The organism is Cupriavidus sp. SZY C1 (genome assembly GCF_032190535.1).
GTDB lineage: Bacteria > Pseudomonadota > Gammaproteobacteria > Burkholderiales > Burkholderiaceae > Cupriavidus > Cupriavidus pauculus_C.
Genome location: NZ_JAUANU010000003.1, coordinates 283,320 through 339,190, shown reverse-complemented (window position 1 = coordinate 339,190; position 55,871 = coordinate 283,320). Strand labels below are relative to the sequence as shown.

Here is a 55,871-nt window from a genome sequence, read left to right as displayed (position 1 = left end):
GCCGGCGCCGCGCCAGCCGCCGCCCCGGCGCCCGCCCGCGTTAACCCGGATATCAGCACTGCTTATCGCCGCTTCAGAAATGCTCAGTTTTCGGCGCCCGCCGCGCTCCGTATAGTGGGTCTCACGCAGCGCAGACTGCGTGCCACGGAGACAGACATGAAGACTTGGATGGCCGGCGCACTGGCCGGCATCGTCGGGTTCGGCCTGGCAGCCCCCGCCGCCTCGGCGGATGACGCCCGCCCGGTACGCATGATGGTAGGCGCGGCCCCCGGCGGCGGCACGGACATCATGGCGCGCATCGTCGCGGACAAGCTGGCTGCGATCCTCAAGCAGCCGGTGGTGGTGGACAACCGCCCGGGCGCGTCGAACACCATCGCCGCGGACCTGACCGCCAAGGCGCCGCCCGACGGCAACACGCTGCTGATGGGCGTGTCGACGTCGCAGGCCATCGCGCCGCACCTGCTCAAGCTCCAGTTCAACCCGCTGAAGGACCTGGCGCCGGTGGCGCTGGTGGCACAGGTGCCCAACGTGCTGGTCGTCAACAACCAGTTGCCGGTGCAGGACGCGCGCTCGCTCGTGGCCCAGATCCAGGCCCATCCGGACAAGTACCGCTACAGCTCGTCCGGCGTCGGCAGCACGCAGCACCTGGCGGCGGCGGCCTTTGCGCACCAGATCCACGGCCGGATGCTGCACGTGCCGTACAAGAGCAGCGCCAGCGGGCTGGTCGACCTGATGGGCGGCCAGGTGGACATGAGCTTTGAGACCATGCCGTCGGTCATCAACCATATCAAGGCGGGCAAGCTGCGCGCGCTGGCGGTGACGTCTGACACGCGCTCGGCGCTGCTGCCGAACGTGCCGACGCTGAAGGAAGCCGGCGTGCCCGAGATCCAGGCCAACACCTGGTACGGCGTCTACGCCACCGGCGGCACGCCGCCCGCCACGCTGCAGAAGCTGGGCGCCGCCATGGCACAGGTCATGAAAGACCCCGACACGCTGCGCCGGCTGGGCGACGTTGGCGCGGTGCCCGGCACGATGGACGCCGCCCGCTTCGACGCCTTCTCGCGCAGCGAATACGCGCGCTACGGCAAGCTGATCGCCGAACTGGGCGTGAAGCTCGACTGACCCCAAACCCTATCCCGACCATGACGCCACGTCCCCGTATCGCAATGGTGCTCGGCGACCCCGCCGGCATCGGCCCTGAACTGATTGCCCGGCTGCTGGCCGACCCCGTGGCCGCGCAGGCCCGCATCCTGCTGATCGCCGACCGCGAGGAATGGCGCCGCGCCATGCAGGTGGCCGGCGTCTCGCTGACGCTGCCCGAAGTGGACCGGCCCGACTTCCAGGGCACCGAGCAGGGCCCGCGGCTCCATCACTGGGCGCTCGACGGCAACCCCGCCTATCCGCGCGGCGCCGCCAGCGCCGAGGGCGGCCGCTACTGCCTGGGCACGCTGCAGGTGGCGCTGAACCTGGCGCAGGCCGGCCAGGCCGACGCCATCCTGTTCGGCCCGCTCAACAAGAGTTCGATGCACGCGGCCGGCATGGGCCACAACGACGAGCTGCACTGGTTTGCCGAGCGGCTAGGCTACCGGGGCCCGTTCTGCGAGTTCAACGTGCTCGACGGGCTGTGGACGTCGCGCGTCACGTCGCACGTGGCCATCCGCGACGTGCCCGCGCTGATCACGCCGGAGCGCGTGCGCGACGCCATCGACCTGATCGACCACGCGCTGCGCCGGTCCGGCGTGGCCGCCCCGCGCATCGCCGTCTGCGGCCTGAACCCGCATAACGGCGACAACGGCGCCTTCGGCCGCGAGGAAATCGACGTGATCGGCCCGGCCGTGGCCGCCGCCCAGGCACGCGGCGTGGCCGCGCAGGGGCCCTTTCCGGCCGACACGATCTTCCTGAAGGTGCAGGGCGGGCCCGACGAACGCCAGTTCGACGCCATCGTCACGATGTACCACGACCAGGGCCAGATCGGCATCAAGCTGATGGGCTTCTCGCGCGGCGTGACTGTGCAGGGCGGGCTGCCCGTGCCAATCACCACGCCGGCGCACGGCACCGCGTTCGACATCGCGCAACAGGGCCGCGCCAACCCGGGCGCCACGCTGCAGGCGTTCCACCTGGCCTGCCAGATGGGCGCGCGCCGGCTGGCCGACGCCCGCGCCGCCTGACCCCGTCCCGCTCAAAGGAATCGACCATGAAGATCACCAACGTCCGCGCCCGCGTTTTCGAATGGAAGGGCAAGACCGTGCCGCCGCAGGCGCACTTCTGCACCAACGCCACCGACATCCTGTTCGACCGCGGCGACGCGATGGGGTCGTTCCGCTTCCACGGCTGGCTGGTGGTGGAGGTGGAAACCGACGACGGGCACGTCGGCATCGGCAACTGCGCGCTGGCGCCGCGCGTGGCCAAGCAGATCGTCGACCAGTACCTGGCGCCGATCGTGATCGGCCAGGACCCGTTCGACAACGAATACCTGTGGCAGAAGATGTACCGCCGCACCCACGCCTGGGGCCGCAAGGGCATCGGCATGGCCGCCATCTCGGCGGTGGACATCGCGCTGTGGGACCTGATGGGCAAGGCCACCGGCCGGCCCGTGTTCAAGCTGCTGGGCGGCCGCACCAAGGAAAAGATCTGGTGCTATGCGTCCAAGCTCTACAACAACGACGACCGCGACGCCTTCCTGGGCGAGGCGCAGCGCTACCTGGACCAGGGCTTCACGGCGATGAAGATGCGCTTCGGCTACGGCCCGCGCGACGGCGCCGCCGGCATGCAGAAGAACCTGGAACAGGTGCGGCTGCTGCGCGAGCTGGTGGGCGACGGCGTGGACATCATGCTGGAGTGCTACATGGGCTGGACGCTCGAATACGCGCGCCGCATGGTGCCGCGGCTGGCCGAGTTCAACCCGCGCTGGCTGGAGGAGCCGGTCATCGCCGACGACATCGAGGGCTACGCCGAACTGAAGAAGATGAGCCCGTTCCCGATCTCGGGCGGCGAGCACGAGTTCACGTCGTACGGCTTCAAGGACCTGCTGGAACGCCGCGCGGTGGACGTGATCCAGTACGACACCAACCGCGTGGGCGGCATCACCGCCGCGCAGAAGATCAACGCCATGGCCGAGGCGTGGTCGGTGCCCGTGATCCCCCACGCCGGCCAGATGCACAACTACCACCTGACGATGGCGTCCACGGCGTCGCCAATGGCCGAGTTCTTCCCCGTGCACGACGTGGAGGTCGGCAACGAACTGTTCTACTACATCTTCAACGGGGAACCGGCGCCCGACAACGGCTTCCTGCAACTGGACGACAACGTCCCGGGCCTGGGGCTGACGCTGAACGACACGTACCTGGACGCGTTCGAGATCGTGGAGTAGCGGGCGGGGGGCTGGCTAGCGGTCGCCGTAGTGGTAGCGGCAGCTAACGATCGAGACGGCCACGTCGTCGGCCTTGTAGACCAGCCGATTGGTATCGTCGATGCGGCGCGACCAGAAGCCGGTCAGGTTGCCCTTCAGCGGCTCCGGCTTGCCGATTCCCTCGAACGGGGACCGCCGCGCATCCTCGACAAGCTGGTTGATGCGCTTCAGGGTCTTGCGTTCCTGCCCCTGCCAGAACAGGTATTGCGCCCACGCATCCGCGGTGAACAGGATGTTGCGCGTCATTCGGTCGGGGTATCGGGGTCCAGAAGGGTGCGCGATTTGGCTTCGCCGGCGCGCAACTGTTCGAGCGAACGCGACAGATGGGCGGCGTTGGCAGGGGAATTGAGCAGGTAGATGGTTTCAGCCCAGCTATCGTACTGGGCCTGCGACATGATCACCGCGTTGGGCGCGTCGCGGCGCGTGATCAGAACCGCCTCGTGGTCATCGATGGCCTGGTCGATCACGCCCTTGAGGTTGTTGCGGGCATCCGAGAAGTGGACGGTGCGCATCATTCAACTCCGGTACTTGTCCAATTAACTGTACAAGTATAGCGGCTATGGCGCGCCGGTCAAACGGCGGCGCGTCGGCCCGTTCGCGGGGCCGACGCGTTTTGCATCAGGCCGACTGCACCCGATACCGTTCGAGCCAGTGCGCGTACGGCGCCGGCAGGACCCACGACGGACGCTCCAGGCCCAGCTTCATGGCAGTCTGGTACGGCCAGTGCGGGTTGGACAGCATCGCGCGGCCCACCATCACGAGGTCCATCTGGCCCGCTTCGACCACGCGATTGGCTACCACGGGGTCGTCGATGCCCCACGACGACGCCACCGGCAGGCCCGCCTCGCGGTGTACGCGTTCGGCAATCGGGGCCAGGAAGGCCGGGCCCCACGGGATCTGGGCGTTCGGCGTGGAAAAGCCCACGCTGACGTTGAGCATGTCCAGCCCGCCCTCGCGCATGGCGCGCACCAGTTCGATCGACTCGCGCAGCGTCTGCTCGTCGTTGCCGTCGTACTCGATGACGCCAAAGCGGGCGGTCAGCGGCAGGTTCTGCGGCCAGACTTCCCGCACGGCGGCCAGCGTTTCCAGCAGGAAGCGGCCCCGGCCGATGGCGTCGTTGCCATAGGCGTCGGTGCGCGTGTTGGCGTGGACCGAGAAGAAGCTCTGCGCCAGATAACCGTGCGCGAAGTGCAGTTCCAGCCACTGGAAGCCGGCGTCGCGGGCGCGCTTGGCGGCGGCCACGAAATCGGCCTGGACGCGCGCGATGTCTTCGGTCGTCATCGCCCTGGGTTCCTTGGGCAGATGGGCGCCAAACGGCTTGGCCGACGGCGAGATGGTCTGCCAGCCGCGCGGGTCGCCTTCGGGGATATGGTCGTCGCCTTCCCACGGGCGGTTGGCGCTGGCCTTGCGGCCGGCATGGGCGATCTGGATGCCGGGCACGGCGCCGTCAGCCTTGATCGCCTCGGCGATGCGGGCCATGCCGACGGCCTGTTCGTCATTCCACAGCCCCGTGCATCCCGGCGAGATCCGGCCCTCCGGCGACACCGCCGTGGCCTCGACGATGACCAGCCCCGCGCCGCCGCGCGCCAGTCCGGCGTAGTGCGACAGGTGCCAGTCGTTGGTGAAGCCGTCGATGGCGCTGTACTGGCACATCGGCGGCACCGCGATGCGGTTGCGCAGCGTGACGTCCTTGAGGGTAAACGGCGTGAAAAGTGCAGGCGTAGTCATGAAATTGTCGAGACGTGTTGCATGCAGCGATAGTAGCGACGGGTCGCTATAATGAAAACCGTCTACGCCTTATCGCTTCAATAAGAGTTCATTATGCTTAACCCGCAATGGCTGCGTTCGTTTGCGATGCTGGCCCAGTCCGGCAGCTTCACCGGCGCCGCCGACGAACTGGGCCTGACACAGGCCGCCGTCAGCCAGCACATCCGCCATCTGGAAGAGGCGCTGGGCCCGCTGCTGATCCGCCGCCCGCGCGCGCTGGAACTGACGCCGGCCGGCAAGGCGCTGCTGGAATACTGCAGCGACATGGAGGTGGCCAACGACCGTCTGCGCGCCCGCCTTAGCGCCAATGCCGAAAGCGGCGTGGTCGGGCTGATCACGCCGGGCAGCATTGGCCTGTTCCTCTATCCGCGCCTGCTGGACCTGCAGGCGCGCACGCCGGGGCTGATCATCCGGCACCGCTTCGCGCCCGATGCCGAGGTGCTGGAAGGCGTGCTGCAGAACCGCTTCGACGTCGGGCTGGTATCGCTGAAGCCGGACGAGCCGCGTCTGGCGGCAAGCCCGTTCAGCGAGGAGCCGCTGGAACTGGTCTACCCGGCCAGCGAACAGGTTGAGGGCTGGGAGGATCTGCAGCGCATTGGTTTCGTCGACCATCCCGACGGCAAGACCATGGCCAACCGGCTGCTGAGCCGGCATTACCCCGGCAATCCGGGCGTCCATACGCTGCCGTGCCGGGGTTTCAGCAACCAGGTCAGCCTGATGCTGGAACCGGTGGCGCGCGGCTTTGGCTTTACCGTGATCCCGCGCTATGCGCGCGAGGCGTTTGTGCAGCCGGACCGCATCCGCGTGCTGGACTGCCAGGCGCCCGTGATCGACAAGCTGTGGCTGATCCACCGCTCCGAGTGGTCGCTGCCGCCGCGCGTGGCGCGGGTGGTGGACTACCTGCGCACTCAGGTCAAGGCGGCGGCCTGAGCCTGTGCCGATGGCAGGCACCGGCTGCAGGATTTGCCAAGACACGCCGCCGGCGTTGCGATAGGCTGCGCGGCAGATTCCACCCCTGCCGTCCGCTTTCCGCCAACCGCCCCCACCCCACCATGCCGCGCCCCCTGCCCGCCTGGCTGCCCGCCATGGCCTTCGTCCTGATCTGGTCCACCGGCTTCATCGTCGGCAAGGCCGTGGTGCCGGTGGCCGATACCAGCCTGTTCCTGCTGGCCCGCTTTGCGCTGGCGACGCTGATGTTCGCGGCGGTGGCGGCGGCCGGCCGTGCCGCGTGGCCGCCGCTGGCGCAGGTGCCGCGCCACCTGCTGGCCGGCGCGCTGATGCAGGGCATCTACCTGTGCGCCGGCTATGGCGCCGTGGCCCACGGCCTGTCGCCGTCGATCATGGCACTGCTGGGCGCGCTGCAGCCGCTGCTGACCGCGCTGCTTGCGATACCGCTGCTCAAGGAGCAGCCGACGTCGCGCACCTGGCGCGGGCTGGCGCTGGGCGCGCTGGGCGTGGGTCTGGTAGTCTTGCCCGCGATGCAGGCCGGTGCGCCGCACGCCGTCTCGCCGTGGATCGTGCTGGTGGGCGTGCTGGCGATCATTTCGATCACGATGGGAACGCTGCTCCAGAAAACCTCGATTGCCCGCGCGGATATCCGCGCCAGCTCGGCCTGGCAGAACGCCGGGGCGCTGCTGGTGGCCGCCGTCGTGGTGGCCGCGTCCGGCGGCATCGGCGGCCTGCGCTGGACGTCCGGCCCCACGCTGTGGGCCGCGCTGCTCTGGGCGGCCGTGGTGCTGTCCGGGCTGGGCACGTGGCTGCTGCTGGGCCTGGTACGGCGCGGACAGGCGGCCAACGCCGCCGCGCTGATGTTCCTGGCGCCGCCGCTGGCGGCCGTGCAGGCGGCGCTGCTGTTCGGCGACCGGCTGGGGCCGCTGCAGTGGTGCGGCATGGCCGTCGCCGGGGTCGGGGTCTGGCTGTGCCAGACACAGGGGAGGCAGCGCCATGCCGAAGCTCGTTGAGCATGCGTCTCCGCTGGTCGAGCCGCGCCGCTACCAGCGGCGGCCATTCGGCCATGCCCACGACTATCACCAGCTCCTGTTCGGCGTCGATGGCGAGACCGAGCTGGAGATCGACGGCCATGCGTACCGCGTCGACCGCACCCAGGGCCTCGTGATTCCCGCCGGGCATCACCACCTGTGCAGCGGCCTGCCCGACAACCTCCAGCTCGTGGCCGATTTTCCGTCCAGTTCGGTGGCGCTGCCGGCCCGGCTGATGGCCCGGCCGCGCATGTTCTCGATGGATGCCAGCTTTGCCGCGCAAGTGCGCCGGCTGGCGGCGGCGCCCGCTGGCAGCGGCATGGCCGCCCAGCACGCGTGGCAGCGCGCCGCCGCGCTGGCCGGCGGGCTGACGCGGATGCTCGGTCTCGATGACCGGCAGGCCGATGCCGCCGCGCGCTTTCCGGTGGCCGCCGTGGACCACTACCTGCGCGCCCACCTGGCCACGCCGCTACGCGTCGACGCGCTGGCCGCGCGCATCGGCTGGGGTCCGCGCCGCTTCCACACGCTGTTCTGCGAAGCCTTTGGCGACACCCCGCACGGCTATCAGACACGGCTGCGGCTGGACCAGGCCGTGCAATGGCTGATGGCCGGCACGATGCCGCTGGCCGACATCGCGGCCGGCGTCGGCTATCCCGACCAGACCACCTTCACGCGCGCATTCGCGCGCCGCTTCGGCATGCCACCGGCCGCGTGGCGCAGCGCCGCCCTGCCCGCCGCTGCCTGACTGCAGTTTTTACAAAGGCAAGTAAGCCGCACACGACCGGCGCGCGCCGCCCCACGGCGCCATGCGGCAGCCCGACCGGTACGAAACTTGCGCGGGCTACCGTTCGCCATGAGAAACGATGCCCCAGAATCCCTGCTGCGCCCGGGCCACAATTGCTGGCGCGTGGAGCCCAGCGCGCGCTTTGCGATGCTGGTGGACGCCGACGCCTACTTCCCCGCGCTGCGCGAGGCCCTGACGCGCGCCGAGCACAGCGTGTTCATCCTCGGATGGGACATCGACAGCCGCATGCGGCTGCTGCCCGACGCCCCCACCGACGGCCTGCCGGCCGAGCTGCGCGATTTCCTGAACGCGCTGTGCCGGCGCCGGCGCGGCCTGCGCATCTATGTGCTGAGCTGGGACTACGCGATGGTCTTCGCGCTGGAGCGCGAATTCCTGCCGTCGGCCAAGGAGCACTGGCAGACGCACCGCCGCCTGTCGTTCTGCCTGGACGGCAACCACCCGTCGGGCGCCTCGCACCACCAGAAGGTCGTCGTGATCGACCACCGCGTGGCGTTCGTGGGCGGCCTCGACCTGACCATCCGCCGCTGGGACACCCACCATCACCTGCCCGACGACCCGCGCCGCGTGGACCCCGACGGCAAGCCCTACCCGCCATTCCATGACGTGCAGTGCGTGGTCGATGGCCCGGCCGCGCGGGCGCTGGGCGACATGGCCGCCGAACGCTGGCTGCGCGCCACCGGGCGCCGCCCCCGCGTGCCGGCGCCGGACGCCCCCGTGGGCACCGATCCGTGGCCCGGGCAGGTCGTGCCCGACATCACCGACGTGCGCGTGGGCATCAGCCGCACCTATCCCGAACGGCCCGATTCGCCCGCCGTCAGCGAGATCCGCGCGCTGCACACCGACGCCATTGCCGCGGCGCGCGACAGCGTCTACCTCGAAAACCAGTACTTCAGCTCGGGGCTGATCGCCGACGCCTTCGAGGCAAGGCTGCGCGAGCCCGACGGGCCCGACATCGCGCTGGTATCGCGCCGCACCGAGAGCGGCTGGCTGGAAGAAGCCAGCATGGGCGTGCTGCGCGCGCGGCTCTATCGCGGCCTGCGCGAGGCGGACCCGGACGGCCGCTTCCAGCTCTATTGCCCGCACGTGCCGGACCTGGGCGATGCCTGCGTCAACGTGCACGCCAAGGTCATGGTGGTGGACGACCGCCTGCTGACCATCGGCTCCGCCAATCTCAGCAACCGCTCGTTCGGGCTCGATACCGAGTGCAACCTCGTCATCGAGTCCAACGGCGACGCCCGCATCGCGGCCGGCATCCGCGCCATGCGCGACCGCCTGCTGTGCGAGCACCTGGCCGTGACGCCCGAGGCGCTGGCGCAGGCGCTGGACACCCACGGCCGGCTGAACACCGCGCTGGCGGCGCTGTACCGGCCCGAGGGGCGCACGCTGCAGCCGTTCGTGCCGACCGTGCCCGAGAACATCGACGCCGCCCTGCCCGACGCGGGGCTGCTGGACCCGATGGAGCCGATCGACCCGGACGAGATCGTGTCCGAGTTCGTCGGCCAGGAAGGCCGGCCGCGCGTGGCCAACCGCGTGGTCATGCTGCTGGCGCTGGTGCTGTTCGTTGCCGGCGTGGTGTTCGCGTGGCGCTACACGCCGCTGCGCGAATGGACCGATTTTCGCCAGTTGCTGGCCACCGTCCAGCAGCTCGATGACCAGCCGTTTGCCCCGCTGGCGATGCTGGGCGCGTTCGTCGCCGGCGGGCTGGCGCTGTTCCCGGTGACCGTGCTGATCGTGGTCACGCTGGTGGTGTTCGGCCCGCTCTATGGCGCGGCCATCGCGCTGGGCGGCACGGTGCTGAGCACGGCCGCCACCTACACCGTGGGCCGCGTGATCGGCCGCAACGCCGTGCAGCGGTTTGGCGGCCGGCGGCTGAACCGGCTGACGCAGCAGGTGGGCAAGCACGGGCTGCTGGCGATGGTGGTGCTGCGGCTGGTGCCGGTGGCGCCGTTCACGCTGGTCAACCTCGTGGTCGGCGCGTCGCGCATCCGGCTGCGGGATTGCCTGCTGGGCACGGCCATCGGCATGTCGCCGGGCATCATCGTGTCGGCGTCGCTGGTGGACCGCATTGCCGCCGTCGCGCGCGATCCCGGCGCGGCCAGCTTTGCATGGCTGGGCGTGGTGCTGCTGATTCCGCTGGGCCTGTGGTGGGTGCTGCGGCGCCGGCGCCAGCGGCGCGCGCAGGCGTCGGAGGCGGCCCTGCGCAGTGGCGCGGGCGCGGCGCGGTGCTGCCCGCCGGCGTCTGGCCAGGGGGCGCGATGAACGCACCGGATACCCGGCCCATGACCCATCACGCCACGCCGCACGGCGCGCTCCACGCGGAGATCGCCGTGGCGAGCTACAACATCCACGGGGGCGTCGGCACCGACGGCCACTTCGTGCCCAAGCGCATCTGCGAGGTGCTGCACGAACTGCGCGCCGACCTGATCGCGCTGCAGGAGGTGGAAACGCGCGGCACCGGCTTCGACATGCTGCGCTTCCTGTCCCAGCACACGGGGCTGCACGCCATACCGGGGCCCACGCTGGTGCGCGACGACGGCGACTACGGCAACGCGCTGCTGACGCGCTACCGGCCGCTGGCCGTGCGGCACATCGACCTCAGCGTCAGGGGCTGCGAGCCGCGCGGCGCTATCGACGCCCAGCTTGAATGCAATGCCATCGAGTCCGGCACGTTCGCGCTGCGCGTGATCGCCACGCACCTGGGGCTGCGGCCCGGCGAGCGCCGCTGGCAGGTCAAGCGGCTGCTGACCGCGCTGGCCGAGGCGCCCGAGCAGCCCACCATCCTGCTGGGCGACGTGAACGAGTGGTTCCTGTGGGGGCGCCCGCTGCGCTGGCTCCATGCTTACTTCGAGCGCACGCCGCACGTGTCGACGTTTCCGTCGCGCATGCCGTTCCTGGCGCTCGACCGCATCTGGACTTCGCCACGCGCGCACCTGGTGGCGGTGACCAGCCATCGCACGGCGCTGTCGCGCCTGGCGTCTGACCATCTGCCGCTGCTGGCGCGCATGCGGCTCACGTCGCGCTAGCCGCTGCATCGCAATATAGGCGGGCCTGCACGGCGGCCCGGCGCATGGCCTGCCTGCCTTGCCGCATGGCCGCAATACGGGTATTTCGCTAGGCCCCCGCGCTAGATTGGGGACATGGCGCTGCCTATACTGACTTGCGCAGCGTGCATGGTAACGAGCATGGACGTGTGCTGCCGATAACAACGGGCAGGCGAAGGGTGGCCCCGGGAGGATGCCGCCGAAGGTCGAGTCGATACGGCCTGCCCATGAACAGGAAAAGTGGAGATGGGCATGCCCAGCGAACAGTTCCTTGCTACCCAGGAAACCCGCCGCTCGGGGCTGCGTGCCCTGCGGGCGGCATTGCTCCAGGTCCACAAGGAGGTCATCGGCTACGACCGGGGCCAGTACGAGAGACTGCATGGCCCGATTCCCGCCGGACAGTTTGTGCAGCTGGTGACCGAGGAATCGTTCTTCCGCTGGCTCGATCCGCTGTCGCGCCTGATCATCGAGATCGACGAGGAACTGGACGGCGACGAGCATCACGACGAAACCTGCCGCGCCGTGGCCGGCGCCACGCAGAAGCTGTTCAGCGAGCAGGGCGACGAACTGTTCCGCAAGCGCTACCAGGAAGCGCTGCAGGACGAGGCCTCGGTCACCGTGGCGCACGGCCGGCTGATGTCCGTCATCGGCCAGCTCCGCCAGCTACCGTAAGCCACCCAGGGCCGCGCTCAGCGGCCCCGTCCGCCTCCCCTGCCGCCGCCACGTCCGCCGTAGGCGCCGCCATATCCCCCGCCGCCATAGCCGCCACCCCGGTAGCCCCCGCCGCCGTGGTACCCCCCGCGATAGCCGCCGTGGTATCCGCCGCGATAACCGCCGTAGTACCCGCCCCGATAGCCGTAGTAGCCGCGATAGCCGCCGTAGTACCCGCGATAGCCGTAGTAGCCCCGGTAGCCGCAGCAGCCATAGCCTAGCCAGATGCTGGTGGAATACGGCCAGCCGCCGTAGCTGTAGGGATAGCCGTAGGGGTAGCCGCCGTAATACCCGCCGTAGTAGGCCGGATAACCGGTGTAGGTGGTGTAGGACGATCCCGTGCCGGTGTAGCTGGCATAGCCGGTGTAGCCGCTGCCGTAGTAGCTGGCGTAGCCCGTGTCGTAGCCGGGATAGGTCACGCAGCCGGACAGCATCAGGGCAAACCCGGCCAGGGCTCCGGCCAGCGTCTTGCGTTTGGCACCCATTCCCTTCTCCACTTGGGCAGGCCTGGCCGTCCTGCGTTGTCCGGCGTCCTGTCCCTTTGGATTCTATTGCTTATTCAGAGGCAGACAAGCTCGCCCGGCGCCGGGGCGCCTGCTACAGCGCCTGGCCCAGCGCGCCGCCAAACCGGTAGCGGCTGCCCGGGTGCCACAGCACCACCACAGACGCCACCGCGCCCTGCGAGAACGTGCGCCGGCGCAGCACCAGCGCCGGCTCCGTCTGCGCGATGGCCAGCATCTCGGCCACGTCGGCCGTGGGCAGCAGCGCCTCGATCTGGTACTCGGCCCGCTGCAGCGGCGCCACGCGCATCAGGTGCTCGTTCGGCGTGATGGCGCCAAAGTCGGCCTCCATGTAGTCCGGCGCCAGCGCCGGGTTGACCCAGCGGTCCTCCACCTGGATCGGCGCGTCGTTCTCGAAGTGGACGATGACCGAATGGAACAGCGTGCTGCGCTCCGCCACGCCGAACTGCGCGGCCAGGGCCCGCGTGGCGCGTTGCCGCTCCAGCCGGTACAGGCTGCTGCGGTGCCGGTGGCCGCGCGCGCGGATTTCCTCGGCAATCGAGCGGATCTCCACCACGGTGGCCTGGTAGCGCTGTTGCGCCACGAACGTGCCGGCGCCCTTGCGCCGCACCAGGATCTGCTCGGCCTCCAGTTCGTTCAGCGCGCGGTTCACGGTCATGCGCGACACCGCGAACGTCTCGGCCAGCCGCAGCTCGGGCGGGATGGCGTCGCCCTCGCGCCAGACCCCGGCGGCAATCTGGTCCTGCACGTAGTCCTTGATGCGCTGGAACGCCGGCGCGGGCGGGTTGCTGGGTCGGACGGTCGGGCGTGTCGGCATGCAGGCTCCTGGCTGCGGGTGGGTGGATGATCGGGTCAGACGGCCGCGCGTGGGCCATGTCGGGGAAAAGCGCCGCGTGCCACGCATGGCCATGCACAGCGCCAGTGCCACGCGGCACCGCGCGCGTGCCGCCCCGCATCTTATGAGAAATCCGCTTTCCGATATGCGAAAAGTTGTCTATACAGTATCGGACGGCTTCCGTAAGATCAGTCTATACAAGTCGGCTGGCAGCACAAGGGCCGCACGGCGTCGCCGGGTCAACGATCGAAGTGCCATGACGGGGAGAATTGCGTGAACCGTTGCGTAAGAAGGCCGGCCATCGGATGGCGGCTGTGGATGGCCGTGCCGGCCGTGGTCTCCGTGCTCGCGGCGCTGCCGCGTCCCGCGTCGGCGCAGCCCGACGACTATCCGTCCCGCCCCGTGCGCGTAGTCGTGCCGTTCGCGGCCGGCGGCGTGGCCGATGCGCTGCCGCGGCTGATCGGGCAGAAGCTGTCGGAGCGCTGGGGCAAGCCCGTGGTGATCGACAACAAGCCCGGCGCGGCCGGCAACATCGGCATGGAAGCCGTGGCACGCGCGGCGCCCGATGGCTATACGCTGGGGCTGGCGCCGGCCGGCAACCTGACCGTCAACCCGATCCTGTTCCGCAAGCTCAGCTTCGAGACCCGCGACTTCGTGCCCGTGACGATGCTGGCGGCCTCGCCCAACGTGCTGGTCGTCAATCCGTCGGTGCCGGCGCGCTCACTCAAGGAGCTCGTGGCCTACGCCCGCACGCACCCGGGCGAGCTGAACTTTGCCTCGCCCGGCAACGGCAGCGGCGCGCATCTGGCCGGCGAACTGCTGAACCTCGAAGCGGGCGTCAAGACCGTGCACGTGCCGTACAACGGCATGGCGCCGGCGCTCAACGACGTGCTGGCCGGCCAGGTGCAGATGATGTTCGGCGGCATCTCCACCGTGCTCCAGCACATCCGAACCGGCAAGCTGGTGCCGCTGGCCGTGGCCGGGCCGCGCCGGCTGCCGCAGTTGCCCAACGTGCCGACCGTCGCCGAATCGGGCTATCCGGGCTTCGACGTGACGTCGTGGTACGGGCTGGTGGCGCCCAAGGGCACGCCGGAGGCCGTGGTACGCAAGTGGCAGGCCGACGTGGCCACCGTGCTGCGCGACCCCGACGTGCGCCAGAAGCTCGACGGCCTGGGCCTGGAGCCGGTGGGCAACACCAGCCAGGCGTTCGGCGACACCATCGCCACCGAGACCACGAAATGGCGCGCGATCGTGCATCGCGCCAACATTCCCCCGCTGCAGTAAGGAGACGCGCCGTGAACCCGTTGTACCTGACCTACCTGAACGGCCCCGACGTGGCCGAGCTGGCGCTGACCGACGCCGAGATCCTGGCCGCCGTGGAAGCGGCACTGGCCGCCCAGGGCCGCGGCGAGACCGTGATCGAGCCGCGCGTGCACCTGGTGCCGGAATCGTCGGACAAGGGCCACTTCAACGTGCTGCGCGGCTTTATCAAGCCGCTGCACGTGGCCGGGGTGAAGGTGGTGTCCGACTATGTCGACAACTACCGGCACGGGCTGCCGTCCGAGATGGCGCTGCTGAACCTGTTCGACCCCGACAACGGTGTGCCGCTGGCCGTGATCGACGCCACGGCCATCACCGACATGCGCACCGGCGCCGTGACCGCGCTGGGCGCCAGGCATCTGGCGCGCCGGGGCAGCAAGGTGCTGGGGCACATCGGCGCGCGCGGCACGTCGTACTGGAACGTGCGGCTGCTCGACTCGCTGTTCGATTTCGACGAGATCCGCGTCCATTCCCGCCGGCCCGAGAGCCGCGACGCGTTTGCCGCGCGGCTCGCGCGCGACCTCGGCAAGCCCGTGACCGTGACCGAGGACTGGGAATCGTGCGTGCGCGGCGCCGATATCGTGGTGGAGGCGTCGCGGCTGCCCAAGCCGCAGCCGATGCTGCTGACCGAGTGGATCCAGCCCGGCGCGCTGGTGATTCCGTACGGCACGATGAGCGCCGTGGAGCTGTCGCTGACCGACATCATGAGCAAGATGGTGGTGGACGACTGGGGCCAGTGCCGCAAGGGCCTGCCGTTCGGCGCGCTGCGCCAGCACGTGGACAGCGGCCGGCTGAACGAGGAAAACCTGCACGCCGAGCTGGGCCAGATCGTGGCCGGGCTGAAGCCGGGGCGCGAGCGCGACGACGAGACGATCCTGTTCTGGCACCGCGGGCTTTCCACGACCGACATCGCGCTGGGCCACGCCATGCTGACCAAGGCGCGCGCCAAGGGCCTGGGCCAGACGCTGCGCTTTGCCTGAGATGGCGGCCGGCATCGCGTCGTTCCGCATGTACAACGCCACGCCGGCCGTCGCGGCGGCGTGGCAGGCCCTGTTTGCGCGGGTGTTTGCCGACCTGTCCTGGCCGGTGGCAATCGTGCCGCACGCCTGGCCCGCGCCGCTGCCCGAGCTCTGGCAGCGGCCGGACCTCGTGTGCGGCTTCATGTGCGGGCTGCCGTTCGCGCAGCGCGTGGCGCCCGTGGTGCCGCTGGTGGCGCCGGTGCCATCGCCGGCCGCATACGGCGGCCAGCCGCGCTACCGCAGCGAACTGCTGGTGCGTGCGGATGCAGGCTGGCAGCGCATCGACGACACGTTCGGCCACCGCATCGGCTGGATGGCGCGCCATTCGCAGTCGGGCTACCACGCGGCGCGCCATCTGCTGGCGCCCAGCGCCCAGACGCATGGCGCGCCGCTGTTCCGTGCCTCGGTCGGCCCGCTCGACACGCCGATGCGGGCGCTGACGGCCTTGCGCGACGGCGAGATCGACGTCACCGCGCTCGACAGCTATTTCCTCGATCTGCTGCGCCGGCACGCGCCCGACCGGCTCGACGGCCTGCACACCGTCGCCTGCACGCCGTGGACGCCCAATCCGCTGCTGGTGGCGTCCGCCACGCTGGACGACGCCGCCCGCGCGACGCTGATCGACCGGCTCTGCGGCCTGCACGCCGACCCTGCCTATGCCCCGCTGCTCGACGCCGTGCTGGTGGCGCGCTTCGTGCGCCCCGACCCCGCCGCCCACGCGCCGCTGGCCGTGGCGGCAGCCAGCGACGACGGCGGCTATCCCGAACTGGCCTGACCCTGCGGCGGCCCGCGCCACGTTAGAATGGGCGCGACCGCCCCCAACCCGCCGAACGGACCGCCCCCCGCCATGTCGTCCACGCCGATGAGTTTCGAAGATGCCATCCGTACCGCCGGTGTCGGCAAGTTCCAGTACCGGCTGTTCGTGATTTTCGGGCTGGTGTGGATGGCCGACGCGATGCAGGTGCTGTCCATCGGCTTCAGCGCGCCATCGATTGCCGCCACCTTCGGCGTCACGGTGCCGCAAGCGCTGCAGACCGGCACCGCATTCTTCGTCGGCATGCTGATTGGCGCCTTCTGCTTCGGCCGCATTGCCGACCGCATCGGCCGGCGCCCGGCGCTGATGCTGGCCGTCATCATCGACGCGGCCTGCGGCGTGGCCTCGGCCTTCGCGCCCAGCCTGGGCTGGCTGATGGTGCTGCGGCTGCTGACCGGCATCGGCGTGGGCGGCACGCTGCCCGTGGACTACACGATGCTGGCCGAATTCCTGCCGCGCGACCGCCGCGGCCGCTGGCTGGTGCTGCTGGAATCGTTCTGGGCGCTCGGCACCATCTGCCTGGCGATGCTGGCCCTGGCGGCCGGCGCCCACGGCAACGATGCCTGGCGCATCATCTTCTTCGTCACCGGCATTCCGGCGCTGGTCGGCCTGATCCCGCGCATGTACGTGCCCGAATCGCCGCTGTTCCTGAACCGCAACGGCAAGTCGGAACAGGCGCGGCAGGTGCTGGAGCGCGTGGCGTCCACCAACGGCCGGCGGATGTCCATTCCCCCGCTGCAGTCCGAAACCCCCGAGCGGGCGTCGGTCTTCATGCTGTTCGGCGCCACGTTCCGCCGCCGCACCGTGGGGCTGGTGCTGGCCTGGCTGCTGATCTCGATTGCCTACTACGCGGTGTTCGTCTACCTGCCGATCCGGCTCAGCAGTTCCGGCTTTGGATGGATGCGCGGGCAGGTGTTCCTGGTGGTGCTGGCACTGGTGCAGCTACCCGGCTATGCGCTGGCGGCCTATGGCGTGGAGCGCTGGGGCCGCAAGCCCACGCTGATCGGCTTCCTGCTGCTCAGCGCGGCCGGCTGCATGCTCTACAGCCTGGGGACGTCGACCACGGTGGTGGTGGGCTCCACGCTGCTGATGAGCTTTGCGCTGCTGGGCACCTGGGGCGCGCTGTACGCGTTCACGCCCGAGGTCTACCCGACCAACCTGCGCGCCACCGGCATGGGCACGGCCGGCGCCGTGGCCCGCTTTGGCGGCCTGTTCGCGCCGGCCATCATCGCCCCGGTCATGGCCACGCACTTCACGCTGGCGCTGGCGATGATTTCCGCCATGCTGGCCGCGGCGGCGCTGGCGGTGGGGTCGGTCAACGTGGAATCGCGCAACCGGGCGCTCGACTGACGGTTTTGCCTTGCGCAGCAGGCCCCGGGCGCCTACCTTGGCTCAGGGGTCGCGGCATGCGGCGGCGGCCCCCGCCCCTGGGAGTCCACCAATGAGAAAACTGATCGTGTCCACCTTTGTCTCGCTCGACGGCATCATGCAGGCGCCGGGCGGCCCCGAGGAAGACCCCGCCGGCGGCTTTGCGTTCGGCGGCTGGACGTTCCCGTTCTGGGACGACACCATGGGCCAGGACATGAAGGGGCTGGACGGCAAGGACCGCGAGCTGCTGCTGGGCCGCAAGACCTACGAGATCTTTGCCGCGTACTGGCCGTACCAGCCGGCCGACGACCCCATCGCCAGCACCTTCAACGCCACGCGCAAGCACGTGGCGTCGCGCACGCTGACGTCGCTGGAGTGGGACAACGCGGCGCTGCTGCAGGGCGACGTGGCCGCCGCCGTGGCCGCGCTGAAGGCCGAAGCGGGCAAGGACCTGCAGGTGATCGGCAGCGGCAACCTGATCCAGACGCTGCGCGCCGCGTCCCTGGTCGACGAATACAACGTGTGGACCTTCCCGGTGGTGCTGGGCCACGGCAAGCGGCTGTTCGAGCCCGATACCCGGCCCGGAGCGCTCAAGCTGGTGGAATCGCGGACGTCCGGCTCGGGCGTGGTGATGAGCACCTATGTGCCGGCCGGCGACGTGCCGGCCGGGTCGTTCGCCCAGGCCACGCCCAGCGCGCGCGAGCTGGCGCGGCGCGAAAAATGGCAGCGCGAGGCCGGTTGAGCCCGCGCCGGACGCTCGGTGCCCGGCTCAGTGCTCGGTGGTCCGCAACAGCGACGTGTCGTAGCCCAGCGCGGCCACGCGCCTGACCAGAAAGTCGGCCAGTTCCGGCGACGGCCGGGCGTCGCGCGTGAGGATCCACAGGAAGCGGCCGGACGGCTCGCCGACGATGGACCACGCGTAGTCGTCGCAATGGTCGAGCACCCAGTAGTCGCCAAAGAAGAACGGGCCGAAGAACGACACTTCCAGCTTGGCGTTGCCGCTGCCCGGCACCACGCGGGCGCGACCTTCCGAGACCCGCGCCTCGCCGCCGGCGCAGCCTTCATGGCAGGTGTTGCGCACGCCGATCAGGCCGTCGTCGCGCAGCGTGTATTCGGCGGTCACGCCTTCGCAGCCACGCTCGAAGCCGTTCTCGTAGCGGGCGTACTCGTACCACTGGCCCAGGTAGCGGTCCAGGTCCACGGCCTTGGCCGGTTCGGGCACGGCCACGTTGCCGCGCTTGCCGCCCGAGAACTTGCCGTACGCCTTGGCCGCGAACGCGGCACCCACCAGGGCCACGCCGGCTGCCGCCAGCGGCATCATTGACTTTCTCACGGTGCACCTCCGGGATCAGATCGTCGGAAATCTCGACATTCCCGTCGATTCTGCGGCGCGCGGCCGTTGCCGCTGCATCGGACGCCGGCCGGCACGGCGCGTCGGAGGATGCTGACTCCCTGCCCGCCGGACGCGCAAAAGTGCGCTGCGGCCCGCCTGCGGGCAACAAAAAAGGGCACATCCGGCGGACGTGCCCTTTTCCATCGCATGGCGCTGCGCGGCGTCAGAACTTGTGACGCACGCCCACCAGCACGCCGGTCTGGTTCTTGCCCGGCAGCGTGGTGCCAAAGCCGCCCGTGCCCAGATCCGAGCCGTCCTTGTTGCGCGTGTAGGCCAGGTTCAGGTACGCGTCGGTGCGCTTCGAGAACGAATAGTCAGCCGACACGACGAACAGCCACGGATCGGCGCCCGAGTTGCGGAAGTCCTGGTAGTAGGCCGCGCCGGTCAGCGACCACGCCGGCGTGACGTCCCACTGCGCGCCAGCCCAGTACAGGTTGGCGGTCTGCGACGCGGGCGCCGTCATGAAGCGCGCGTAGCGGTAGCCCAGGTACGGCTTGACCGGGCCAATCTTGTAGTTGGCGGCCACGGCCACCTTGCGGGTCTTGTCGTCGCCGGTGGCCACGGTGTTGCCGCGCAGCTCGTCATAGACCACGGCCACGGCCAGCGCGCCGCTCTCGTAGGCCAGGCTGCCGCCGAATTCGCGGCCCACCTTGTAGTTGCCCGGCACTTCGCCGTTGACGCCGGCGGCGCCGTCGTAGCCCGTGCTGTACATCAGCTTGGCCGCGATCGGGCCGAACTTGCCGGCGTACTTGACCGAGTTGTCGGCACGCGACTGGAACGACGGGTCCTGCACGCCGATCGAGTAGCGCGTGGAGATGCCCATCGGGTCGTACTGCACGCCAAAGTCATACATCGGCGTGTTGTGGCGGCCCAGCGACAGCGTGCCGTACGTGCTGCTCAGGCCCACCCAGGCCTGGCGGCCGAACAGGCGGTTGCCCTGGCCGCTGCGGCCGTCGTCGATGTTGAAGCCGCTTTCCAGCGCGAACACGGCGCTCAGGCCGCCGCCCAGGTTCTCGGTGCCACGCAGGCCCCAGCGCGAGCCCGACAGGTTGCCCGACTGCATGCGCACCGCGGTGTTGTCACCGGCGCCGGCATGGTTGACGAATTCCACGCCCACGTCGGCCACGCCGTACAGCGTGACGGAAGTCTGGGCAAACGCTCCCCCGGCGAACAGGCCGCTCACGGCCGCCGCCATCCACATCTCTCTCTTCTTCATGACTCTGGGGTCTCCCCTCGTTGAAAAAACACTCGTCGGCCCGGCTGTGCCGGGCCTGCATGCTGCTGTCGCTGTGTACGTCCCCGTTCCGCGCGGCGGCCGATCGCATATTTCAATGCGTTACAGCCGTCGGTTCGGATGTATCAGGGATGCGACATTACATCATGTAGTGATGCATGGGGAGCCCGTTGCGGGAAATCCCTGAGAGGAAGGCCAAAGTTATACCGCGCGGTCAGGACGCGCTATCGGCCGTGGATGCCTTGCGGACGCTGCCCGCGCGCGTGGCGAACCAGCAGAGGATGGATCCGGCGCAGACCATTGCCGCGCCCTTCCAGAACGCCAGCGACAGCGGCGCCTGCAGCAGCGTGGCGGCCAGCGCCGCCGACACCACCGGGATGAAGTAGGACGCGCCGGCCAGCACGGTCACGTTGCCGTGCAGGATGCCGACGTTCCACGCGGCGTAGCCAAAGCCCATGGCGCAGGCGGCCAGCGCCAGGTACAGGCAGCCGGCGGCGCTGAACACCATGGTCTCGCCGCCGGTGAACAGGTACTTGCCCCACAGCACCAGCGCGGTCAGCATGAAGAACAGCGTGACGGCGTTCTTGCCCTGGGCGATGCGGGCCGTCACCGTGCAGTAGCCGGCCCAGATCATGGCGCCGCAGAACGACAGGCCGTAGCTGAGCGGATTGTCGCGGATATTGGCCGCCATGCCGGCCGGGTCCAGCCCCTGGTCGCCGCCCAGCACCCAAGCGATGCCTAGCAGCGCCACCGCAAAGCCGGGCACGATCAGCCAGTTGGCGCGCTGGCCGTTGAACAGGATCGCAGCCAGCATCGTGAAGCTCGGCCAGAGGTAGTTGACCATGCCGACCTCGATGGCCTGCCGGGCGGTGTTGGCGTAGCCGATCGACAGCGACAGGCAGACCTCGTACGACACGAACAGCAGGCTGCCCCAGACCAGATAGGCGCGCGGCAGCGCGCGGACGCGGGCTGGCCCCACCGTGAGCCAGAGCAGCACCGACGCAACCGTGTACATCAGCGCCGCGCCGCCCGTGGCGCCAAAGCTCTGGCTGACGCCGCGGATCAGGCCAACGATGGCGCTCCAGAGCACGATCGCGACAAGGCCGATCAGCGTGGCCTGGGTTCTACCGGGAGTGACTGCCATGGGACAAAAAGCGTTGACGAGGGCGGAAGGAGCGGCATTTTACTTGGCTGGCCGGGTGCCATGTCGATCCAAGTAAAATGCCGACCATCGATCGACAGGAGGTGTCCCCGGATGTCCCGCTTCAAGACCATGCCGCTGGCCGTAGCCGCCGGCATGGCCATCCTGGCGGCCACGGCCTGCTCCAACGAGGAGCCCGCCGCGCCCGCCACCCCCGCGCCGCCCGCCGCGCGCAGCGAACTGGAAGCGGCGGCCGCGCTCGTGCCGCATCTGGACGAAGCCGTGCTGCGCAACACGGCCGACTATTGCAGCCGGCACGCCCCGCGCACCCGCGCGGCGGTGGAAGCCGCCTGGGCCGGCTGGCAGGCCCGCAACGCGGCCCATATGGCCGTGTCGCGCCAGTACCGCGCGCGGCTGGAAGCCTCGGCCGCCCATGGCAGCACCGAGGAAGAACGCCGCGCCAGCCAGGAATTGCTGACCCAGAACGCGATGCTGATCGACAGCTTCACCAACCAGCAACTCGACGTGATGCGCGTGGCGCTGGAACACGGCGAACGGCAGGTCATCGCCGAGCTTTGCACCGAGCAGTTCGCCAAGGTGGCGGCCGGGGAGTGGGATATCCGGCAGCGCGACCCGGAAATCGCCGCGCTGCTGGACGCCGGCGCGCCGGCCCAGGCAACCCGGCCCTGACTGCACACGCTGCCATCCCCCGCGCGGCCGATCCGCCTCCCGGATCGTCGAATCTCCAGATTGCCCACCTCGATTTGATCGAGGACAAATGATGGCGTGACCCGCTCTTGCACACTGGCGGGCATGCCATCGACACCCCCCACCCCCCGTCGCGCCAGCCTGGCGCCGCTGTCCGCGTCCGACCTCCCCCGCCAGACCCGCCACCCCACCCGACGCCTGCCAGCGCTGACCGGCCTGTTCAGCGTGACCTTGCTGGTGGTCAATACGCTGCTGTGCTTTGTGCCGATCGTCCTGCTGGCGCTGGTCAAGCTGGCCGTGCCGACGCGCGCGGTGCGCCGGCGGCTGGACCCGGTGCTGAACGGCATCGCCACCTACTGGATCTCGTGCAACACGCGCTGGATCGCCCGGCTGCAACCGGGCATCTGGACGATCCACGGCAACACCGGGCTGCGGCTCGACGACTGGTACCTGGTCAACTGCAACCACCAGACCTGGGTCGACATCTTCGTGCTGCAGGCCGCGCTGAACAAGCGCATCCCGCTGCTGAAGTTCTTCCTGAAGCAGCAGCTGCTGTACGTGCCGTTCATCGGCCTGGCGTGGTGGGCGCTCGATTTCCCGTTCATGAAGCGCTACAGCAAGGCGCAACTGCGCCGCAAGCCGCAGCGGGGCCGCCAGGACCAGGAAACGGCCCGGCGCGCGTGCCAGAAATTCCGGCTCGTGCCGACCAGCGTGATGGTGTTTGCCGAGGGCACGCGGTTCTCCGAGGCCAAGCGGATCGCGCAGTCGTCGCCGTATCGCCATTTGCTGAAGCCACGAGCCGGCGCGCTGGCTACCACGCTCAGCGCCATGGGCGATCAGTTCCGCTCGATGATCGACGCGACGATCGTGTACCCCGACGGCGTGCCGAGCTTCTGGGACCTTGCCTGCGGCCGCGCCGGGCGCATCGTCGTCATGATTCGGCAGATTCCGATTCCGCAAAGCTTCTGCGGCGGCGACTACGGCGCCGATCCGGTCTTCCGCGCGGATTTCCACCATTGGCTGGCACAGCAATGGGAAGAAAAGGATCGCGCGATGGCCGCGCTGGTCGACTCGGACGCTTCCGAGCGAATTTAAGATTTTTCCGATTCCACGATGAGAATCGTCTCCCCTACACTGGGTTTGCCCGTGCAATGCGGGTGACCCAACGGAGTCCAGGGTTGACCCTCCCCTGCGCTCATCTTCGGTGCCACGCGGATCCCCGCCGCGTGGCATTTTTTTCGTCCCGGCCGTCAGCGCTGCGGATCAGAATCTTCCGACTCCAGCAGACAACGGCCGGCGCGGGCCCGCGCCATTTGCGGTACCCTCGCGGCCACTGGCGGGCCCTTGCCCGCCGCTTGTTTTGACGACTTGCAGACTCCATGGAACAGCCTTCGGCCGATCCCCACATTGACGCCGCCGAACGCGCGGCGCTGTACCGCATCCTGGCGCTGCGGCGCGACTGCCGCCATTTCACGCCGGGCCCGCTGCTGCCCGACGACCAGCTGGCGCGCCTGCTCGATGCAGCCAACCAGGCGCCATCGGTAGGCCTGATGCAGCCGTGGCGCTTCATGCGCCTGAGCACGCAGGCGTGGCGCGCGCGGCTGGCCCCGCTGGTGGAAGCCGAGCGGCAGGCCACGGCGCAGGCGCTGGGGCCGCGCGGCGACGAATTCCTGCGGCTCAAGGTCGAGGGCATCCGCGAGGCCGCCGAACTGCTGGCCGTGATCCTGGCGCCCGACGACGGCACGGTCTTCGGCCGCCGCAGCATGCCGGTGGAGATGGCCTGGGCGTCGGCCGCGTGCGCGGTCCAGAACCTGTGGCTCGCGGCGCGGGCCGAGAACCTGGGCCTCGGCTGGGTCTCGATGTTCGACCCCGACGCGCTCGCGCGCGAGCTGGGCCTGCCGCCCGGCGCCCGGCCGTTCGGGCTGCTGTGCCTGGGCCCGGTGCCGGCGTTCTATGCCGCGCCGATGCTGGAGCAGGAAGGCTGGCGACAGCGCCAGCCGCTGGAACGGATTCTCTGGGGCGGATCGCTGGCGCCCTGCCCAGACGGCAAGTCCTGAGCCGCCATACCGATCCGGCTTCCCGCGGGCCGCCCGCATACGGATCTGGTATACCATCGCGGCTGCGCCCCATCCCCCCAGCCCCCCAGCCCCCGCGATGAAATTCAAGGAAATCCAGGCATTCCAGGCCGTCATGCGGTCCGGATCGATGACCGCCGCCGCGGCGGAATTGCACACGTCGCAGCCGAACGTCAGCCGGCTGATCGCCCAGCTCGAATACGGCACGGGGCTCACGCTGTTCACGCGCACGGCCGGCCGGCTGGTGCCCACCGAGGAAGGGCTGGCCTTCGTGCGCGAGGTGGAGCGCGCGTTCGTGGGGCTGGACGCGCTCAAGGACGCCGCGCGCGACATCCGCCAGTTCGGCAAGGGCCGGCTGCGCATCGCGTCGGTGCCGTCGCTGGCCATGACCGTGCTGCCGCTGGTGCTCCAGCGCTTTCATGCCGACTACCCCGACGTCCACGTGGCGATGGAAACCGGCAGCACCCAGCTGGTGGCGGACCGCGTCGGCGGCCGCTACTGCGACCTCGGGCTCGTCTCGTACCTGCCGCCGGCCGCCGTCACCGACGCGCAGCCCGTGGCAGACCTGTCCGGCTGCTGCGTGCTGCCGCCCAGCCACCGGCTGGCCAGCCACGACGTGATCACGCCGGCCGACCTTGCCGGGGAATCGTTCATCTCGATGAGCCATGGCGACGGCCTGCGCGCCGCCGTGGACGCCGCCTTTGCCGCCGACGACCGCCGCGTGCTGCACTTCGAGACGCCCTACGGCGCCACGATCTGCCGGATGGTGGGGCTGGGGCTCGGCGTCGGCATCGTCAATCCGCTGGTGGCCCGGCTGCACCTGAACGAGGTGGTGGTGCGCCCGTTCGCGCCACGCATTCCGTTTGTCAGCTACCTGCTGCTGGCCCGCAACCGGCCCGCCAACGTGCTGGTGGACCGCTTCATCGCGGAGATGATCGCGGGCATCACGGCCGAAACAGCATCGCTGCCGGCCGAGCTATCAGGTTTTGGTATGGACGCCTGACAGACTCGTATTTGCGCGGGGGCCACCCGCGTGCGCATACTCGCTCGCAGTGACACGCTTGCGAGTACGACATGAATTCCAGCAGGGCCCAGGGCCCGCAACATCCCCACCGGAGGCGCCGCTGATGGCTGCCGCCTCCCCCCGTTTCCCGGTCTTCGACGTGGCCGTCGTGGGCGGCGGCCTGGTCGGCTCGGCCGTGGCCTACGGCCTGCGCGACCACGCCGGCACCATCGCCGTGCTGGACGAAGGCGACATCGCGCTGCGCGCATCGCGCGGCAACTTCGGGCTGGTCTGGCTGCAGAGCAAGGGCTACGGCCTGGGCACCTACAGCCGCTGGACGCTGAACTCCACGCGCATGTGGCCGCGCCTGGCCGCGCGGCTGGCGCAGGAAACCGGCATCGACGTGGCGCTGGAGCAGAAAGGCGGCCTGACCCCGCTGATGGGCGACTACGAAGTGGAAGCGCGGCTGGCGTGGGTGCAGACGCTGATGGCCCAGCCTGGCGTGGAACCGTACGAGTGGAAGCTGCTGGACCACCACCAGGCAGCCTCGCTGGTGCCGGGGCTGGGGCCCGACGTGACGGGCGCGATCTGGACGCCGCACGATGGCATCGTCAACCCGCTCAAGCTGCTGCGCGCGTTCCATACCGCGTTCAGCACCAGCGGCGTCGAATACCTGCCGCACCACGGCGTCACGGCCATCGCGCGGCAGCCCGGCGGCGAATTTGCGCTGACCACGCCGCAGGGCGACATCCGCGCGCGCAAGATCGTGCTGGCCGGCGGCCTGCGCAACGGCGACCTGGGCCGCATGGTCGGCATCGACCTGCCCATGGCGCCGCAACGCGGCCAGATCCTGGTGCTGGAGCGCACGCGCCGGCTGCTGGACACGCCGATGGTCACGCTGCGCCAGAACGACGAAGGTAGCTGGCTGGTTGGCGATTCCCAGGAAGACGCGGGCTATGCCGAGCAGGTCACCACGCTGCCGGTGCTGGCAACGCTGGCCGACCGCGCCGTGCGCACGCTGCCGGCGCTGCGCGATGTGCGCGCGGTGCGCGCGTGGTCGGCCCTGCGCGTGCGGGCCAAGGACGGCTTTCCGGTCTACGAGCAGTCGCCCACCCAGCCCGGCGCGTTCATCGTCACCTGCCATAGCGGCGTGACGCTGGCCGCCACGCACGCGCTGCACCTTGCCCCAATGATCGCCGCCGGCGCGCTGTCGCCGGACCTGGCCCCCTTCTCGACCCGGAGATTCCATGTTCAGACGCATTGACGCCGCCGAACCGGCCGGGCGCCCCGTACGGCTTACCGTGGACGGCGTGCCACTGGCCTGCCGCGAGGGCGACAGCGTGGCCGCGGCCCTGTTCGCGGCCGGCGTGCTGGCGTGCCGCGACACCGCCGTGTCGGGCGCCGCGCGCGGGCCCTATTGCATGATGGGCGTCTGCTACGACTGCCTGGTCCGCATCGACGGCCGGCCGAACCAGCAGGCATGCATGACCCGCGTGCGCGACGGCATGCGCGTGGAGCGCCAGATCGGCGCGCGCGAGGTGGCGGCATGAGCCTCGACGTGACCAACTGCGACGTGCTGGTGGTGGGCGCCGGCCCGGCCGGGCTGGCGGCCGCCACGCAGGCGGCGGCGCTGGGCCTGTCCACGGTGCTGGTCGACGAACAGCCAGCCCCGGGCGGCCAGATCTATCGCGCGATCACCAGCACGCCCGTGCAGGACCGCGCGATCCTGGGCAAGGACTACTGGCATGGCGAGGCCCTGCTGGAACCGTTCGCCCGCAGCGGCGCGCGGCACATTGGCGCGGCCACGGTCTGGTCGATCAACGCCCGCGAGCCGCAGCCGGACGGCGCCGCGGCAGGCTTCGAGGTCGCGTACTCCGTGGCGGCGCCCGGCAACGACCCGCAGGCCGCGCTGCTGCACTGCCGCCATATCATCCTGGCCACCGGCGCGCAGGAGCGTCCCTTCCCGATCCCCGGCTGGACGCTGCCCGGCGTGATCACGGCCGGCGCGGCGCAGATCCTGCTCAAGACGTCCGGCGTGGTGCCCGATGGTCGCACCGTGCTGGCCGGCGGCGGGCCGCTGCTCTACCTGCTGGCGTACCAGTACCTGCAGGCCGGCGTCCGGCTGGAGGCCATCCTGGAGACGACCGACAACGGCCAGCGGCGCCACGCGCTGCCGCACGCCTGGGGCTTCCTGCGCTCGCCGTACCTGCGCAAGGGCCTGACGATGCTGCGCGCGGTGCGCAAGGCCGTGCCGATCGTCAGCAACGTGACCGCGCTGGAAGCCATTGCCGGCGACAGCGGGCTGGTGGCCGAACTGCGCTACGAAGCCGGCGGGCAGCGCCGCACGCTGGCCGTCGACCAGGTGCTGCTGCACCAGGGCGTGGTGCCGAATACGAACCTGTCGCGCGCCATTGGCGCCGAGCATGTCTGGAACGACCGGCAGGACTGCTGGGAGCCGCAGGTGGACGGCTGGGGCGCCACGTCGGTGCCGCATGTGAGCATCGCCGGTGACGGCGCCGGCATCGCGGGCGCCATGGCCGCCGAGCACCGGGGACGCATCGCCGCGTTCGGTGCCGCCACCGCGCTGGGTGCCATCGACTCCGCCGGGCGCGACGCCGGTGCCGCGCCGCATCGGGCCGCGCTGGCCCGCGCCACGCGGGGCCGGGAATTCTTCGAGGTGCTGTACCGCCCGCTGCCGCAGTTCCGCCGCCCGGTGGGCGACACCATCGTCTGCCGCTGCGAGGAAGCCACGGCCGAGCAGGTGCGCCACGCCGCGCGCATCGGCTGCCAGGGGCCGAACCAGCTCAAGGCGTTCCTGCGGTGCGGCATGGGCCCGTGCCAGGGCCGCTTCTGCGGGCTGACCGTGACCGAGCTGATTGCCGACGAGCAGCAGCGCCATCCGCGCGACGTGGGCTACTACCGGCTGCGGTTCCCGACCAAGCCGGTGACGCTGGGCGAGATCGCCACGCTGCCGCAGACGCAGGCATCGCGGGACGCCGTGGTGCGATTCAAGAAGTAACGCAACACCCATACCTATCGAGCGGGACCGGCGCAGGCCGGATCCCGCCAGCCAGACCAGCACAGCGACGCGCACCCTGAGAGCCACCCCAACCTTCCAACGAGACTCAACATGGCGTTTACCAAGATCGTCCCCGCTCTCGCCCTTGCGCTGGCCGCTACGCACGGCCTGGCGCAGGAGCTGCCCCCCGGCCCCATCCGCATGCTCGTCGGCTTTGCGCCGGGCGGCGGCAACGACGTCATCGCGCGCACGGTGTCCACGCAGTTCCAGATCAACACCAAGACCACGATCGTCGTGGAGAACAAGCCCGGCGGCGGCAGCACGCTGGCCACGGCCGAGATGGCGCGCGCCCGGCCGGACGGCTCGGTGCTGCTGCTGGGCTCCGTGGGCGGGCAGGCCATCGCGCCGTCGATCTACAGCAAGCTGCCGTACGACCCGGTCAAGGGCGTGCAGCCCGTGTCGCTGGTGGCCCGGTCGGCCAATGCGCTGGTCGTCAACAACGACCTGCCCGTCAAGACCGTGCAGGAGCTGCTGGCGTACGCCCGCGCCAACCCCGGCAAGCTCAACGTCACGTCGCCCGGCAACGGCACGATCTCGCACCTGTCGGCCGAGCTGTTCAAGAGCATGGCGGGCGTGTCGATCACGCACATCCCGTATCGCGGCGATGCCCCGGCCATGCAGGACGTGATGGCCGGCCAGGCGCAGATGACGTTCGCCAGCCTGCCGTCGGCCAAGGCCGGCGCCGATACCGGCAAGGTGCGCATCATTGCCGTGACCGGCAGCAAGCGCGTGGAGACCATGCCGAACGTGCCGACCATCGCCGAATCGGGCGTGCCCGGCTACGAGGTGGTGTCGTGGTACGGCGTGTTCACCACCGGCGGCACGCCGATGCCCACCGTGAACCGCCTGGCGCAGGAGATTGCGGCCGTGGTGGCGCAGCCGGCCATCCGCGACACCATCGCCAAGCAGGGCATGGAGCCCAGCGCGCTGGGGCCGGTGGAATTCACGCAACTGGTGAACCGCGACACCCAGAAGTGGGAAAAGGTCGTCAAGGCCGTCGGCATCAAGCTGGACTGAGCGGCGGCCCGGTGGCGGGATAGAATCCAGCCTCCGATCCTCGTCGATCTCCCTCCACGGGCGCCCCCGCCGCACGCGATGTCGAACCAACGCTGGGCCTTGCACTGGCCCGTCGTCCTGGCCTGTACGCTGGGACTGGGCTGGCTGCTGCAGCCGGTGATCGCCACGGCCAGCGTGCTGGTGGCGGCGATGGCCTGCGGCATGGCCGCCGGCTGCCTCGACGTCCGCCTGCGCATCGCGCCCCGGCTCACCGCCCTGGCGCAGGCGCTGACGGGCACGGCCATCGCCAGCACGCTGCATCTTTCCGAACTGCTGGAAGCGGCATCCGACGGACTGGTGGTGCTGGGCGTGGCGCTGACCATCGGCAGTGCCGCGCTGGTCGGCTGGCTGCTGGTGCGGTATTCGCGGCTGCCCGGCACGACCGGCGCGTGGGGCAGCCTGCCCGGCGCGGCGTCGATCATGGGCGCGCTGGCCACCGACAACGGCGGCGACGGCATCCTGGTCTCGCTGATGCAGTACCTGCGCGTGGTGCTGGTGGTGGTCACCGGGCCGCTGGTGGCCCATGCCATCGTCGATGCCCAGCCGCTGGCGCCGGCGGCACTGACAGCGGCCACGCCGCTCGCCGGCACGCCGTGGCAGATCGGCACGCTGGCCGCCTTCGGCATCGCGGCGCTGGGCTGCTGGATCGGCACGCGCTTTCGCATCCTGGCCGGCGCCTTCCTGGTGCCGATGGCGCTCGGCGCCGCGTGGGTGACCGCCGTGCCGGTGCCGGTGGTGGTGCCCGCCCCGCTGCTGGCCGGCTGCTTCGCGGTGCTGGGCTGGACCATCGGCCTGCAGTTCCGGCGCGACCTGCTGCGGCCCCTGGTGGCGTCGCTGCCGGTCATGCTGGCCGCCATCGTGGCGATGATGGCGCTCTGCGCCGCGGCCGCCTGGCTGATCTCGGCCACCGGCGACGTGAGCTTCCTGACCGCCTACCTGGCTACGTCGCCCGGCGGCGTCGAATCGATCGTCGCCATCGCGCTGGGCACGCACGCCGACATGAACTTCGTCGTCGCCACGCAGACGCTGCGGCTGTTCTCGGTGGTCGTCTGCGGGCCGTGGATCGCGCGGCGCATTGCGCGCGGCATCGGCCGGGACATCGCCGGCGCGCCGTGACGCGCCCGCGCCCGGCTCAGAGCCCCAGGCAGACGGCCCCGGCCGCCACCACCACGCAGGCCACCCAGCGCGCGGGGCTGACCGCCTCACGCAGCCATACCCGGCCGATCAGCACCGCAAACACCACGCTGGTTTCGCGCAGCGCCGACACCATGCCCATCGCCCCGGCCTGCAACGCCCAGATCACGATGCCGTAGGCGGCCACCGACACCAGCCCGCCGCCCATCGACGACACCGCCGACCACGGCGCCGTACGGATCGGCGCCCAGAACGCCTCGCTGCCGCGCGCCGCGACGAACAGTACCGGCATCAGCCAGTAGAACAGGAACATCCACGCGGCGTAGCTCACCGCCTGCCCGCCGGAGACCCGCACGCCGATGCCGTCGATCACGGTATAGAGCGCGATGATGGCCCCCGTGGCCAGCGCCGCCCACACGCCCGCGCCGGACACGCGGCGCCCCTGCAGCGAAAGCGCGATGATGCCGCCCGAGATCATGACGATGCCCAGCGCGTGCACGGGCCGGATCGCTTCCTGCGCGAACAGCGCCGCGCCCAGCGCGACCAGCAGCGGCGACGAGCCGCGCGCGACGGGATAGGCCACGGCCAGGTCGCTGCGGCGGTAGGACCGCACGAGGCTGACGTTGTAGACGATATGCACGAGCCCGGACGCGACGATGTACGGCCACGCGGCGGGGTCCGGCAGCGGGGACGTCAGCACCACCGGCGTGGCCACGGCCGCCATCGCGACGCTCATCCACGTCATGGACCAGAAGCGGTCGCGATTGCCGTGCAGCATCGCGTTCCAGCTCGCGTGGAGCACCGCGGCCAGCAGGACGGCACCGCCGGACAGACTCAGCATGGGGATCCCCAGGGGCAACGAAGCGTGCAGGTTATCTATCTTGTAGCCGCGCGACAAACCAGATAAATTGGCCGCTCGCCCCAGAAAAACTCTCTCCAATGGACAAGCTGCCGCCCCTCAATGCCCTGCGCGCTTTCGAGGCGGCCGGCCGGCTCGGCAGTTTCAAGGAGGCCGCCGCCGCGCTGCACGTGACGCCGGGCGCCATCAGCCAGCACGTGCGGCTGCTGGAGGACTGGCTGGGCGCGCCGCTGTTCGAGCGGCACAACCGGCGCGTGCAATTGACGCCGGCCGCCCGCGCCTACCTGGACGACATCGGCCCGCTGTTCCAGCAGCTTTCGCAGGCCACGGCGCGCTATGGCGTGCCACGGCCCGTGTCCCGTACGCTGTCGGTCAATGCGCCGGCCACCTTCACGCTGCGCTGGCTGGTGCCACGGCTGGGCCGCTTTCGTGCCGGGCATCCAGACGTGGAGGTCAGCGTGGAGACGTCCAACGATCCGCTGGACAGCCTGCAGGCGCCGCACGACATCATCATCCGGGGCGGGCCGGACACGTTCTACGGCTTTGCGATGCGCCCGTTCCTGACCGAGGAACGGCTGCCCGTATGCAGCCCGGCGCTGCTGGACCGGCAACCGCTGCGCGAACCGGACGACCTGCGGCACCACACGCTGCTGCATACGTCGAGCCTGCCACGGCTCTGGCCCGACTGGCTGGCCCGCGCCCGCGCGTCGGACCTGACGCCGGCCGCGACGCTGACCTTCGACCACTTTTACCTGACGCTGCAGGCCGCCATCGATGGCATCGGCATCGCCATCGGCCCCACCGCGCTGGTGGCAGACGACCTGGCCGCCGGCCGGCTGGTCATGCCGTTCGACGCCCCGCGCCTGCCGTCGCGCACCTACTGCACCTACGTGCCGGACGCGCAGGCCGAAGACGCGCGCGTGGCGCAGTTCCGCACATGGCTCGAACACGAAGGCGCGGCCGGCTGACGCGGCGCGGCCGTGCTCGGCTCGATATCGACCGGCTGCGACGTGACGCCCAGACCGCCAAAAACGCGCTGCGCGCCTGACGAATCACCCGCCGCGCGGCGCCTGCTGCCTTTTTCGACGCTGACGAAAATGCGAGATTGCGCAATTCCGGCGGTCGCGTAGAATACTGTATATCCATACAGTACCGCGTCATGGAACTGCTCAAGAAACTCGAAATCCTGGCCGATGCGGCGAAATACGACGCATCGTGCGCCAGCAGCGGCGCGCCCCGGCGCGACTCGCAAGGCCGGGCCGGGCTGGGCGCCACCACGGGCGCCGGCATCTGCCACAGCTTCACGCCGGACGGCCGCTGCGTGTCTCTGCTAAAAATCCTGCTGACCAATTTCTGCCAGTACGACTGCCAGTATTGCGTCAACCGGCGCTCCAGCAACGTGCCGCGCGCCCGCTTCGTGCCGGCCGAAGTCGTCAACCTGACGCTGGAGTTCTACCGCCGCAACTACATCGACGGGCTGTTCCTGAGCTCGGGCATCATCCGCAGCGCCGACTACACGATGGAACAACTCGTGGCCGTGGCCCGCGCGCTGCGCGAGGAGCACCAGTTCCGCGGCTACATCCACCTGAAGACGATTCCCGACGCCGATCCGCGCCTGATCCGCGAGGCCGGCCAGTACGCCGACCGCCTGAGCGTCAATATCGAATTGCCCACCGACGGCGGCCTGCAACGGCTGGCGCCGGAAAAGAACGTCCACACGATCAAGCGCGCGATGGGATCGATCCGGCTGGCCCAGGAGGAAGCGGAGACCGAGAAGCGGCCGCCGGCGGCCCGCGCGCCGGCTGGCCAGAGCACGCAGATGATCGTCGGCGCCGACGAGGCCGACGACCGCACGATCCTGCAGACCGCGCAGACGCTGTACGGCGCGTACAAGCTCAAGCGCGTCTACTACTCGGCGTTCAGCCCGATCCCCGACAGCCCGTCCGCGCTGCCATCGCAGGCGCCGCCGCTGCTGCGCGAGCACCGGCTGTACCAGGCCGACTTCCTGCTGCGCGGCTACGGCTTTCGCGCCGAAGAGCTGTTCCAGGCCGACGGCGCGCTGCCGCTCGACATCGACCCCAAGCTGGCCTGGGCGCTGGCGCATCGCGAGGCGTTCCCGGTAGACCTGAACCGCGCGCCGCAGCGGCTGATCGCGCGCGTGCCCGGCATCGGCATGCGCAACGCCAAGCGGCTGGCGGAGCTGCGCCGCACGCGGGCCATCCGCTACCAGGACCTGATCCGGCTGCGCTGCGCGATGGATACCGTCAAGGCGTTTGTCGTCACGCAGGACTACAAGCCGGCGCTGGCCGAGCCGACTTCCGACCAGTTGCGCCGCGCGCTGGCACCCGCGCCCCAGCAACTGGCGCTGCTATGAACGACGGCGTGGCGCCCGTGCTCGTCGTCGAAGGTGGGTACGCCGGCTGGCGCAAGCAGGCGCTGCATGCGCTGGCGCAGGGCTGGCGGCCAGAGGCGGTGGTGTGGGAAGGCGGCGGCGAGACCGCTGCTGGCGAGGCCGGCCAGTTGTCGCTGGCGATGGATGCGGCGCCGGCGTCGTCTACTGTCGACGCCGGCGCCAGCACCCTCACGCTGCGGATTTCGAAAGCATTGGCCGACCTGCTGCGCGACGCCGCCGCGCACCGCTCGCCGCAGCGCTGGGCCTTTCTGTACCGCGTGCTGTGGCGCTGGGCGCAAGGCGACCGCTCGGTAGCGTCGGCGGCCGACGAGGACGGCGCGCGGCTCTACGCGATGGCCAAGGCCGTGCGGCGCGCGCAGCACGACATGATCGCCTACGTGCGTTTTCAGGAGCGCCGCCCCGACATGACCGTCGGCACCGGTGACGACCTGCCGCAGTACCTGGCCTGGTACGAGCCCGACCACGATGTGCTGCCCTACGCGGCCGAGCACTTCGCCCGGCGCATGGGCGGCGCCACGTGGTGGATCGGCACGCCGGACGGCGCCGCCACCTGGGACGGCCGGACCATCCGCTACGCGGCCGCGCCGGCGGACCCGGCGGCCTTCCGCGCCGGCGCGGACCAGATCGAGCCGCTCTGGATGGCCTACTACAGGAACATCTTCAACCCGGCGCGGCTCAACGAGGCGGCGCTGCACCAGCATATGCCGGTGCGATTCTGGAAGGGGCTGCCCGAGGCGGCGCTGATTCCGGGCATGATCGCCGACGCCCGCAACGGCGCCCGGCGCGTCGGCCAGGCGGCGAACATCGGCGGCATGCGGGGCAAGCGCGTGGCGGTGGACGCCGAGCAGGCCCAGCCCGTGCGCGCCGCGCCGACATCGCTGGACCAGTGCCGCAACTGCGACCTGTGGCGCCACGCCACGCAGGCCGTGCCCGGGCGCGGGCCGGACACGGCGCGCATCATGGTCGTCGGCGAGCAGCCCGGCGATCAGGAGGACCTGTCGGGCGAGCCATTCGTCGGCCCGGCCGGACACGTGCTGGACGAGGCGCTGCGGCGCGCCGACGTGCGGCGCGACAGCGTCTACCTGACCAACGCGGTCAAGCACTTCAAGTGGTTCGCGCGCGGCAAGCGGCGCATGCACAAGACGCCGGGGCAGCTCGAAGTCGATGCCTGCGCGCACTGGCTGGACCAGGAGCGCGAACGGGTGCGGCCGAAGGTGATCGTCACGCTGGGCGCGACCGCGCTGGGCGCCGTGGTGCACGAGAAGATCCGCCTGCGCGACGCGATGGCGGCACCGCTGCGGCAGGGCGATACGTGGATCGTGGCGACATGGCATCCGTCGTACGCGCTGCGCGTGGATGGCCCCGGCGCGCGCGCCAATGTCGAAGCTGAAATCGAGGCCGCGCTGGCGCTGGCCCGGAAGCTGGCTGACGAGGCGCCGGCGCCGTGAGCGCGGCAGGCGTCAGCCGCCCTGCCCGTCCGCGTCGCGGCGCGCACTGGCCAGGCTGCCCAGCGGCGTAACGCCCTGCCACGCCTGCGAGGCGATGGCGTCGACGATCAGCCGCAGCAAGGCATCCTCCACGGTCTTGCACGCCAGGCTCAGCCGCGCGGCGCCCGCCACGCACAGGAACACGCGCCGCACCAGCGACGAATCGGAGATCGGCACGCACGCGAACGCGCCCGGCGGCTCGGTGGCCAGCGCGCTCCACGGCAGGATGGTCCAGCCCATACCGGCGCTGACCGCCGACAGCAGCACCGACACGGCGCTGGTCTCCGCCACGAGCTTCAGTTCCAGCCCGGCGGCAACGAACGCGCGGTCCGTCAGCACGCGTACCGAATTCGGAAAGCTTGGCAGCAGCAGCGGCAGCGCGGCCATCTCGGCCAGCGTCAGCGGCATGTCGCGCTGGGTGCTGGCCGGGCCCACGGCCATCAGGTCCTCGTCCAGCAACGGCACGAGGTGCATGTTCGGGCGCTGCTGCGCGTCCATGGCGATGCACAGGTCGAGCTTCTGCGTGGTGACCAGCTCGGCCAGGTCGGCGCTGCTGCCTTCGACGATCTCGACCGTCACGTCCGGCACGTTGCGCGTGACGAACTGCAGCAGCGGCACGGCCAGCACGCGCGACGTACTGGTGGGCAGGCCCACGCGCACGTGGCCCGACGGCACGTCGCGGCCATGGCGCACCGCCGCGTGCGCCTCTTCCATCTGGCGCAGCACCATCTTGGCGTGGCGGTACAGGATCTGGCCCGTCTCGGTGGGCCGCGCGCCGAACGGGCCGCGCACCAGCAGCTTGGCGCCCAGTTCGGCTTCGAGGTTGACCACGTGCTGGCTCAGCGACGGCTGGGCGATGTGCAGCGCATCGGCCGCGGCGGTGATGCTTTCGAGCTCGACGATGCGCGCGAAGTAGCGAAGCTGCCGGAAATCCATGACGACGGGAATACTTGGGGGCGGAAGCCCACTCTAGCACTTCACGTGCCGGGCGGGCATCGGCCCGGCCGTCAGCGCCCGCTTGCCGGCGCGGCCACGGGCACGTCGAGATGGCAGCCGTCAGGGCCCAGCGCCAGCGTCAGCACCGGCGGACGGCCATGGGGCACCTGCGGAAAGTGGCCCCGGTCGGCGCCGGCAATCGACACGCGCAGCCGGCTGCCCGCGGCCAGCGTCCACGCCACGGGCAGCAGCGCGAAATCGAGCGCGACGGGCACGCCCGGCGTCAGCCGCTCGGCATCGGCACGGCGATGCGCGCGGTAGGGCCACGTCGTGCGATACGCGGGCGGGCACGGCTCGGTCTTGCGATGCGACGCGCGCAGCATGCCTTCGGTGATGTAGCGCACCGTGCCGTCGGCCTCCACCTCGGACAGGTAGACGAACACGGCCGCGTCCGGCTGCGACGACGCCACCTGCAGGTGCGCCACCACGTGCCCCGCGAGCGACAGCGGGGCCGCCAGCGGCGCCGTGTCGAAATGCGGCAGCGCCGCCTCATGCCGGCCCCAGTCCGCGTAGTAGTCCTCGATATTGGCCGCGCCCAGGCGCTCGTAGCGCGTCTGGCGGCCGGTGGTCCAGTCGAAGCTGACCTGGGTGGACACCGTGGCGGGCACGTCCGGCGGCGTCCCGGTCAGCGCGCCGCCATCGGCCAGGTGCAGCCGGGTGGCGGCCGGAGCCGGCGGCCACGAGTCGGCCGGCTGCCACTGGTTGTCGTGGATGCTGTGGTAATGCACGCGCGCCTCGCGCTCCAGGCCCGTGTGCAGGCCCAGCAGGTGGTGGTCGAAGAAGCGCAACACCTCGCCCAGCAGAGGAAAGCCCGACGCCGCGCTGTCGCGCCACGGCGAGACGTTCGTGCGGGCGCCGTGGTCCCAGGGGCCCAGCAGCAGGCGGCTGTCGTGCGACGGCAGCGACAGGAAGCGCGTGATGGCGCCGTTGGCGTAGCCGCCGCCGTCGTACCAGCCCGAGATCGAATAGACCGCCACGTCGGGCGCGATGCCGTCGAGGTAGCGGTACGGGCTGCAACTGCCGGAATCGAGCGCGGGGTCGTGGAACGCCGCGCCGTCGCGATAGGCGAACTCGGGGGCCAGGTCGGCCAGCGTGAAGTTGTTGCGGTGCTCGGCGACGGCGGCGGCCACCAGCGTGCCGTCGGCGTCCTCGTCGGTCCGCTCGGGGCCCGCGAAGCTCGGGTCATTGAAGTACGGGAACCCGGCCACGAGGTCGCGGCGGTCCTGGTCCAGCGCAAGCATCAACTCGTCATACGCTTGCACCCACACCTTCGACAGCATGCCGCCCGGGTAAAGCTGCTCGCTGTAGATGTCGGACACCGAGAACAGCGGCGCGATGGCCTTGACGGCCGGATGGCCGGTACTGGCCAGGAAGCACGCGGCCGCGCCGAGATAGGAGATGCCGGTGGAGCCGATGCGGCCGTTCGACCACGGCTGGCTGGCGATCCATTCGGCCACTTCGTAGTAGTCGTCGCGCTCGGTGGGCGACCGCAGCGCGTCGCGCGTGCCGAAGCTGGCGCCGGTGCCGCGCACGTCCACCACGGCCACGGCGTAGCCCTTGGGCACGAAGGCGTCGCGATACTTGGCGCCGTTGGGGCTGGGCTCCGCGCCCGGGTGCGACAGCCGGAAGCGCCGGTAATACGGCGTGAAGATCACGACCGTCGGGAACGCATCGGGCGCCTGCGTGCCCGGCAGCGGCTGCGGCAGGTACACGTCGGCGGCAAGCCGGCAGCCATCACGCATCGGCAGGTAGCACGACGCCGGACGGGCCGGCACGAAGAACGCGGAGGGGCGGCTGGCCAGGTAGGCGGACGGCGGGGTCAGCCAGGCATTGCCACGGGTGTCGATGTCGGACATGGGAGCTTGAGCGGTGGGGATCGGGTAACGCCGCCATGGTACGGAGCCGCCCGGGCCTTCCGGAAAGACGAAATTCCGATCCCGCCATAGCCCCGCCCTATGGCCGATGGCGCTGGGGCAGTGCTGCGGCCGGCTTTCGCGGCGGGCAGGCACAGGGCCGGTGCGCGGCGCGCGTCATGCTGCGCCGCAATAGTGCAGCCGCGCGCCAGGGCGAGGCATGGCGGTCAGGGTTTGCCCCGGGCATAGCCGCGGCCTATGTTGGCATCGACAATCCGTATTGGCCGCCGATGGCGCAGGTCCCTACCATCGTCATGAAAATTTCGTGACTGGCTTCGATTCGATTGGAGAGTATTGATGTACCGACGTTTGATGGCTTCCGCGTGCCTTGCCTCGACCATGCTGTGCCTGGGTGCCGCACAGGCCCAGGATGCGTATCCGAACCGGCCGGTGCGGCTGATCGTGCCGCAGTCGGCCGGATCGGGCGGCGACGTGGTGGCGCGGCTGCTGAGCGACCGGTTGGCGCAGGACCTGGGACAGTCCATCGTCGTGGACAACCGCCCCGGCGCGAACGGCATCGTGGCGATGAGCACGGTGGCCAAGGCCGCGCCGGACGGCTACACGGTGCTGCTGACGGGCGTGTCGCAGATCAGCTTCAACCCGCACCTGTATGCGTCGCTGCCGTACAACCCGCAGAAGGACTACACGTTCATCGCGCCGGTGGTGGACACGCCGTTCGTGATCGTCGCCAGCAAGGCCAGCGGCATCACGTCGGTGCAGTCGTTCATCGACAAGGCGAAGAACAAGCCGGGCGGCCTGACGTTCAGCAGCGCGGGCGTGGGCAACTCCACCCACCTCGCCATGGAAGTCGTGGCCGACAAGCTCGGCGCCAAGATGACGCACGTGGCCTACAAGGGCTCGGGCCCGGCGCTGACCGGCGTGGTGGCCGGCGAGGTGGACACCATGGTGAGCGTGCTGGGCGCCGCGCTCCCGCAGGTCACGGGTGGCACGGTGGTGCCGGTGGCCATCGTCGGCGCGCAGCGCGTGAAGGAACTGCCGAACGTGCCGACGCTGAAGGAAGCGGGCGTGGACGTGCCGGTGATGCCTAGCTGGTACGCGCTGGTGGGCCCGGCCGGCCTGGACCCGAAGATCGTGACCCGCCTGAACACGGCAGTACAGACCGCGCTGGCCGACCCGCAGATCAAGGCCAGGCTGGCGTCGCTGTACCTGTTCCCGGTGGTGGGCAGCGCCGATGCGATCCGGCAGCGCGCGATGAGCGAGTCGAAGGTCTGGGGCGAGTTCATCCGCAAGCGCGGCATCCAGGGGCTGTAGCACGCGCGGCGTCGGCAATCGACCGACACCGGGGTTCACCTGATGGACGACAAGGAGTTCGGACGAGCGCGGATGCGTGGGCCGCGATGCGGCTCGTAGCCTTGAGGCTGTTCCCTATCCACCGCCTACGCCCCGTTGAATCCGACCACGCCCCGCCACGCTACGCCATCCGCCCCGCCCGGCCACCTGGACCGCGCCGCGGCCAGCATCTCGGCCCTGATCGCCAGCACCCAGGCCCTGGCCCACGCCACGCAGGCACTGCGGACATCGAACCTTGCCACCCGGCTGCGGCTGGCACAGCTCAACTGGCTGCCGTCGGCCGGGGCCTGCGAGCAGTGCGGGGGTGGCATCGGCGGGCGTTAGGCTGCAATAACGCAGCCGCTACGCGACGCTGGCCACCTCTGTCTCGGCCCTTCCGCTCCGCCGCGTCGCGGCCCAGAATGCCAGCGCCGCCAGGCACACCGCAAGCCCGGTCATGCAGACACCCGGCCAGCCCGCGCGGGCGTAAGTGGCCGTGGTGACGATGGCGCCAATGCCGCTGCCCGCCGCGTAGAACAGCATGTAGAGGCTGATCATCCGGCTGTGGGCATCGGGCCGGGTGCGCAGGATCAGGCTCTGGTTGGTCACGTGCAGCGCCTGCCCGCCCAGGTCGAGCAGCACGATGCCGACGATCAGCAGAGCGAGGCCGTGGACACCGTCGAGCCTGGAGAGCGGCCACCATGCCGCCATCATCAGCAGCAAGGCACCCGCCGTGGTGCGCTGCGCGTGGCCGGCGTCGGCCCAGCGCCCGGCGCGCGCACCGGCCAGCGCGCCCACCGCGCCGACGAGGCCGAACGCGCCAATCGCGGTATGCGAGAACGAGAACGGCGGCGCGCTCAGCGGCAGCACCAGCGCGCTCCAGAAGATGTTGAACGCGGCAAACATCAGCATCCCCAGCACGCCCCGCACCTGCAGCGTCCGATCGCGGCGCAGCAGCGTCAGCAGCGAGCCGACCAATTGTCCGTACCCCACCGCCGGTGCCGCTGCGGCCGTGGCTGGCAGGCGGCGGCGCAGCGCCAGCGCAATGCCCGCCATGGCCACGGCCGACGCCAGATAGACCGCCCGCCATCCGCCGATGTCGCCGACCATGCCGGCAAAGACCCGCGCGAGCAGCAATCCCACAAACACCCCGCTCTGCGCGGCGCCCACTACACGGCCGCGCTGCTGCGGCGACGCGGCGCTGGCGGCGTAGGCGATCAGGCCCTGCGTCATCGCCGTGCCGAGCAGGCCCACGGCCACCATCCCGGCCAGCAGCCACGACACGCCCGGCGCGGCGGCCACCGCCAGCAGCGCCACGACCAGCGCGGCGAGCTGCCACGTCATCAGGCGCCGGCGGTCGACCCGGTCGCCCAGCGGCACCAGGCACACCAGCGCCAGCGCGCTGCCGAGCTGCGTGGCCGTGACCACGCCGCCCACGGCCGCGCCGGGCACATGGAATTCGCGCGCCAGCACGTCCAGCAGCGGCTGGGCGTAGTAGACATTGGCCACGCTGGCACCGCTGGCGATGGCGAACAGCAGGACGAGGGCGCGCGGCATGGCGGCCGGATTCGACGGGCTAGGCATCGGCAAAGTAGTTGCAAATCGAAACCGGTTGAATGCTAGGCGACCTGGTTTTAAAATGCAACCACCTCAATCCGCCATCGCACCCGCGCATGCCCAAGACCCCTGCCCCGCCGTACCAGCCCTGCCCCGTGGCGCGGACGCTCGACGTCATTGGCGACCGCTGGACGCTGCTGATCGTCCGCGACCTGTTCGACGGCATCCGCCGCTTTGGCGACTTGCAGCGCAGCCTGGGCGTGGCGCGCAATATCCTGGCTGGCCGGTTGCACAAGCTCGTCGAAGCCGGCATCCTCGACACCCAGGCGGCGTCCGACGGCTCGGCCTACCAGGAATACGTGCTGACCGCAGCCGGCGCGCAGCTCTTTCCGGTAGTGGTGGCGCTGCGCCAGTGGGGCGAGCGCCAGCGGTTTGCGCCCGGCGAACCGCATTCGGTGCTGATCGACAAACGCACCGGCAAGCCGGTGCCGCCGATGCAGCCGCATGGCAAGGACGGCGCCACGCTGCGCCCGGCCGATACCGAGGTCCGCAAGCTGTCGTAGCGCCCGAGCGCCACCGAGTCGTCACATTTCGATCAACACCCTGTCACGGACGCTGGCCAGAATCACCGGCTTTTCGTGGGTCAACAGGGAAGTCGACATGCAAGACAAAACGCCGGGCAAGCCATCCGCCATCGATACCGCCAGCCTGGAGGGCATTCCAGACCGTCAGCGCCGCCTGCTGCTGAGAGCCGGGCTGGGGATGTCGCTGGGCGCCTCCGCGCTGCTGGCCGCCTGTGGCGGCGGCGACGATGCCGCGCCCGGCACGCCGCCGGCCACCAGCCCCGGCACGGGCACGGGCACCACGCCGGGCACCGGCACCGGCACGACGCCGTCGGCCAAGGTATCGAGCTTCGCGCTGGCCGTGCTGCCCGACACGCAGTTCTACTCGCGCTACGCGACCACGGACGAGAACCTGCAGTTCCAGCGCAAGTACGGCTCCACGCCGTTCATGGCGCAGACCAAGTGGATCACGGAAAACGCCGCCAGCCTGCGCATTCCGTTCACGATCCACCTGGGCGACGTGGTGGACCAGCAGGCCAAGCCGCTGCAATGGCAGATTGCCAGCGAGGCGATGGAGGTGATGGAGGCCGCCCGCGCGCCGTATTCGATCCTGGCCGGCAACCATGACGTGATCTCCGACGTGGACTACGTCAACGCGGGCAGCCAGGCGTCGAACACCGACGCGCAGCGCAACCTGGCCAACGAGCCCTACCTCAAGAACTTCCCGACCACGCGGGCGCAGCGCCAGGCCACGTTTGGCGGGCGCGACCCGTCGGGCTTCCACGAGTACCACTTCTTCGAAGTCGACGGCAACCGCTTCATGGTGCTGTCGATGTCGTGGCGCGCGTCGGACGCGGCCATCACCTGGGCGCGCAACGTGCTGAAGCGCTACCCGAAGGTGCCGGTCATCCTGTCCACCCACCAGCTGCTGAACATCGGCCCGGACGGCGTGAGCCCGCTGGAGGTGCCGTACGGCCTGATGCTCTGGGACAAGCTGATCAAGGACAACGACCAGATCTTCATGACGCTGAACGGCCACTACCATGGCGCCGCGCACCTGACCAAGACCAACGACTTCGGCAACCCGGTCGAGGAAATGGTGGTGGATTACCAGATGGCGTACATGGGCGGCAACGGCCTGATGCGGCTCTACGAATTCGACCTCACGCACAACAAGATCAAGGTCATCTCGTTCTCGCCGTGGGTGCCGCAGAAGCCCACCGAGACGCTGAACGAATTCGACGTGGCCGTGCTGACCGACAAGAACCAGCAGTTCGAGATCGACTTCGACTTCCGCAAGCGCTTTGCGCGCTTCAACCCGGACTTCGCCATCCCGGCGGCTGGCAACGACCCGATCAACGACCGCGCCAAGGCCGCCATCCTGGCCAACTACACCGAGCCGTCGGTGGCTGACAAGAAGGCCGCCGCCGATACCAACGACTATCCGCTGGTGGCCTCCACCGTGGCGCACTGGCGCTTCTTTGGCGGCGCCAACGGCGCGGCGGTGCCGGTGGGCCAGGTCATCAACGACATGACCGGCGCCAACCCGCTGAGCCGCGCGGCACTGGCCGATGGCGGCGCCGCGCAGCTGGGCGACGTGACGTGGTCGAACGACCACCACTTCCTGTCGGCCGCGCCGGGCAGCGTGAAGTTCGCCAACTCGGTGAACAGCCCCACGCGCATGAGTTTCTTTGCCACGGACACCACGGCGGCGCTCAACGCGATGACGTTCGACAACGGCTACACCGTCGAGGCGTTCATCAAGGTGCCCGCGTCGTGGACGGCCGGCAACAACGCCTGGATGAACATCATGGAGCGCGAAGGCCGGCGCGGCGCCGTGACGGGCTTTGGCAGCGGCGACGCCGACGAGAGCCCGCTGATCTTCGCCATTTCCAGCCTGCGCGAGGTGCAGTGGGAAGTCACGCCCAGCACGGCCGGCACCAAGAACCCGGCCGCCAACTGGTCGGGCGAGATCATCGCCGAGAAATGGGTACACGTGGCCGTGGTCAACACGCCGGCCAACAACGAGACGGTGATGTACGTGGAAGGGGCCCCGGTGCTGCGCAACGCGTCGAATACGCGCGGCATCGCCACCGTGGGCGCCGCCAGCCGCTTCTTCGTGGGCGGCGGCGTCTACGCCAACGTGCCGTCGAACGGCTTCCTCGGCCAGATTGGCGAGGTGCGGATCTGCACCGAGCCGCTGGCCGCGGACAAGTGGCTCACGGCGCGGCGCACCTGATCCGCAGCGCTGCCCCGGCCGCCACGCACACCGTGGCGGCCGGGCGCGGGCTCTGCAGCGCCCGGTCAGCGTTGGCGTTCCGCCATCAGGATGGCCGCTGCCATCACGCCGATGCCGGCGATCTGCCACGCGCTCAGGCGGTGGCCGAGTACCAGCCAGTCCATCAGCACCGCCGTGGCGGGATAGACGAACTGGAACACGGCGATGCGGGCGGTGCGCAGCTTCGCCATGCCTGCGTAGATCAGTGTATAGGCCAGGGCCGTGTGCACGATGCCGATGCCGGCAAGCCACGCCCATGGCCAGCCCGGCGCCGGCCAGCCGTGGTGGATCGGCCAGGCCAGCAGGACGACCGTTCCGATGGCGCATTGCCACCATGCCAGCACGCCGGCGCGCAGGTTGCCGAGCCGCCGCGCGATCAGCGTGGCGCCGGCCGTGCAGAGCGCGCCCAGCAGGCAGGCGGCCACGCCGATCCAGTAGGCCGCGTCTGGCGCCCGACCCGTACCGGGCCGGAAGACCGGCTCCAGCAGGCCGGTGGCCAGCACAAGCCCGGCCATCGCAACCATCACGAACGCCAGACGGGCCTTGCCGACCGGCTCGCCGAGCCACAGGCCACCCAGCACCAGCACGAACAGCGGCTGGACGTGGAACAGCACGACGGCCATGCCCGCCGACGTGCGGCCGATGGCATCGAAAAACAGCACCCAGCTTGCCACCATCAGCGAGGCGGCCGTCAGCGCCCAGGCGGCATGGGCGCGCGTGAGCCGGACATCGCGCAGCCTTCGTCGCCACAGCAGCCAGACCGTCAGGCCCAGCCACCCGAAGGCGCAGCGCGACCACGCAGCCGTGAGCGGCGGCGCGTGGGCCTGGCTCACGAAGATGCCGATGGTGCCCAGCAGCACGTTGCCAAGCAGGAACGGCCAGGCGCCATCGCCAAGTCCCGTACATGCCGTGCGGCGCGCGCCAGGCGTGGCGCCATGCGGTATCGAATCTGATTTCATGGCGACCAGTCTGGCGCCCCGCCTCGATCCTGAAAAGCGCATAATCCGCGAGACATGGTTTCGATAATCGAAAGGTCCCGATGACGACGACACCCCGCGATCTGCAGATGGACTGGCTCAAGTGCTTTGTCGCCGTGGTCGACGCCGGGTCGCTGGCCAGCGCCGCGGGCGAGATCCATCGCTCGCAGTCGGCCGTCAGCATGCAGATCAAGAAGCTGGAAGACGCCCTTGGCCAGCGGCTGCTGGAACGCAGCGCCCGCAAGCTGAGCCTGACGCCCGAGGGCCAGACGCTGCTGGGCTACGCGCGGCGCATCCTGGACCTGCACGCCGAGGCGCAGGGCGCGCTGACTGGCGGCGAACTGACTGGCCGCGTGCGGCTGGGTGTGCCGGACGACTACGCCGAGAAATACCTGACGCCGGTGCTGAAGCGATTCGCCCCGCGCCACAGCAGCGTGGAAATCGAACTGATCTGCGAGCAGTCGACGTCGCTGATTCCCCGCGTGGCCAGCGGCGACCTGGACCTTGCGCTGGTCTCGCGCGACCACGCGCGGCGCGGCACGCTGCTGTTTCATGAGCCGATGGTCTGGGTGGGATCGCCCGAGTTCGAAACGTGGCGACGCGACCCGCTGCCCATCGCCGTCTACGAGGACGCCAGCCTGGCGCGGCGCGTGGCCATCCACTCGCTGGCGCAGCAGGGGCGGCGCTACAAGGTCGTCTATCACAGCTCCAGCCTGGCCGGGCAGATCGCCGCCATCGAGAGCGGCCTGGCCGTGGCCGCCCTGACCCAATGCAGCGCGCCCCCGCACCTGCGCATCCTGGGCAGCGAACAGGGCCTGGGGCCGCTGGAACCGATGGAAGTGGCCGTCTATCGCAGCCGGGAATCGCGCGGTGCAAAGGCGGTGGACGAACTGCAGAACCTGCTGACCCGCACGCTGCGCCTGGCGGCGTAGCTGTTGGCGGCTGCTATCTGCAGCGGCGCTTCCGGGCCGGGCGTTGCCCCCCGCCACTCAGCACCTGAAAGCACCTTTCACATTGCGAAATCTGACTGAGTCTGGCGCCCATCCGGCGGTTTCGTTCTGAGAAAACGCCTTCCACATTGCAAAATATCGCCGCTATCTCATTGATTCATAACGACAAACAAAGTCTTATGTCTTATATAAGAGTTACGTTGCAATACGGGATTCGGCCATACACTTGTTCTCATGCTGCTGGCTGAAACAGCCGGTGGCGGCACCGAATCCTTCTACCAACGCGTCAACTCTTATTAGGACTTCCCCATGGCCCAGTATCAAGACGACATCCAGGCAATCGCCGCGCTGAAAGAGACCAACGGCAGCGCCTGGAATGCGATCAATCCCGAGTACGCCGCGCGCATGCGGGTCCAGAACAAGTTCAAGACGGGCCTGGACATCGCCAAGTACACCGCCAAGATCATGCGTGCGGACATGGCTGCGTACGACGCGGACCCGTCGAAGTACACCCAGTCGCTGGGCTGCTGGCATGGCTTTATCGGCCAGCAGAAAATGATCTCCATCAAGAAGCACTTCAAGAGCACCGAACGCCGCTACCTGTACCTGTCCGGCTGGATGGTCGCCGCGCTGCGCTCGGAGTTCGGCCCCCTGCCCGACCAGTCGATGCACGAGAAGACGTCGGTCAGCGCGCTGATCCGCGAGCTGTACACGTTCCTGCGCCAGGCCGACGCCCGTGAACTGGGTGGCCTGTTCCGCGAACTGGACGCCGCCCAGGGCCCGGCCAAGGCCGCCATCCAGGAAAAGATCGACAACCACGTGACGCACGTGGTGCCCATCATCGCCGACATCGACGCCGGTTTCGGCAATGCCGAAGCCACGTACCTGCTGGCCAAGCAGTTCATCGAAGCCGGTGCCTGCTGCATCCAGATCGAGAACCAGGTGTCCGACGAAAAGCAGTGCGGCCACCAGGACGGCAAGGTCACCGTGCCGCACGAGGACTTCCTGGCCAAGATCCGCGCCATCCGTTACGCCTTCCTGGAACTGGGCGTGGACGACGGCATCATCGTGGCCCGCACCGACTCGCTGGGCGCCGGCCTGACCAAGCAGATCGCCGTGACCCGCACGCCGGGCGACCTGGGCGACCAGTACAACTCGTTCCTGGACTGCGAGGAACTGTCGGCCGACCAGCTGGGCAACGGTGACGTGATCATCAAGCGCGACGGCAAGCTGCTGCGTCCGAAGCGCCTGCCGAGCAACCTGTTCCAGTTCCGCGCCGGCACCGGCGAAGCCCGCTGCGTGCTGGACTGCATCACCGCGCTGCAGAACGGTGCCGACCTGCTGTGGATCGAAACCGAAAAGCCGCACATCGCCCAGATCAACGGCATGGTCAGCGAGATCCGCAAGACCATCCCGAACGCCAAGCTGGTGTACAACAACAGCCCGTCGTTCAACTGGACGCTGAACTTCCGCCAGCAGGCGTACGACGCCATGAAGGAAGCCGGCAAGGACGTGTCGATGTACGAACGCGGCCAACTGATGAGCGTGGAGTACGACGATTCCGAACTGGCCAAGCTGGCCGACGAGAAGATCCGCACCTTCCAGGCCGACGCCTCGCGCGAAGCCGGCATCTTCCACCACCTGATCACGCTGCCGACGTACCACACCGCCGCACTGTCCACCGACAACCTGGCCAAGGAATACTTCGGCGACCAGGGCATGCTGGGCTACGTGGCAGGCGTGCAGCGCAAGGAAATCCGCCAGGGCATCGCCTGCGTCAAGCACCAGAACATGTCCGGCTCGGACATCGGTGACGACCACAAGGAATACTTCAGCGGCGAAGCTGCACTGAAGGCCGCAGGCAAGGACAACACGATGAATCAGTTCTGATTTGGGGTGTTGGGGTTTGGGAAGACGCCGGCCGGGAGGCTGGCGTTTTTTTGTTGGGGGTTGTGAATGGCGCGGCGCGAGTTGTCGTCGACGGCTATCCCTACAACCCCCTCTCCACCATCCCCAGCAGCCTCTCCCCAATCACCCCCGCCTGTTCCTTCGCCCGGCTTCGCAGCGGTCCGTCAATCAGCAGCACCGCAAGCCCGTGCACCGCCGACCACGCCACGTACTCCGCTCCGGGCCGCCGTTCCGCCGATAGCAGGCCCGCGTCGACCCATCTGTCCAAGGCCGCCCCGAGCAGTTCGAAGGGGTTCATCCCGCTGTTGCCGGCCTTGGCTGGGTCGGCGTCGCCTTCCACGTCGTCCGGTACCGAGAATGCCGTGCGGAAAAGTCCGGTTTCCGCCAGCGCGAACTGCAGGTAGCCGATGCCCACTGCGCGCAGGCTGGCGCGGGCGCGGTCGGGTGGGGTTGCGTCGGGTGGGATGGCGGCCATTTCGGATTCCATGGCCATGGCGAGGCTGGAGAGCGCCGATGCGCGGACGGCCTGCAGCAGGTCCTGGCGGCTGGCGAAGTGTCGGTAGGCGGCGTTGGGGACCACGCCGGCGCGGCGGGTGGCTTCGCGTAGCACGATGGCGTCGGGGCCGCCTTCGCGGGCCAGGTCGATGCCGGCTTCGAGCAGTGCGCGGCGCAGGTCGCCGTGGCGGTACGTGGTGCGGGTGGGAGGCGTTGCGGCGGCAGTTCGAGTCATGTCAGCTCCCATGTGGACGTTGTCCACGCGTCTACTGTGAATAGTAGACAGTGTACACAACGACTGCCAGTCGTCGATACGGCACACAGGGCGCGTTTGAATGGCGAAGACGCCACGTCTACAGGATGGGCGCGAATAGCTTGGCCACGTGCATCGCCACGCGCAGGATGGCCGGCGAGCCCAGGAAATCGCGCGAGTCGATCTGGCGGGCCTGGGCGAAATCGGCTTCGAGCATGCGCGCCACGTCGGCAGCAAAGGCCGGGTGGGCGGTCATCACCATCAGCTCGAAGTTCAGGCGGAACGACCGGTTGTCGAGATTGGCGGTGCCCACCGCGGCCGCCTCGTCGTCGATCAGGACGACTTTCTGGTGCAGGAACCCCGGCTGATAGCGATAGATCTTCACGCCCGCGCGCACGGCCTGGTAGGCATAGATCGTCGACGCGCCGTACACCACCAGGTGGTCGGGCCGCGACGGGATCAGGATGCGGACGTCCACGCCGCGCAGCACCGCCAGCCGCAGCATCGCGAACACGGCCTCGTCCGGCACGAAGTATGGCGATGTCATCCACAGCCGACGCGTGGCCGCCTGGATGGCCTCGACGAAGAACAGCGAGCAGGTTTCCTGGGCGTCGGCGGGCCCCGACGGCACGACCTGGCAGATCATGTCGCCCACGCGCCGCGGCGGCGGCGTCATCAGGTAAGGCACCTCGCGGGCGGCCCAGTACCAGTCCTCGGCAAACGCCATCTGCAGGTCCAGCACCGCCGCGCCGCGGATGTCGACATGGGTGTCGCGCCACGGCGCCAGCGGCGGGCGCTTGCCCAGGTACTCGTTGCCGACGTTGTGCCCACCGACGAACGCCCGCGCGCCATCCACGATCACCAGCTTGCGGTGGTTGCGAAAGTTGAGCTGAAAGCGATTGACAAAGCCGGGATGGGTGGAGAACGGCCGGGCCTGCACGCCGGCCTGCTGCAGCGTCCGCACATAGCCGCGCCCCAGCGCGTGGCAGCCGATGCTGTCGTAGAGAAAGTAAACCCTGACGCCGGCCCGCGCCTTGTCGCAGAGGCGTTGCTGCAGCGCGCGGCCCAGATCGTCGTCATGGACGATGAAGAACTGCACCAGCACCTGTTCGGTGGCGGCGTCGATGGAGTCGAAGATCGCCGCGAACGTGGCGTCGCCATTCACCAGCAGCCGCACGTCGTTGTTCGTCAGGCACGGCATGCCGGTCAGGCTGGGCAGCGCCCGCAGGCACGCCTGCTGCGGCACCGGCACGACGTTGGCGGCCAGCGCCTCGCGCTCCTGGTGGGTCATGCCGTGGCGAATCTCGCGCAGGCGGTCGTTGTTGAAGCGGCGCGCGTTGACGTAGCCGGCAAAGCGGCTGCGGCCGAAGATCAGGTACGGGATGATCGCGAAGTACGGCATCATCACCAGCGACCCCGCCCACGCGATGGCGCCGGGCGCCGTGCGCACGGTCATGACGGCATGCAGCGCGGCAACGATCCCGACAATGTGGAACGCGAGGATGACGGCGGCAATCACGCTGGGACTGAACATAGGCACGTATACCGTGGACTGTCCTGGACACGATGAGCCGTATTCTGGCATAGCGCGTCGCGCGATTTGCACCCCGCCCGTCGCCGGCCGCGCGCTGCCCAATTTTTGATCACGCCGATGCGGTGGCGGCCCGCCGCCGCGCCGCGCCACCCGCCGCCCCGGTTATCCACAAAATCTGTGGATAACGATCGGGCTTGTCCCCAGCGCCAGCCCGGCGCCACCTCGTCGTCGCCGGTCGGTCCTTTTAAAGAAACACCGATTGTTGCGCCCATGCCCCGTCGATACGCTGCATCGTGTTTGTTCCATTCAATGCATTTTGCAAGTTCGATAGTGTCGTATGAACCCCCAATCCAATATCGCGCTGCTCGCCAGCCGCAACTCGCCGCTCTATCCCATGCAGGAACTGCTGTCCATCGCGGGCTTCCAGTGCAGCGCCTTCCAGGCAGGTAGAGACCTGATCCACGGTCTGGGCCACGACAACTTCGACATGTTGCTCATCGACCGCGACCTTCCCGATATCTCCGCCATCGACGTCATCCGCGCCGTCCGCGCCGTGCGCAACCGCGACGTGCCGATCGTCATGATCTCCAGCGAGAACGATGACGACGACATGGTCGAAGCGCTGGACGCCGGCGCCGACGACTACATCGTCCGCCCGCTCAACGCCCGCGTGCTGCTGGCCCGCATCGCGGCCCTGCGCCGCCGCATGTCCGGCACCCGCCTGAGCATCCATATCCCCCTGCGCGCCGGCCCCTACGAACTGAACAACCCCGGCCGCTACGCCACGCTGCACGGCCAGCGCATTCCGATGACGCCGAAGGAATTCGACCTGGCGATGCTGATGTTTGCGAACGCGGGCCGCATCCTGGCGACGCAGCGCATCGAGAACACGATCTGGGGCCACTCACTGCCGCCTTCGTCGCGCGCGCTGGCCGGGCTGGTGTCGCGCATGCGCCGGACGCTCGATCTCTGCGCGGAGAACGGCGTGACGGTCACGGTGGTCTACGCGCAGGGCTACCGGCTCGACGTGCTGGACAGCGCCGCACGGGCCGAGCTGACCGCCCATCGCGCGCCACGGCTGGGCCTGGAAGCGCTGGCCAACCGCTAGGCCGGCGCTAGCTCTCCAGCTCGCCACGCGCGGCGAGGTCGGCGATGTCGATACCCGCCACGCCTTCCGGCGCCCCCTTCGCCTGCCGCTTGGCCACGGCGGCCGCCGCACCCACGTGCTGGCTGCCCAGCCGCCACGTGGCCATTGCCTCGGCCCCCACACGCACCGCGCCCACCGCCATCGTCACGAACGGGTAGAACATCGGCCGCCCGTGCCGGTCCTCGCCATGGATGCCGCCCGCCACGCGGTCCGCCGGCGCGTACATCGACAGCGCGGCATCATCGAAACTCGCCATCGCCCCGCGGATGCGGGCCTCCCAGTCGTCGCCCTGGAACAGCACCAGGAAATCGTCGCCGCCGATGTGGCCCAGGAAGTCGCGCGCCGGGTCGCACGCCTGCGCCAGAATCGCGGCGGCGCCCTTGAGCAGCTCGTCGCCCTTCCAGTAGCCGTAGTGGTCGTTGAACGGCTTGAAGTGGTTCAGGTCGGCGTAGCAGGCGTGAAAGGGGCTGCGGGCCTCGATCAGGCGGTCGATATGCTGGTTCAGCAGGATGTTGCCGGGCAGGAATGTCAGCGGATTCGCATAGCGTGCCGCCTCCATACGGACATCGGTGATGGCGCGCAGCAGGTCAGCGCCCGTGCCCAGCCCCACGTAGCGGCCCTCGTCGGTAATCACAAAGCCGTCGGCCAGCGCGCGCGACGGCTCGCCGGCCACGTGGTCGGCCATCTCCTCCAGCGTCGCGCGCCGGTCGAAGCAGACCGGCTCCAGGTTGGCCAGCGCGATGCACGCCTTGCGGCCGTACAGCTCCCGGTGGAACGGCGTCGCGTAACGATCGAGCAGCGTCTGACGATTGATCAGCCCGATGGGCCGCTGGTGCTCGTCCAGCACGGCCATCGCATGCAAGTCACCGTGCGCGTGGAAGCGCGCCAGCACGTCGTTGTTCGACGTCTCCGCACTCACCGCCGGCACCGGCCGCAGCAACTGCCCCGCCGTGATGCCCGACCACCCGGTGCGCAGCATCTGCGGAAACACGGCGATCTGGCGTGATGCCAGCACCGTGCGCACCTCCGCCGCAATCTCGGTGGGCGGCAGCGCGGCGGGCCGGCCCAGGAAGTAGCCCTGCCCCGCCGCCACGCCCAGGTCGCGCACCAGCGCCAGTTCCTCGGCCGTCTCGATGCCTTCCGCAATCACCCGGCCGCCCAGCGCGTGCATCGTACCCAGGATCGCGCGCAATACCTCCAGCCGGCGCGAACTGGCATGAATGCCACGCACCAGCGATTTGTCGATCTTGATGTACTGCGGCGCCAGCTCGGCCAGCCGGTCCAGGTTGGCATGGCCGGTGCCGAAGTCGTCCAGCGCGTAGGGCACACCCAGGTCGGTCAGCACCGCCATCACGGCGGCAAAGCTGCGGGCGTCGCCCACGGCGGTCTGTTCGGTCACCTCTATCACCACGCGCGAGGGGGCGATGCGCGTGCGGGCGCCCTGCCCGCCGTCCAGTCCCAGCAACGACGCCATGGCGCTGCCGCGCCGGTCCAGCAGATGGCGCAGCGTCAGCGGACTGAAGTTCAGGAACAGCTTGCCGGGCAGGTCCAGCGCCGCCCACGACGCCAGCGCGGTGCGCGCGGCCGACATCTCCAGGGCCACCGTGGTGCCGGTGTCCTGCGCCAGCCGGAACAGCGCGTCCGGCGATGCGTGCATCGACCCGGCCGGGCCGCGGATCAGCGCCTCGTAGCCCAGGATGTCGCCAGTGGCCAGCGTCACGATGGGCTGGAACACCGCGTGCAGCGGTGGCGGTCTCACGGCCTCTCGGGCCGCGGCCGAATCGGAGGCAACGGGCAACATGAAACGAACTCGGACGGATGGCAGGCCACCTGCTTGTTAACGGCCGACCCCAAGCACGCTTGAGCACGACTTTGCAATTCAGGCACAGAGTAAGCGCGCGCCATTGCAGGACAGAATTGTGTCGCCCGTATGACAAACCTGCCACATGCCGACTGTCACGCCGTTGTCACATTGTTCACCGAGCATCACGCCGCACCGCAGCAAGACGGGCGTCGCCAGCCTCCCCTCATGGCCGTTTCGCCAAAAAGCCCGCTGTGGCGGTTGCCAGGGTCATGCATGGCGGAGCGCTGCTCCGAAGGAGTTCTGTTGTGTTGCAAGCCATCAAGCTGGCATTGCCGGGCCGGCGCGGCCAATCTGTCTGGCAGGGCCTGGCGGCACTGCCGCTGGTCGTGCGTCTTTCCGCGGCATTTGTCCTCATCTATGCGTTTGGCGCGATGGTCGGGCTCACCGGCATCGTCAACCTGATCGATCTCAAACGCGATACCGATACGCTCTACCAGCGCGACATGCGCGGCGCCATCGCCGCCGAGCGCGCGCAGGCATCGCTGGCGATGCTGGGCCGCGCGCAACTGGCGCTGACGCTGGCCACCAGTTCCGCCGAGCGCGACGCCGCGGTCCACGACATCACCGAGGCATCGCGCCATCTGGATGCGGCGGTGGACGGCGTCCGGCAGGCCGCCCCGGCCCAGGCCCGCGCGCTGCTGGCCGAACGCAAGGCCGCCGCCGAACTGGTCGGCAACTATGTCGATCTGATCCGCAAGCAGCCGCTGGACCCGTTGCAGTTCGACGCGGCGGTGTCCATCGACGGCCATTTCCTGGGCGAACAGTTGCAGAAGCTGGGCGCGCGGGTTGAAACCGTGCGGGTGTCGATGGCCCAGCAGGCGGCCGACACCGTGACCGGCGTGGCCTCGGCGCAGGTCACCGCGCAGACCGTGATGATCGGCCTGCTGGCCGCCAGCCTGGCCGCCGCCGCGCTGCTGGCGTGGGTGGCTGCGCGCAGCCTGACGCGCGAACTCGGCGGCGAGCCGCGCGATGCCGCCACGCTCGCCACGCGCATCGCCAGCGGCGACCTGACGGCCCACATCGCCCTGCGGGAACACGACGACAGCAGCCTGTTGTTCAACCTGTCCGGCATGCGCGACCAGTTGGCCGGCGTGCTCGCGCGCATCCAGCATTGCGCGCACGAGATTACCAGGGCCAGCGACGGCATCGCCCAGGGCAACCAGGCCTTGGCCACGCGCACCGGCCTGCAGGCCGCCGCACTGGCCGAGGCCGCGGCCAACGTCACGCGGCTGACGACGCTGGTGCAGCAGGCTCACGCGCAGGCGCAGGAATCGAGCGACATGGCCAGCCGCGCGCGCGAAGCCACCGGCGCCGGCATGGCCGCCGTGCGCGACATGAGCGGCGCGATGGCCAACGTCCACGCCCAGTCGCGCAATATTTCCGAGATCGTCTCGGTCATCGAGAGCATCGCGTTCCAGACCAATATCCTCGCGCTCAACGCCGCCGTGGAAGCCGCGCGCGCCGGCGAGGCCGGCCGGGGCTTTGCGGTGGTGGCGCAGGAAGTGCGTGCACTCGCGCAGCGCAGCGCCACGGCCGCGCGCGAGATCGGCGGCATCATCGGCGACGCCGCCAACGAGATCGCGCGTGGCGCGGACCTGAGCGGCCGGGTGGAAGCGGCGATGGCCGGCATCGACGCAGCCGTCAACCACAGCCACACCCTCGCGGCCGAGCTGCGCATGCTGGCCGACGAGCAGGCCAGCGGCATCCGCACCGTCGGCGACGCGCTGGCACGGCTGGAACAGACCAGCGCCGACAACGCCACGCTGGTCGACGAGGTCAGCACGCAGGCCGCGCGGCTCGATCACCAGGCGGCCGCGCTGGAATCGGACGTCGCCCGCTTCCAGTTCTGACACGCCGCGCCGTTGCCGCACCGCCGCAAAACTTCAGCTTTCGTCGATTGCCGCCGTAATTAAGGCAGATCCGATTCGCCGCCCGGCCGCGCCCCGCTAGCATGGCAGGTCATGCCCAGGGTGGCGGCCGGTGTCGGATGGGAGCGCCCCGGCGGACGGAAAGCGGAGAAACGCATGCTACGCAAGGCAGTGCAGGACGACATGTCGTTCCAGGAGGACTTCGAAGCCGCGGGCCGCGACTGGGCGCCCCGGCTCAAGCCGTGCGGCACGTGCCACAACTGCGAGCAGCCCGTGGGCCAGGCCGACCTGTTCTGCGGCATCGCCTGCCAGTACGCGTTCGAGCATTTCGAAATGCGGTTGCTGCGCAAGGGCTAGCCATCGACGATCGATCCCGGACGTCTCCGCCCCACTCGAACATTTCCTTTCATTTTCCTGTCAACCGGGCGCCCCGACGACCCGTTGAGGCTTGCATTACGGCGGTATCCGCGCAGCGGGACAGGCCGGAAAACAAGGCCTGGCGCGGCAGATGTGTCCGCGAGAAACACTTGGACCGAAGCGGTAACCGGCATTAACGAGTCCCGCGTAAAAGTTACACAACTGTTGCACTTGCGCACATTTTGTGTCGACTTTCCCACGCAAAACACGGATACGCTTGGTTCATCCCATCACCGATTGACCACGAGAAATCATGACCGAACGCCTCATCATGCTGGACGTACCCGGCGTCCTGTATTCGGACCGCTCCGCTGCCCGCCTGGGTGGTACGCCAAACACGGGGACCCTGCGTGACGTCAGGTTTTTCGATCCGATCGCCCTTGGCTTCCTGCGCCGCCTGTTCGGCATTGCCGGCGCCCGCGTGGTGGTTGCCGACGCATGGCGCCGTGGCACGCCCGCCGCGATCTTCCAGCAGCTGGACCTGCAGGTGGAAGGCATGACGCCGCCCGTGCAGGGGGGTCATCCGGCCGAGATCGACGCCTGGTTTGGCCAGCATCCGGCGCCGGGCGCGTGGGTCATCATCTCCACCGCGCCGGCCGCGTCGTTCACCGCGGCCCAGCGCGCGCGCCTGGTGCAGGTGGATCCGGCCGAGGGCCTGACCGTCGACAACTTCCGCAAGGCGCTCGATAT

At 69.6% G+C, this 55,871-nt stretch carries 53 protein-coding genes (1 of these 53 only partly in view); 37 read left to right on the top strand and 16 right to left on the bottom strand.

Going from position 1 to position 55,871, the window contains the following annotated elements; translation table 11 throughout:
- Positions 1 to 156 precede the first annotated feature (156 nt).
- Genes QTN24_RS07845 through QTN24_RS07835 form a run of 3 tightly spaced genes read left to right on the top strand, consistent with a single transcriptional unit; the run spans position 157 to position 3,370 of the window.
- Entirely contained in the window at positions 157 to 1,122 is a 966-nt protein-coding gene (locus QTN24_RS07845; RefSeq protein ID WP_313836215.1) for a tripartite tricarboxylate transporter substrate binding protein, read from the top strand.
- A 20-nt stretch (positions 1,123 to 1,142) separates the two neighbouring features.
- The gene (locus QTN24_RS07840; RefSeq protein WP_313836213.1) at positions 1,143 to 2,168 is read left to right on the top strand and encodes a 4-hydroxythreonine-4-phosphate dehydrogenase PdxA; all 1,026 of its coding nucleotides are present in this window, start codon (positions 1,143 to 1,145) and stop codon (positions 2,166 to 2,168) included.
- Positions 2,169 to 2,194: 26 nt separating this feature from the next.
- Positions 2,195 to 3,370 (top strand): L-rhamnonate dehydratase, encoded by a 1,176-nt coding sequence (locus QTN24_RS07835; RefSeq protein ID WP_124686530.1) that lies wholly within the window; start codon positions 2,195 to 2,197, stop codon positions 3,368 to 3,370.
- A gap of 15 nt (positions 3,371 to 3,385) precedes the next feature.
- Here QTN24_RS07835 and QTN24_RS07830 read toward each other — a convergent pair whose 3' ends face one another.
- From QTN24_RS07830 to QTN24_RS07820, 3 genes are all read right to left on the bottom strand, one after another.
- Positions 3,386 to 3,655, bottom strand: a complete 270-nt coding sequence (locus QTN24_RS07830) for a Txe/YoeB family addiction module toxin (protein ID WP_313836209.1) — start codon at positions 3,653 to 3,655, stop codon at positions 3,386 to 3,388.
- On the bottom strand, positions 3,652 to 3,921 hold the full coding sequence (locus tag QTN24_RS07825; RefSeq protein WP_313836385.1) for a type II toxin-antitoxin system prevent-host-death family antitoxin: 270 nt from the start codon (positions 3,919 to 3,921) through the stop codon (positions 3,652 to 3,654). Before QTN24_RS07825 ends, QTN24_RS07830 begins: the two co-directional genes overlap by 4 nt.
- A gap of 106 nt (positions 3,922 to 4,027) precedes the next feature.
- Positions 4,028 to 5,137, bottom strand: coding sequence for an NADH:flavin oxidoreductase/NADH oxidase (locus QTN24_RS07820; protein WP_313836207.1), 1,110 nt, complete (start codon positions 5,135 to 5,137; stop codon positions 4,028 to 4,030).
- Between the two features lie 93 nt (positions 5,138 to 5,230).
- Here QTN24_RS07820 and QTN24_RS07815 point away from each other — a divergent pair, with 93 nt between their 5' ends.
- The 6 genes from QTN24_RS07815 to QTN24_RS07790 all read left to right on the top strand — a co-directional run bounded on the left by QTN24_RS07815 (position 5,231) and on the right by QTN24_RS07790 (position 11,673).
- Positions 5,231 to 6,106: a LysR family transcriptional regulator gene (locus QTN24_RS07815; RefSeq protein WP_313836205.1), complete on the top strand. Its 876-nt coding sequence runs from the start codon at positions 5,231 to 5,233 to the stop codon at positions 6,104 to 6,106.
- A 122-nt stretch (positions 6,107 to 6,228) separates the two neighbouring features.
- The gene (locus QTN24_RS07810) at positions 6,229 to 7,137 is read left to right on the top strand and encodes a DMT family transporter (protein WP_313836203.1); all 909 of its coding nucleotides are present in this window, start codon (positions 6,229 to 6,231) and stop codon (positions 7,135 to 7,137) included.
- Entirely contained in the window at positions 7,121 to 7,900 is a 780-nt protein-coding gene (locus QTN24_RS07805; protein WP_313836201.1) for an AraC family transcriptional regulator, read from the top strand. The genes QTN24_RS07810 and QTN24_RS07805 overlap by 17 nt, the downstream gene beginning before the upstream one ends.
- Before the next feature lie 108 nt (positions 7,901 to 8,008).
- Positions 8,009 to 10,219, top strand: a complete 2,211-nt coding sequence (locus QTN24_RS07800) for a VTT domain-containing protein (RefSeq protein ID WP_313836199.1) — start codon at positions 8,009 to 8,011, stop codon at positions 10,217 to 10,219.
- A gap of 20 nt (positions 10,220 to 10,239) precedes the next feature.
- Positions 10,240 to 10,983 carry an endonuclease/exonuclease/phosphatase family protein gene (locus tag QTN24_RS07795; protein ID WP_253700226.1) on the top strand — a complete coding sequence of 248 codons (744 nt, stop codon included), beginning with the start codon at positions 10,240 to 10,242 and terminating at the stop codon, positions 10,981 to 10,983.
- Positions 10,984 to 11,247: 264 nt separating this feature from the next.
- Positions 11,248 to 11,673, top strand: a complete 426-nt coding sequence (locus QTN24_RS07790; protein ID WP_124686522.1) for a hypothetical protein — start codon at positions 11,248 to 11,250, stop codon at positions 11,671 to 11,673.
- A 17-nt stretch (positions 11,674 to 11,690) separates the two neighbouring features.
- Here the strand turns inward: QTN24_RS07790 and QTN24_RS07785 are convergent, their stop codons facing one another.
- The gene (locus tag QTN24_RS07785; protein WP_313836188.1) at positions 11,691 to 12,197 is read right to left on the bottom strand and encodes a hypothetical protein; all 507 of its coding nucleotides are present in this window, start codon (positions 12,195 to 12,197) and stop codon (positions 11,691 to 11,693) included.
- A gap of 112 nt (positions 12,198 to 12,309) precedes the next feature.
- Entirely contained in the window at positions 12,310 to 13,050 is a 741-nt protein-coding gene (gene hutC, locus QTN24_RS07780; RefSeq protein WP_313836187.1) for a histidine utilization repressor, read from the bottom strand.
- Between the two features lie 291 nt (positions 13,051 to 13,341).
- Between hutC and QTN24_RS07775 the strand changes: the two genes are divergently transcribed.
- The 5 genes from QTN24_RS07775 (at position 13,342) to QTN24_RS07755 (ending at position 18,331) form a co-directional block, all read left to right on the top strand.
- Positions 13,342 to 14,352: a tripartite tricarboxylate transporter substrate binding protein gene (locus QTN24_RS07775; protein WP_313836186.1), complete on the top strand. Its 1,011-nt coding sequence runs from the start codon at positions 13,342 to 13,344 to the stop codon at positions 14,350 to 14,352.
- Between the two features lie 11 nt (positions 14,353 to 14,363).
- Positions 14,364 to 15,368 carry an ornithine cyclodeaminase family protein gene (locus QTN24_RS07770; protein ID WP_313836184.1) on the top strand — a complete coding sequence of 335 codons (1,005 nt, stop codon included), beginning with the start codon at positions 14,364 to 14,366 and terminating at the stop codon, positions 15,366 to 15,368.
- 1 nt (position 15,369) lies between these two features.
- Positions 15,370 to 16,182, top strand: a complete 813-nt coding sequence (locus tag QTN24_RS07765; protein WP_313836384.1) for a PhnD/SsuA/transferrin family substrate-binding protein — start codon at positions 15,370 to 15,372, stop codon at positions 16,180 to 16,182.
- A gap of 72 nt (positions 16,183 to 16,254) precedes the next feature.
- Positions 16,255 to 17,571 (top strand): MFS transporter, encoded by a 1,317-nt coding sequence (locus QTN24_RS07760; RefSeq protein WP_313836182.1) that lies wholly within the window; start codon positions 16,255 to 16,257, stop codon positions 17,569 to 17,571.
- A 91-nt stretch (positions 17,572 to 17,662) separates the two neighbouring features.
- Entirely contained in the window at positions 17,663 to 18,331 is a 669-nt protein-coding gene (locus QTN24_RS07755) for a dihydrofolate reductase family protein (RefSeq protein WP_313836181.1), read from the top strand.
- A gap of 27 nt (positions 18,332 to 18,358) precedes the next feature.
- Here the strand turns inward: QTN24_RS07755 and QTN24_RS07750 are convergent, their stop codons facing one another.
- The 3 genes from QTN24_RS07750 to yddG all read right to left on the bottom strand — a co-directional run bounded on the left by QTN24_RS07750 (position 18,359) and on the right by yddG (position 21,360).
- A complete protein-coding gene (locus QTN24_RS07750; protein WP_124686779.1) occupies positions 18,359 to 18,907 on the bottom strand; it encodes a lipocalin family protein in 549 nt (182 codons plus the stop codon).
- 238 nt (positions 18,908 to 19,145) lie between these two features.
- Entirely contained in the window at positions 19,146 to 20,198 is a 1,053-nt protein-coding gene (locus tag QTN24_RS07745) for a porin (RefSeq protein WP_313836180.1), read from the bottom strand.
- Positions 20,199 to 20,430: 232 nt separating this feature from the next.
- Positions 20,431 to 21,360, bottom strand: a complete 930-nt coding sequence (gene yddG / locus QTN24_RS07740) for an aromatic amino acid DMT transporter YddG (protein ID WP_313836179.1) — start codon at positions 21,358 to 21,360, stop codon at positions 20,431 to 20,433.
- A gap of 111 nt (positions 21,361 to 21,471) precedes the next feature.
- Here yddG and QTN24_RS07735 point away from each other — a divergent pair, with 111 nt between their 5' ends.
- From QTN24_RS07735 to QTN24_RS07695, 9 genes are all read left to right on the top strand, one after another.
- A complete protein-coding gene (locus QTN24_RS07735) occupies positions 21,472 to 22,047 on the top strand; it encodes a hypothetical protein (protein ID WP_313836178.1) in 576 nt (191 codons plus the stop codon).
- 123 nt (positions 22,048 to 22,170) lie between these two features.
- Positions 22,171 to 23,160, top strand: coding sequence for an acyltransferase (locus QTN24_RS07730; protein WP_313836177.1), 990 nt, complete (start codon positions 22,171 to 22,173; stop codon positions 23,158 to 23,160).
- A 284-nt stretch (positions 23,161 to 23,444) separates the two neighbouring features.
- Positions 23,445 to 24,122 carry a 5,6-dimethylbenzimidazole synthase gene (gene bluB, locus QTN24_RS07725; RefSeq protein WP_313836176.1) on the top strand — a complete coding sequence of 226 codons (678 nt, stop codon included), beginning with the start codon at positions 23,445 to 23,447 and terminating at the stop codon, positions 24,120 to 24,122.
- A gap of 97 nt (positions 24,123 to 24,219) precedes the next feature.
- On the top strand, positions 24,220 to 25,143 hold the full coding sequence (locus QTN24_RS07720) for a LysR substrate-binding domain-containing protein (RefSeq protein WP_313836175.1): 924 nt from the start codon (positions 24,220 to 24,222) through the stop codon (positions 25,141 to 25,143).
- A gap of 124 nt (positions 25,144 to 25,267) precedes the next feature.
- Positions 25,268 to 26,407 (top strand): FAD-dependent oxidoreductase, encoded by a 1,140-nt coding sequence (locus QTN24_RS07715; RefSeq protein ID WP_313836174.1) that lies wholly within the window; start codon positions 25,268 to 25,270, stop codon positions 26,405 to 26,407.
- Entirely contained in the window at positions 26,391 to 26,693 is a 303-nt protein-coding gene (locus QTN24_RS07710) for a (2Fe-2S)-binding protein (protein ID WP_124686509.1), read from the top strand. The genes QTN24_RS07715 and QTN24_RS07710 overlap by 17 nt, the downstream gene beginning before the upstream one ends.
- Positions 26,690 to 28,162 (top strand): NAD(P)/FAD-dependent oxidoreductase, encoded by a 1,473-nt coding sequence (locus tag QTN24_RS07705; RefSeq protein ID WP_313836163.1) that lies wholly within the window; start codon positions 26,690 to 26,692, stop codon positions 28,160 to 28,162. Before QTN24_RS07710 ends, QTN24_RS07705 begins: the two co-directional genes overlap by 4 nt.
- Before the next feature lie 111 nt (positions 28,163 to 28,273).
- Positions 28,274 to 29,239, top strand: coding sequence for a Bug family tripartite tricarboxylate transporter substrate binding protein (locus tag QTN24_RS07700; RefSeq protein ID WP_253700220.1), 966 nt, complete (start codon positions 28,274 to 28,276; stop codon positions 29,237 to 29,239).
- A gap of 78 nt (positions 29,240 to 29,317) precedes the next feature.
- Positions 29,318 to 30,394, top strand: coding sequence for an AbrB family transcriptional regulator (locus QTN24_RS07695; RefSeq protein WP_313836159.1), 1,077 nt, complete (start codon positions 29,318 to 29,320; stop codon positions 30,392 to 30,394).
- A gap of 16 nt (positions 30,395 to 30,410) precedes the next feature.
- Here QTN24_RS07695 and QTN24_RS07690 read toward each other — a convergent pair whose 3' ends face one another.
- Positions 30,411 to 31,253 (bottom strand): DMT family transporter, encoded by an 843-nt coding sequence (locus QTN24_RS07690; RefSeq protein WP_313836157.1) that lies wholly within the window; start codon positions 31,251 to 31,253, stop codon positions 30,411 to 30,413.
- A gap of 98 nt (positions 31,254 to 31,351) precedes the next feature.
- Between QTN24_RS07690 and gcvA the strand changes: the two genes are divergently transcribed.
- The 3 genes from gcvA (at position 31,352) to QTN24_RS07675 (ending at position 35,132) form a co-directional block, all read left to right on the top strand.
- On the top strand, positions 31,352 to 32,239 hold the full coding sequence (gene gcvA, locus QTN24_RS07685; RefSeq protein ID WP_313836155.1) for a transcriptional regulator GcvA: 888 nt from the start codon (positions 31,352 to 31,354) through the stop codon (positions 32,237 to 32,239).
- Between the two features lie 191 nt (positions 32,240 to 32,430).
- Complete coding sequence (locus QTN24_RS07680) at positions 32,431 to 33,645, top strand: putative DNA modification/repair radical SAM protein (RefSeq protein ID WP_313836152.1); 1,215 nt, start codon at positions 32,431 to 32,433, stop codon at positions 33,643 to 33,645.
- The gene (locus QTN24_RS07675; RefSeq protein WP_313836151.1) at positions 33,642 to 35,132 is read left to right on the top strand and encodes a UdgX family uracil-DNA binding protein; all 1,491 of its coding nucleotides are present in this window, start codon (positions 33,642 to 33,644) and stop codon (positions 35,130 to 35,132) included. The genes QTN24_RS07680 and QTN24_RS07675 overlap by 4 nt, the downstream gene beginning before the upstream one ends.
- 12 nt (positions 35,133 to 35,144) lie before the next feature.
- Here the strand turns inward: QTN24_RS07675 and QTN24_RS07670 are convergent, their stop codons facing one another.
- Both QTN24_RS07670 and QTN24_RS07665 read right to left on the bottom strand, forming a co-directional pair.
- Complete coding sequence (locus QTN24_RS07670; RefSeq protein WP_313836150.1) at positions 35,145 to 36,107, bottom strand: LysR substrate-binding domain-containing protein; 963 nt, start codon at positions 36,105 to 36,107, stop codon at positions 35,145 to 35,147.
- 71 nt (positions 36,108 to 36,178) lie between these two features.
- Positions 36,179 to 38,023: a CocE/NonD family hydrolase gene (locus tag QTN24_RS07665; protein WP_313836149.1), complete on the bottom strand. Its 1,845-nt coding sequence runs from the start codon at positions 38,021 to 38,023 to the stop codon at positions 36,179 to 36,181.
- A 176-nt stretch (positions 38,024 to 38,199) separates the two neighbouring features.
- Here QTN24_RS07665 and QTN24_RS07660 point away from each other — a divergent pair, with 176 nt between their 5' ends.
- The 3 genes from QTN24_RS07660 to QTN24_RS07650 all read left to right on the top strand — a co-directional run bounded on the left by QTN24_RS07660 (position 38,200) and on the right by QTN24_RS07650 (position 39,715).
- The gene (locus tag QTN24_RS07660; protein WP_313836148.1) at positions 38,200 to 38,349 is read left to right on the top strand and encodes a hypothetical protein; all 150 of its coding nucleotides are present in this window, start codon (positions 38,200 to 38,202) and stop codon (positions 38,347 to 38,349) included.
- A 28-nt stretch (positions 38,350 to 38,377) separates the two neighbouring features.
- Complete coding sequence (locus tag QTN24_RS07655) at positions 38,378 to 39,352, top strand: tripartite tricarboxylate transporter substrate binding protein (RefSeq protein ID WP_313836147.1); 975 nt, start codon at positions 38,378 to 38,380, stop codon at positions 39,350 to 39,352.
- Positions 39,353 to 39,487: 135 nt separating this feature from the next.
- Complete coding sequence (locus QTN24_RS07650) at positions 39,488 to 39,715, top strand: hypothetical protein (RefSeq protein WP_313836145.1); 228 nt, start codon at positions 39,488 to 39,490, stop codon at positions 39,713 to 39,715.
- A gap of 18 nt (positions 39,716 to 39,733) precedes the next feature.
- Here the strand turns inward: QTN24_RS07650 and QTN24_RS07645 are convergent, their stop codons facing one another.
- Complete coding sequence (locus QTN24_RS07645; RefSeq protein WP_313836143.1) at positions 39,734 to 40,927, bottom strand: MFS transporter; 1,194 nt, start codon at positions 40,925 to 40,927, stop codon at positions 39,734 to 39,736.
- Positions 40,928 to 41,043: 116 nt separating this feature from the next.
- Here QTN24_RS07645 and QTN24_RS07640 point away from each other — a divergent pair, with 116 nt between their 5' ends.
- Together QTN24_RS07640 and QTN24_RS07635 are read left to right on the top strand one after the other, a co-directional pair.
- The gene (locus tag QTN24_RS07640) at positions 41,044 to 41,490 is read left to right on the top strand and encodes a helix-turn-helix domain-containing protein (RefSeq protein WP_313836142.1); all 447 of its coding nucleotides are present in this window, start codon (positions 41,044 to 41,046) and stop codon (positions 41,488 to 41,490) included.
- 97 nt (positions 41,491 to 41,587) lie between these two features.
- Positions 41,588 to 43,729, top strand: a complete 2,142-nt coding sequence (locus QTN24_RS07635; protein ID WP_313836139.1) for a LamG-like jellyroll fold domain-containing protein — start codon at positions 41,588 to 41,590, stop codon at positions 43,727 to 43,729.
- 65 nt (positions 43,730 to 43,794) lie between these two features.
- Here QTN24_RS07635 and QTN24_RS07630 read toward each other — a convergent pair whose 3' ends face one another.
- Positions 43,795 to 44,727 (bottom strand): DMT family transporter, encoded by a 933-nt coding sequence (locus QTN24_RS07630; protein WP_313836137.1) that lies wholly within the window; start codon positions 44,725 to 44,727, stop codon positions 43,795 to 43,797.
- Positions 44,728 to 44,807: 80 nt separating this feature from the next.
- Here QTN24_RS07630 and QTN24_RS07625 point away from each other — a divergent pair, with 80 nt between their 5' ends.
- Together QTN24_RS07625 and QTN24_RS07620 are read left to right on the top strand one after the other, a co-directional pair.
- On the top strand, positions 44,808 to 45,677 hold the full coding sequence (locus tag QTN24_RS07625; RefSeq protein WP_313836135.1) for a LysR substrate-binding domain-containing protein: 870 nt from the start codon (positions 44,808 to 44,810) through the stop codon (positions 45,675 to 45,677).
- A 327-nt stretch (positions 45,678 to 46,004) separates the two neighbouring features.
- Entirely contained in the window at positions 46,005 to 47,585 is a 1,581-nt protein-coding gene (locus QTN24_RS07620; protein WP_313836133.1) for an isocitrate lyase, read from the top strand.
- Between the two features lie 100 nt (positions 47,586 to 47,685).
- On the opposite strand, the gene QTN24_RS07615 is transcribed toward QTN24_RS07620, so the two are convergent.
- Both QTN24_RS07615 and cls read right to left on the bottom strand, forming a co-directional pair.
- Positions 47,686 to 48,333, bottom strand: a complete 648-nt coding sequence (locus tag QTN24_RS07615; RefSeq protein WP_313836132.1) for a TetR/AcrR family transcriptional regulator — start codon at positions 48,331 to 48,333, stop codon at positions 47,686 to 47,688.
- Between the two features lie 118 nt (positions 48,334 to 48,451).
- Complete coding sequence (gene cls / locus QTN24_RS07610; protein ID WP_313836130.1) at positions 48,452 to 49,885, bottom strand: cardiolipin synthase; 1,434 nt, start codon at positions 49,883 to 49,885, stop codon at positions 48,452 to 48,454.
- Positions 49,886 to 50,222: 337 nt separating this feature from the next.
- On the opposite strand from cls, the gene QTN24_RS07605 reads away from it, so the two are divergent.
- Positions 50,223 to 50,993, top strand: a complete 771-nt coding sequence (locus QTN24_RS07605; protein WP_124686492.1) for a response regulator transcription factor — start codon at positions 50,223 to 50,225, stop codon at positions 50,991 to 50,993.
- 7 nt (positions 50,994 to 51,000) lie between these two features.
- Here the strand turns inward: QTN24_RS07605 and QTN24_RS07600 are convergent, their stop codons facing one another.
- Positions 51,001 to 52,833, bottom strand: a complete 1,833-nt coding sequence (locus QTN24_RS07600) for an EAL domain-containing protein (protein ID WP_313836126.1) — start codon at positions 52,831 to 52,833, stop codon at positions 51,001 to 51,003.
- Positions 52,834 to 53,141: 308 nt separating this feature from the next.
- Here QTN24_RS07600 and QTN24_RS07595 point away from each other — a divergent pair, with 308 nt between their 5' ends.
- The 3 genes from QTN24_RS07595 to QTN24_RS07585 all read left to right on the top strand — a co-directional run.
- Positions 53,142 to 54,746, top strand: coding sequence for a methyl-accepting chemotaxis protein (locus QTN24_RS07595; RefSeq protein ID WP_313836124.1), 1,605 nt, complete (start codon positions 53,142 to 53,144; stop codon positions 54,744 to 54,746).
- Positions 54,747 to 54,920: 174 nt separating this feature from the next.
- Positions 54,921 to 55,121 (top strand): hypothetical protein, encoded by a 201-nt coding sequence (locus tag QTN24_RS07590; protein ID WP_313836122.1) that lies wholly within the window; start codon positions 54,921 to 54,923, stop codon positions 55,119 to 55,121.
- 313 nt (positions 55,122 to 55,434) lie between these two features.
- Positions 55,435 to 55,871: the 5' portion of an HAD domain-containing protein gene (locus QTN24_RS07585; protein ID WP_313836120.1), read on the top strand. Its footprint extends 214 nt past the window's final position; the window shows 437 of its 651 coding nt (coding positions 1-437); the start codon lies at positions 55,435 to 55,437; its stop codon lies beyond the right edge, outside the window.

Coding starts and splice junctions, on each gene's coding strand:
- QTN24_RS07825 (WP_313836385.1), bottom strand. CDS start 3,921: ATGCGCACCGTCCACTTCTCGGATGCCCGCAACAACCTCAAGGGCGTG.
- QTN24_RS07705 (WP_313836163.1), top strand. CDS start 26,690: ATGAGCCTCGACGTGACCAACTGCGACGTGCTGGTGGTGGGCGCCGGC.
- QTN24_RS07710 (WP_124686509.1), top strand. CDS start 26,391: ATGTTCAGACGCATTGACGCCGCCGAACCGGCCGGGCGCCCCGTACGG.
- QTN24_RS07615 (WP_313836132.1), bottom strand. CDS start 48,333: ATGACTCGAACTGCCGCCGCAACGCCTCCCACCCGCACCACGTACCGC.
- QTN24_RS07755 (WP_313836181.1), top strand. CDS start 17,663: ATGAGAAAACTGATCGTGTCCACCTTTGTCTCGCTCGACGGCATCATG.
- QTN24_RS07715 (WP_313836174.1), top strand. CDS start 25,268: ATGGCTGCCGCCTCCCCCCGTTTCCCGGTCTTCGACGTGGCCGTCGTG.
- QTN24_RS07600 (WP_313836126.1), bottom strand. CDS start 52,833: ATGTTGCCCGTTGCCTCCGATTCGGCCGCGGCCCGAGAGGCCGTGAGA.
- QTN24_RS07590 (WP_313836122.1), top strand. CDS start 54,921: ATGCTACGCAAGGCAGTGCAGGACGACATGTCGTTCCAGGAGGACTTC.
- QTN24_RS07800 (WP_313836199.1), top strand. CDS start 8,009: ATGAGAAACGATGCCCCAGAATCCCTGCTGCGCCCGGGCCACAATTGC.
- bluB (WP_313836176.1), top strand. CDS start 23,445: ATGGAACAGCCTTCGGCCGATCCCCACATTGACGCCGCCGAACGCGCG.
- QTN24_RS07640 (WP_313836142.1), top strand. CDS start 41,044: ATGCCCAAGACCCCTGCCCCGCCGTACCAGCCCTGCCCCGTGGCGCGG.
- QTN24_RS07730 (WP_313836177.1), top strand. CDS start 22,171: ATGCCATCGACACCCCCCACCCCCCGTCGCGCCAGCCTGGCGCCGCTG.
- QTN24_RS07635 (WP_313836139.1), top strand. CDS start 41,588: ATGCAAGACAAAACGCCGGGCAAGCCATCCGCCATCGATACCGCCAGC.
- gcvA (WP_313836155.1), top strand. CDS start 31,352: ATGGACAAGCTGCCGCCCCTCAATGCCCTGCGCGCTTTCGAGGCGGCC.
- QTN24_RS07765 (WP_313836384.1), top strand. CDS start 15,370: ATGGCGGCCGGCATCGCGTCGTTCCGCATGTACAACGCCACGCCGGCC.
- QTN24_RS07670 (WP_313836150.1), bottom strand. CDS start 36,107: ATGGATTTCCGGCAGCTTCGCTACTTCGCGCGCATCGTCGAGCTCGAA.
- QTN24_RS07830 (WP_313836209.1), bottom strand. CDS start 3,655: ATGACGCGCAACATCCTGTTCACCGCGGATGCGTGGGCGCAATACCTG.
- QTN24_RS07785 (WP_313836188.1), bottom strand. CDS start 12,197: ATGGGTGCCAAACGCAAGACGCTGGCCGGAGCCCTGGCCGGGTTTGCC.
- QTN24_RS07630 (WP_313836137.1), bottom strand. CDS start 44,727: ATGAAATCAGATTCGATACCGCATGGCGCCACGCCTGGCGCGCGCCGC.
- QTN24_RS07690 (WP_313836157.1), bottom strand. CDS start 31,253: ATGCTGAGTCTGTCCGGCGGTGCCGTCCTGCTGGCCGCGGTGCTCCAC.
- QTN24_RS07620 (WP_313836133.1), top strand. CDS start 46,005: ATGGCCCAGTATCAAGACGACATCCAGGCAATCGCCGCGCTGAAAGAG.
- QTN24_RS07665 (WP_313836149.1), bottom strand. CDS start 38,023: ATGTCCGACATCGACACCCGTGGCAATGCCTGGCTGACCCCGCCGTCC.
- yddG (WP_313836179.1), bottom strand. CDS start 21,360: ATGGCAGTCACTCCCGGTAGAACCCAGGCCACGCTGATCGGCCTTGTC.
- QTN24_RS07700 (WP_253700220.1), top strand. CDS start 28,274: ATGGCGTTTACCAAGATCGTCCCCGCTCTCGCCCTTGCGCTGGCCGCT.
- QTN24_RS07720 (WP_313836175.1), top strand. CDS start 24,220: ATGAAATTCAAGGAAATCCAGGCATTCCAGGCCGTCATGCGGTCCGGA.
- QTN24_RS07835 (WP_124686530.1), top strand. CDS start 2,195: ATGAAGATCACCAACGTCCGCGCCCGCGTTTTCGAATGGAAGGGCAAG.
- QTN24_RS07820 (WP_313836207.1), bottom strand. CDS start 5,137: ATGACTACGCCTGCACTTTTCACGCCGTTTACCCTCAAGGACGTCACG.
- QTN24_RS07645 (WP_313836143.1), bottom strand. CDS start 40,927: ATGCCGCGCGCCCTCGTCCTGCTGTTCGCCATCGCCAGCGGTGCCAGC.
- QTN24_RS07845 (WP_313836215.1), top strand. CDS start 157: ATGAAGACTTGGATGGCCGGCGCACTGGCCGGCATCGTCGGGTTCGGC.
- cls (WP_313836130.1), bottom strand. CDS start 49,885: ATGTTCAGTCCCAGCGTGATTGCCGCCGTCATCCTCGCGTTCCACATT.
- hutC (WP_313836187.1), bottom strand. CDS start 13,050: ATGCCGACACGCCCGACCGTCCGACCCAGCAACCCGCCCGCGCCGGCG.
- QTN24_RS07790 (WP_124686522.1), top strand. CDS start 11,248: ATGGGCATGCCCAGCGAACAGTTCCTTGCTACCCAGGAAACCCGCCGC.
- QTN24_RS07795 (WP_253700226.1), top strand. CDS start 10,240: ATGACCCATCACGCCACGCCGCACGGCGCGCTCCACGCGGAGATCGCC.
- QTN24_RS07605 (WP_124686492.1), top strand. CDS start 50,223: ATGAACCCCCAATCCAATATCGCGCTGCTCGCCAGCCGCAACTCGCCG.
- QTN24_RS07655 (WP_313836147.1), top strand. CDS start 38,378: ATGTACCGACGTTTGATGGCTTCCGCGTGCCTTGCCTCGACCATGCTG.
- QTN24_RS07760 (WP_313836182.1), top strand. CDS start 16,255: ATGTCGTCCACGCCGATGAGTTTCGAAGATGCCATCCGTACCGCCGGT.
- QTN24_RS07660 (WP_313836148.1), top strand. CDS start 38,200: ATGCTGCGCCGCAATAGTGCAGCCGCGCGCCAGGGCGAGGCATGGCGG.
- QTN24_RS07625 (WP_313836135.1), top strand. CDS start 44,808: ATGACGACGACACCCCGCGATCTGCAGATGGACTGGCTCAAGTGCTTT.
- QTN24_RS07840 (WP_313836213.1), top strand. CDS start 1,143: ATGACGCCACGTCCCCGTATCGCAATGGTGCTCGGCGACCCCGCCGGC.
- QTN24_RS07745 (WP_313836180.1), bottom strand. CDS start 20,198: ATGAAGAAGAGAGAGATGTGGATGGCGGCGGCCGTGAGCGGCCTGTTC.
- QTN24_RS07815 (WP_313836205.1), top strand. CDS start 5,231: ATGCTTAACCCGCAATGGCTGCGTTCGTTTGCGATGCTGGCCCAGTCC.
- QTN24_RS07805 (WP_313836201.1), top strand. CDS start 7,121: ATGCCGAAGCTCGTTGAGCATGCGTCTCCGCTGGTCGAGCCGCGCCGC.
- QTN24_RS07680 (WP_313836152.1), top strand. CDS start 32,431: ATGGAACTGCTCAAGAAACTCGAAATCCTGGCCGATGCGGCGAAATAC.
- QTN24_RS07810 (WP_313836203.1), top strand. CDS start 6,229: ATGCCGCGCCCCCTGCCCGCCTGGCTGCCCGCCATGGCCTTCGTCCTG.
- QTN24_RS07675 (WP_313836151.1), top strand. CDS start 33,642: ATGAACGACGGCGTGGCGCCCGTGCTCGTCGTCGAAGGTGGGTACGCC.
- QTN24_RS07735 (WP_313836178.1), top strand. CDS start 21,472: ATGTCCCGCTTCAAGACCATGCCGCTGGCCGTAGCCGCCGGCATGGCC.
- QTN24_RS07750 (WP_124686779.1), bottom strand. CDS start 18,907: ATGCCGCTGGCGGCAGCCGGCGTGGCCCTGGTGGGTGCCGCGTTCGCG.
- QTN24_RS07695 (WP_313836159.1), top strand. CDS start 29,318: ATGTCGAACCAACGCTGGGCCTTGCACTGGCCCGTCGTCCTGGCCTGT.